This is a genomic window from Mycolicibacterium iranicum, from assembly GCF_014190915.1.
Classification (GTDB): domain Bacteria; phylum Actinomycetota; class Actinomycetes; order Mycobacteriales; family Mycobacteriaceae; genus Mycobacterium; species Mycobacterium iranicum_B.
Genome location: NZ_JACHVU010000012.1, coordinates 113,891 through 161,576 on the forward strand (window position 1 = coordinate 113,891; position 47,686 = coordinate 161,576).

The following is a 47,686-nucleotide window of genomic DNA, read 5'->3' on the forward strand; positions in this document are numbered from 1 at the left end:
GGTGATCGCCGAGGCCGGCAAGCTCGGCGCGGTCACGGTGTCCACGCAGATGGCGGGCCGGGGCACCGACATCCGGCTGGGCGGATCCGAGGAGGAGAGCCACGACGAGGTCGCCGAGCTCGGTGGTCTGCACGTGATCGGCACCGGACGCCACAACACCGAACGCCTGGACAACCAGCTGCGCGGCCGCGCGGGACGCCAGGGCGACCCCGGCACTTCGGTCTTCTTCTCCAGCTGGGAGGACGACCTCGTGGTCAGCCACCTCGAGGACAGCAAGCTGCCGCTGGAGTGCGACGAGAACGGCAAGGTGCTCAGCCCGAAGGCGGCCACCCTGCTCGAACACGCCCAGCGCGTCGCCGAGGGCCGGCTGCTCGACGTCCACGCCAACACGTGGCGCTACAACCAGCTCATCGCCCAGCAGCGCGCGATCCTCGTCGAACGACGCGACAAGCTCTTGCGGACCACGACGGCCCGCGACGAATTGGCCGAGCTCTCTCCGCAGCGGTACGAGGAGGTCAGCGAACGACTGGGTGAGGACGCCGACGCGAAACTGGAGAAGATCTGCCGGCTGATCATGCTCTATCACCTGGACCGCGCGTGGGCCGATCACCTGGCGTTCCTGTCCGACATCCGCGAGAGCATCCACCTGCGCGCCCTCGGTCGCCAGAACCCGCTCGACGAGTTCCACCGCATGGCCGTCGACGCGTTCGGTTCGCTGGCCGCCGACGCCATCGAGGCCGCCCAGCAGACGTTCGACACCGCACCGTCGATCGAGGACGAGCCCGGTGTCGACCTGTCCAAGCTGGCCCGGCCGACGTCGACCTGGACGTACATGGTCCACGACAATCCGCTGGCCGACGACACGTTGTCGGCACTGAGCCTGCCCGGGGTCTTCCGCTAGGTTGAGCGCATGGCCCGCGGGTTGAATCCAGGGCAGGCGTCGGTGCCCCGTGACCGGGTGCTGACGGTGCCCAATGCCCTCTCGGTGATCCGCCTCGTGCTGGTCCCGGTGTTCCTCTACCTGCTGCTGGTGGCCGATGCGACCGGATGGGCCGTCGCGATCCTGATGTTCAGCGGCGCGTCCGACTGGGCCGACGGCAAGATCGCGCGCCTCTACGCCACCCAGTCGTCGCGGCTGGGGGAGCTGCTCGACCCCGCCGTGGACCGCATCTACATGGTCACGGTGCCCATCGCGATGGCCGCGGCCCACGTCATCCCGTGGTGGGTCGTGATCGCGCTGCTCGGACGCGACGCGGTGCTGGCGGCCACCCTGCCACTGCTGCGCAGCCGCGGCCTGTCCGCGCTGCCGGTCACCTACCTGGGCAAGGCCGCGACGTTCGCCCTGATGTCCGGGCTGCCGCTGGTGCTGCTCGGCCAGTTCGACGGGCAGTGGAGCAGGGTGGTGCTCGCGATCGGGTGGGGGTTCCTGATCTGGGGCACCGCACTGTATCTGTGGTCGGGAATCCTGTACCTGATCCAGGTGTCGATGGTGATGCGTGCCATGCCGAGACGCTGACATGAGCAGCCTGGGGGGGTACGACTCAGCCGCGGGGCGCAACGCGCACGAGGCGGATGCGCCGACGCGCATCCCCGTGCCCTCGCTGTTGCGCTCACTGCTGTCGGACCATCTCGACCCCGGGTATGCGGCTGCGGCACAGGCGAATCGGCCTCGAGGCAGGTCGTCGGCGATCCTCTGGCAGCTGCTCGCGGCCGTGGTGGTGGCATCGGTCTTCGCGCTGGCCTGGTCGCAGGCCAGGGACACCGCGCCGGGCGTGCGCGAATCCCAGCAGGTCCTGGTGGGCAGTGTCCGCTCGGCGCAGACCGCGACCGACGGGGCCGCCGAGCGTCGGGACAGCCTGCGCGCCGACGTCGACGCCGAACGGCGCAGCAGACTCGACGGGGACGCCGCGGGCCGCCAACTGCTGACCGACCTCGACGGCGCGGACTACGCGGCCGCGGCGACGCCGGTCATCGGGCCCGGGCTCACGATCACCGTGACCGACCCCGGGATGTCGCGCGACCTGACCGACGTGTCGAAAGAACGCGTCGAAGGCAGCCAGCAGGTCATCCTCGACCGCGACCTGCAACTGGTGGTGAACTCCCTGTGGGCCAGCGGCGCCGAAGCCATCTCGGTGGGCGGGGTGCGCATCGGCCCGAACGTGACCATCCGACAGGCCGGCGGCGGCATCCTGGTCGACAACCAGCCGATCACGAGTCCGTATGCCATCCTCGCCGTGGGCCCGCCGAACTCGCTGGGGGACGGCTTCACCCGCAGCGCGGGCCTGCAGCGCCTGCGGCTGCTGGAGACGTCCTACGGTGTCGGGGTCACCGTGGCCGCGGGTGACGGACTGGCGCTGCCCGCCGGTTCCGTCCGGGAAGTCAACTTCGCCAAGCAGATTGGGCCCAGGTGAACGAAATCCATCGGTTGATCGGCGGCCTCTGGTGATAGGGATCGTCGCCCTCGTCGTGGGCATCGTGGTCGGGGTGGTGTTCCACCCCAGCGTTCCGGAGTTCATCCAGCCCTACCTGCCGATCGCGGTGGTGGCGGCCCTCGACGCGGTGTTCGGCGGGCTACGCGCCTACCTGGAGCAGATCTTCGACTCCAAGGTGTTCGTGGTGTCGTTCGTCTTCAACGTGTTGGTGGCGGCGCTGATCGTCTACGTCGGCGACCAGCTGGGGGTCGGCACGCAGCTGTCCACGGCGATCATCGTCGTACTCGGCATCCGCATCTTCGGCAATGCCGCCGCGCTGCGGCGCAGGCTGTTCGGGGCCTGACGATGACCCCCGGGAAGAATGCGGAGGAGGACGGGCAGGCTCACCACGGCAGGCACGAGCTGCCGCCCGACGCCCCGTCTCCCCGGCGGAAACGATCCGTGTTCGGCGTCCTGGCGGTGTTGCTGTGCCTGCTGCTCGGGATCGCGATCGCCACCCAGGTGCGTCAGACCGATTCCGGGGACGCCCTGGACACGGCCCGCCCCGCCGATCTGCTGGTGCTGCTGGACTCGCTGCAGCAGCGCGAGGCCGCACTGAACACCGAAGTGGCCGATCTGCAACGCACCCTGACCCAGCTGGAGGCGTCCGGCAGCAGCGACCAGGCGGCGATCGAGAACGCGCGGGCCCGCCTGGCGGCGCTGTCGATCCTGATCGGCACCGTCGCGGCGACCGGCCCCGGGGTGACGCTGACCATCGCAGACCCGGCGAACGGGGTCGCGGCCGAGGCCATGCTCGACGTGATCAACGAGCTGCGCGCCGCGGGCGCCGAAGCGATGGAGATCAAGGGCCAGGACGGCGATCGACAGGTCTCGGTGCGGGTCGGGGTGGACACCTGGATCGCCGGTGGCCCCGGCGCGCTGATCGTCGACACCACGACCGTCGGCCCGGTGTATTCGGTTCTCGCGATTGGGGATCCGCCGACGCTGGCGGCGGCGATGAACATCCCGGGCGGTGCGATGGACAGCATCGAACGCGTCGGCGGCACGATGGTGATACAACAATCCGACCGGGTGGACGTCACCGCCTTGCGGCAACCGAGAGCGCGCCAATACGCTCAGCCCGTCAAATAACCTGCCCCGACCGCATCATCTAGGAGCACCGTGAGCGAGATCCCCGCCGACCTGTCCTTCACCGCCGAACACGAGTGGGTGCAGCGGACCGGCGACAACACGGTGCGGGTGGGCATCACCGACTATGCGCAGGCAGCGCTGGGCGACGTCGTGTTCGTCCAGCTCCCCGACGTCGACTCCGAGGTGGCCGCCGGGGAGTCCTTCGGTGAGGTCGAGTCGACCAAGTCCGTGTCCGACCTCTACGCCCCCGTCACCGCGAAAGTCGTTGCGGTGAACGGGGAATTGGAGAGCAACCCCCAGCTCGTCAACTCCGACCCGTACGGGGAGGGCTGGCTGGTCGAACTGCAGGCCGACGCGGACGCCCTGCAGGCGAGCCTGGCCGATCTGCTCGACGCGGAGGGCTACCGCGCCCACGTCGCGGACTGAGGTGTTGTTAGGGTCGTTCGGACAGACCGGGACGCACCGAGCGGATCCGGCAGTGGTGGACACAACGCGGTCGGATGCGCGGTACGGTCGACACCAGCGGCGCGACAGCTGGAGTCCGACCGCTTATCGCCATGGCAGCCAGTGAGGAGCAGCGGGTGACGGACAAGGACTTCAACTCTGGGGCCGACTCTGACGAAGTCACCGTGGAAACCACTTCGGTATTCCGCGCCGACTTCCTCAACGAGCTCGACGCTCCGCCCGCCGCAGGCGGCGACAGCGGGGTCTCGGGTGTGGAAGGACTTCCGGTCGGCTCGGCGCTGCTGGTGGTCAAGCGCGGCCCCAACGCCGGGTCGCGGTTCCTGCTGGACCAGCCGACCACGTCGGCAGGCCGCCATCCCGACAGCGACATCTTCCTCGACGACGTCACCGTCAGCCGCAGGCATGCCGAATTCCGCCTCGAGAGCGGCGAGTTCCAGGTCGTCGACGTCGGCAGCCTTAACGGCACCTACGTCAACCGCGAGCCGGTCGATTCGGCCGTGCTGGCCAACGGTGACGAGGTCCAGATCGGCAAGTTCCGCCTGGTGTTCCTGACCGGGCCGAAGGGCGACGACGGCGCCACCGGCTAGCCCGTACCCCGACCCTTCGAGCCCGCCCGGATGCACAGATGACGCAACCCGACACCCCCGCAGTAGCCGGGATGTCGATCGGGGTTGTCCTCGATCTGTTGCGGGGCGATTTTCCCGACGTCACGATCTCCAAGATCCGGTTCCTGGAGGCCGAGGGACTGGTCACGCCCGAACGGACCGCGTCCGGCTACCGGCGGTTCACGGCCTACGACTGTGCGCGGCTGCGCTTCATCCTGACCGCCCAGCGCGATCAGTATCTGCCGCTGAAGGTCATCAAGGCCCAGCTCGACGCGCAACCCGACGGCGAGTTGCCCCAGAACGTGCCGGCCTATCAGGCGCCGCGACTGGTGTCGGTGAGCGAGGAGGGCGCTGCTGCGCCCGCCGGCCCGACACAGGTGCGGCTGAGCCGTCAGGACCTGCTCGACCGCTCGGGGGTCGACGACGACCTGCTGACCTCCCTGGTGAAGGCGGGCGTCATCACCCCGATCTTCAAGGGGGCCGGCACGGCGTTCTTCGACGAGCATTCCGTCGTGATCGCCCAGTGCGCCCGGGCATTGGCCGACTACGGGGTCGAGCCGCGGCATCTGCGCGCGTTCCGTTCCGCGGCCGACCGCCAGTCCGACCTGATCGCACAGATCGCCGGGCCGGTGGGCAAGGGCGGAAAGGCCGGTGCGCGTGACCGAGCCGACGATCTGGCCCGCGAGGTCGCGGCGCTGGCCATCACGCTGCACACGTCGCTGATCAAGTCAGCCGTGCGCGACGTTCTGGATCGCTGAGGACTAGACTCGCAAAGACGGGATCGTCGGCGTGCGGAGGGTAGGCACACATGGGTGAGGTTCGTGTGATCGGCATTCGAGTTGAGCCGCCCCAGAACCAGCCTGTCCTGCTGCTGCGGGAGTCGAATGGCGATAGGTACCTGCCGATTTGGATCGGGCAGTCCGAGGCCGCGGCGATCGCACTGGAGCAGCAGGGAGTCGAGCCGCTGCGCCCGATGACCCACGACCTGTTCCGTGATGTCATTGCCGCACTCGGACATTCGCTCAAAGAGGTCCGCATCGTGGATCTGCAGGAGGGCACCTTCTACGCCGACCTCGTCTTCGACCGCGACATCAAGGTGTCGGCCCGGCCGTCGGACTCGGTGGCGATCGCGCTGCGCGTCGGGGTGCCCATCTACGTCGAGGAAGCGGTGCTGGCCGAAGCGGGCCTGCTGATCCCCGACGAGGGCGACGAGGAATCGACCGGCGGCGCCGTGCGTGAGGACGAGGTCGAGAAGTTCAAGGAGTTCCTCGACAGCGTGTCACCCGACGACTTCAAGGCGACCTGACGGGATTGTCACGGATCCGTCTCGTCGTGCTCGACACGCGGGTCGGGTTTTTTCAAACCTCGAATCGGGCAGCCATACTTGGTCCCGACGGGCAGTCACGGTACGCCCTCAAGCGTATGCTCGAACAAAGCTCGGGCAGGGTGGATGTGCGCCCACGCAGGTCAAGGACGCGGGTTCGATCGGCGAGAGGATTCGACAAGTGGGAGACACGCCACGCCAGGAGCAATTGGACCTAGGCACCGGCTCCTCGCAGGCGGACACTCTTCCCCGGGTGGCCAGTGAGCCTGTCCAGGCCGGTCTGTTCCCCGACGACTCCGTGCCCGACGAGCTCGTGGGCTACCGGGGTCCCAGTGCCTGCCAGATCGCCGGCATCACCTACCGCCAGCTCGACTACTGGGCGCGCACCTCCCTCGTCGTCCCGTCGATCCGGGGCGCGGCGGGGTCGGGCAGCCAGCGGCTGTACTCGTTCAAGGACATCCTGGTCCTCAAGATCGTCAAGCGCCTGCTCGACACCGGCATCTCGCTGCACAACATCCGGGTCGCCGTCGACCACCTGCGCCAGCGCGGCGTCCAGGACCTGGCCAACATCACGCTGTTCTCCGACGGCACCACGGTCTACGAGTGCACCTCGGCCGAGGAGGTCGTCGACCTGCTGCAGGGCGGCCAGGGTGTCTTCGGCATCGCGGTCTCCGGCGCCATGCGGGAATTGACCGGCGCGATCGCCGACTTCCCCGGCGAACGCGCCGACGGCGGCGAGTCGATCCCGGCTCCCGAAGACGAGCTGGCCTCGCGCCGCAAGACCCGGGACCGCAAGATCGGCTAGAGCTCTCCACGGAAGGGGTCGCCGAGGCGGCCCTTTTTTCGTGCCCGTCGGCAGCCCGACGGCGGCGCCCGACCCGGCCGAACGGTAGTATCGCTGGCGCATCGCCCTTGCGCGGGAGAGTTCTGTGGCCGCCAGCCACGGACGCCGAAGGAGCAACACCTCTCCGTCAACCTCTCAGGCACCCAGGACCGCACCAGGCCCCGATGCCTCTGGAAAGCGGTGCGCGCACCCGCCCATGGGGAAAGGCCGGCAGGCCGAATCTCTCAGGCAGCCCGACACGGGTCGACGACAGAGGGGGAGGAGCCGCTCGCCCGCGTCCCCCTGGAGAAGCCGCCCCGTGTCTGATCAGCCCCACTCTCCGTCCGTCCCGGCCTTCGTCGACCGGCACATCGGCCCCGACGCCGAGGCCGTCGAGACGCTGCTGCGCACGATCGGCGTCGAGTCCCTGGACGAACTGGCCGACAAGGCCGTGCCCTCGGTGATCCTCGACCGGCTCGGCGCCGACGGGATCGCTCCGGGACTCGAACACCTGCCACCGGCGGCCTCCGAACACGAGGCCCTCGCCGAACTGCGCGCGCTGGCCGACTCGAACACCGTCGCCGTGTCGATGATCGGCCAGGGGTACTTCGACACGCTGACCCCGCCCGTGCTCAAGCGCAACATCCTGGAGAACCCGGCCTGGTACACCGCGTACACCCCGTACCAGCCCGAGATCAGCCAGGGCCGCCTCGAAGCCCTCCTAAATTTCCAGACCATGGTGACCGACCTGACGGGGCTCGAGGTCGCCAACGCCTCCATGCTCGACGAGGGCACCGCTGCGGCCGAGGCGATGACCCTGATGCACCGCGCCGTGCGCGGACCGGCGAACCGGCTCGCGGTCGACGCCGACGTCTACGCCCAGACCGCGGCCATCCTCGCCACCCGCGCCGAGCCGCTGGGCATCGAGATCGTGACCGCGGACCTGCGCCAGGGCCTACCCGACGGCGACTTCTTCGGCGTGATCGTCCAGCTTCCCGGCGCGAGCGGAGGCGTCCACGACTGGAGCGGCCTCATCGCCGAGGCGCACGACCGCGGTGCGCTCGTCGCGGTCGGCGCCGATCTGCTGGCGCTGACGCTGATCGCCCCGCCCGGAGAGATGGGCGCCGACGTCGCGTTCGGCAGCACGCAGCGCTTCGGTGTGCCCATGGGGTTCGGCGGTCCGCACGCCGGCTACCTCGCCGTGCATTCCAAGCAGGCCCGTCAGCTGCCGGGCCGCCTGGTCGGGGTGTCGGTCGACGCCGACGGGTCGCCCGCCTACCGGCTCGCGCTGCAGACCCGCGAACAGCACATCCGCCGCGACAAGGCCACGAGCAACATCTGCACCGCGCAGGTTCTGCTGGCGGTCATGGCCGCGATGTATGCGAGCTACCACGGACCCGACGGCCTGGCCGGCATCGCCGCCCGGGTGCACGGGCACGCCAGGTCGCTGGCGGCGGGCCTCTCCGCGGCCGGGGTGGAGGTCGTCCACGAATCGTTCTTCGACACCGTGCAGGCCCGGGTGCCGGGGCGCGCCGAGGAGGTGCGGGGCGCGGCCAAGGAGCGTGGCATCAACGTGTGGGTGTCCGACGCCGACCACGTGTCCGTGGCGTGCGACGAGGCGACCACCGAGGCCCACATCGCCGACGTGCTCGCCGCGTTCTCGGCCTCTCCGGTTCCGGTCGGCCCGGCCGATTCTCCTGTCGCGACCCGGACCTCGCCGTTCTTGACCCATCCCGCGTTCGCGAAGTACCGCACCGAGACCGCGATGATGCGCTACCTGCGGTCGCTGGCCGACAAGGACATCGCACTGGACCGCAGCATGATCCCGCTGGGGTCGTGCACGATGAAGCTCAACGCCGCGGCCGAGATGGAACCGATCACGTGGTCGGAGTTCGGCCGCCAGCACCCGTTCGCGCCGGCGTCGGACACCCCGGGGCTGCGCAGGCTCATCGCCGACCTGCAGTCGTGGCTCACCGGAATCACCGGCTACGACGAGATCTCGCTGCAGCCCAACGCCGGCTCGCAGGGCGAGTACGCCGGCCTGCTGGCGATCCAGGCCTACCACAACGCCCGGGGCGACCGGGAGCGCACGGTGTGCCTGATCCCGTCCAGCGCACACGGCACCAACGCCGCGTCGGCGGCGATGGTCGGGATGAAGGTCGTCGTGGTGGCCTGCCGCGCCAACGGCGACGTCGACCTCGACGATCTGCGGGCCAAGGTCGCCCAGCACGCCGACCGCCTGTCGGCGCTGATGATCACCTACCCGTCCACCCACGGGGTCTACGAACACGACGTGGCCGACATCTGCGCGGCGGTCCACGACGCCGGCGGGCAGGTCTACGTCGACGGGGCGAACCTGAACGCGTTGGTCGGCCTCGCCCGGCCCGGCCGCTTCGGCGGCGACGTCAGCCACCTGAACCTGCACAAGACGTTCTGCATCCCGCACGGCGGCGGCGGCCCGGGTGTGGGCCCGGTCGCGGTGCGGTCGCACCTCGCCCCGTACCTGCCGGGGCACCCGCTCGCCGAGGAGCTGTCCGACACCCACACCGTGTCGGCGGCGCCGTACGGGTCGGCATCGATCCTGCCCATCACCTGGGCCTACATCCGGATGATGGGGGCGCGGGGCCTGCGGTCGGCCTCTCTGGTGGCGATCGCGTCGGCGAACTACATCGCCCGCCGTCTCGACGAGTACTACCCGGTGCTCTACACCGGTGAGAACGGCATGGTCGCCCACGAGTGCATCCTCGACCTGCGCGGCATCACCAAGGCCACCGGCGTGACGGTCGACGACGTCGCGAAGCGCTTGGCGGACTACGGCTTCCACGCCCCGACGATGAGCTTCCCGGTGGCGGGCACGCTGATGGTCGAACCGACCGAGAGCGAGTCGCTGGCCGAGGTCGACGCGTTCTGCGACGCGATGATCGCGATCCGCGCCGAGATCGACAAGGTGGGTTCGGGGGAGTGGCCGGCCGAGGACAACCCGCTGCGCGGTGCGCCGCACACCGCGGAGTCGCTACTGGTCGACGACTGGAGCCACCCTTACACCCGCGAGCAGGCGGCGTATCCGCTGGGCAAGGGCTTCCGCCCCAAGGTGTGGCCGCCGGTGCGGCGCATCGACGGCGCGTACGGCGACCGCAACCTGGTCTGCTCATGCCCGCCCGTGGAAGCCTTCGCCTGAGCGATAGGGTGACCGCATGACAGATGGGGAGAACCAGGCTCAGCCCAAGCTGTTCATCTTTCCGCACGCCGGCGGGACGCCGCAGTACTACGTGCCGTTCGCCAAGACGTTCACGACCGACATCAAGCGGACCGCGGTGCAGTATCCGAGACAGGGCGGCAAGCAGGATTTCGGATCGTTCACGAGCCTGCCTGCGGTCGCCGACGAGATCTGCACGATGGTCTCCCCGGACAAGGACCACGGCGGGCCGGTGGTGTTCTTCGGCCACAGCATGGGCGGGCTGCTCGCGTTCGAGGTCGCACGGCGCTTCGAGGCGGCCGGACGGCCCATCGCCGCGTTGTTCGTCTCGGCGGTGGCGGCCCCCGGCCTGGTGGGTTACGACGACATCCCGGACACCGACGAGGGCCTGCTCGCGGCGGTCAGCACGATCACCGGCGCGGATCCCGAGTTCATGAAGAACCCGGAGTTCGCGGCCGCGATCCTGCCGACCCTGCGCGGACTCAAGGCGATCGCCAATTACAGCTGCCCGCCCGAGGTGACCCTGTCGTGCCCCATCCACGCGTACTACGGGGACGACGACGAGATCGCCACGCAGGATCGCGTGCTGCCGTGGGCGCAGCGGACCACGGCGGGTTTCACCGTGCGTGATTTCAAGGGACACCACTTCTACCTCAATGACCACCTCGGGGAGCTCGTTCCCGATCTCGAGGAGAAAGTGTGGTCCCGCCTGCGCGGGTAGTCCGATTTCGTGTGGTCTTCGCCACACTCGCCGGTCGCTGAGATCCCCGCCGAGCACACGGTTCGCGCTCCGTCCGCTGCCGTACAGCGGCCGGGGAAGACGCCGCCGGACCTGCAACTTACCGGTGAGTCAGGTATTTAATTGACGCGCGCGTGCGATCTGGGCAAACCCCTTACGAGCGCGTCAAGACGAGGGGAGCACTGTGTTCGGTGGTCGCGACCGCGTACTCGCTCACCCGGCAGTCGCACCCCTGAGCAACCCGAAACCCATGGATTATGTGGGCTCTTTCATTAACTGGCAAAACCCTGTGGTCCGGATAAGGAACAAGTTGGGCACGCACGTGCGCACAGTTTCGGCGAAATTCGCCCTCAACTGCCAGCTTCCCTCTGGCAAGCAACTCGTGATGTAATCCTTCGTCGGATTAGACGACATTATTGACGGGTCGGTGCTAGCCTTCCGGCGAGCGGGGGAATGCGCGGCCTAGAGCTGCGATCTGGTTTGCCACTCCACGGCAATGAAGCCGGGGCGCAGGATTAAGTGAAAGGACGACGTCGCCATGCCGTTGCTTGAGTCGACCATTCCTGGCTTGCTCGCTGATCGCGCGCGTACCCAGCCCGATGATGTCGCATACACCTTCCTCGACTTCGACGTGGACCCCTCGGGCTTCGCCGAGTCCCTCACGTGGTCCCAGGTCCACCATCGCGTGCAGGTCGTCGCCGCCGAGTTGCTGCGCCACGGCAGCAAGGGCGATCGCGCCGCCATCCTCGCGCCGCAGGGCCTCGAGTACATCGTCGCGTTCTACGGTGCGATGGCCGCCGGCATGATTGCGGTGCCGCTGCCGGTCCCGGCCATGGGCCAGCTCGACGAGCGCGTCAGCGGTGCGCTGCGCGACTGCCAGCCGGTGGCCGTCCTGACCACCTCCGCCGTCGTCGGCGAGATCCTGAACTACGTGGGCGGCCTGCCTGGCGGGAACCCGCCTGCCGTCATCGAGGTCGACGCACTGGACCTCGACTCGCCGGAAACGCCCGAGGTCAATGTCGGCCCGCTGCCGAAGACGGCCTACCTGCAGTACACCTCCGGCTCGACCCGCGCCCCGGCCGGCGTGATCATGACGCACGCGAACGTGATCGCGAACGTCAAGCAGGTCTTCGACGACTACATGGAGCACCGCAACGGCGTTCCCCCGCGCGACATCACGATGGTGTCGTGGCTGCCCTTCTACCACGACATGGGCCTCATCCAGGGGGTGTTCGCCTCGCTGCTGACCCCGAACGAGGACGAGGGCGGCGCGTTGCACGGCCGGCCCGCGGTCGTGATGAGCCCCGTGGCATTCCTGCAGAAGCCGGCCCGCTGGATCCAGCAGCTCGCGCTGAACCCGTGCGCCTGGTCGGCAGCGCCGAACTTCGCCTTCGAGCTGTCGGTGCGCCGGACGACCGACGCCGACCTCGAGGGCATGGACCTCAGCGACCTGCTCGGCATCATCAGCGGCAGCGAGCGCATCCACGTGGCGACCATCCGCCGGTTCAACGAGCGCTTCGTGAAGTTCGGCATGCCCGAGACCACGGTGCTGCCGTCCTACGGCCTCGCCGAGGCCACCCTGTACGTCGTGTCGGCCCCGATGGGTCATACCCCGGCCACGGTGCGCTTCGACTACGAGAAGCTCGCCGCCGGCCACGCCGAACGCTGCGGTACCGATGCCGGCACCGAGCTGGTCAGCTATGGCGCGCCGCGCTCGTCGACCGTGCGCATCGTCGATCCGGAGAGCTGCATCGAGAACCCCGACGGCAAGGTCGGAGAGATCTGGGTGCACGGCGAGCAGGTCGCGATGGGCTACTGGCGTGACCCGCAGAAGACCGAGCGCACCTTCGGCGGCGAGATCGTGAACCCGTCCGACGGCACCCCGGTCGGCCCGTGGCTGCGCACCGGCGACCTCGGCGTGATGAGCGAGGGCGAGATGTTCATCATCGGCCGCATCAAGGACATGCTGATCGTCGACGGTCGCAACCACTACCCGGACGACATCGAGGCCACGATCCAGGAGATCACCGGCGGTCGCGTCGCGGCCATCTCGGTGCTCGACGACACCAGCGAGCAGCTGGTCGCGGTGGTCGAGATGAAGAAGAAGGGCACCTCCGAGGAGGAGGCGCTCGACAAGCTGCGCGCCGTCAAGCGCGAGGTCGCCTCGGCGATCAAGAAGTCCCACAGCGTGCGCGTCTCTGACCTGGTTCTTGTGGCACCGGGCTCCATCCCGATCACCACCAGCGGAAAGATCCGGCGCTCGGCCTGTGTCGACCGCTATCGCCTCGACGAGTTCAGCCGCCTGGACGTCACCACATGACCTCTGAGTTCGACGAGGACTCAATCCGGCACTGGTTGGTCGACTATCTGGTCACCAACATCGGATGCAGTCCTGATGAGATCGATCTCGATGCCCCACTGAACGATCTCGCCGTCGGATCCAGCGACGCCGTCGTGCTCACCGGAGAGCTGTCGGAGTTGCTGGGCCGCACTGTGTCTCCGGTCGAGTTCTGGCAGTACCCGACGATCAACGCGCTGGCCAAGTTCCTGACCGGCGGTGAGGTCGACACGGCCGTCGAGGTGACCCCGACACACCGGATCGCCGAGGACGCGATCGCGGTCGTCGGTCTGGGTGTCCGGTTCCCGGGCGACAGCGCAGACATTCACGGCCCCGACGAGCTGTGGGATTTCCTGTCCGACGGTCGCTCTGCGGTCAGCGAGGTGCCGCCGACGCGGTGGTCCTGGTACGACGACGGATCCCCCGAGGGCGCCGCCGCACTCGCCGGCACCACCCGCTGGGGCTCGTACCTGTCCGACATCGACCAGTTCGACGCCGACTTCTTCGAGATCTCGCCCAGCGAGGCCGACAAGATGGACCCACAGCAGCGGTTGCTGCTGGAGGTCACCCACGAGGCGCTCGAATACGCGGGAATCCGACCGAGTTCTCTGCGCCACACCCAGACCGGTGTGTTCGTCGGCGCCTGCCTCGGCGAGTACGGCGTCATGGCCTCCAAGGAACTCTCCGAGGTCAACGCGTACTCGGGAACCGGTGGCGCACTGAGCATCATCGCCAACCGGGTGTCGTACTACTTCGACCTGCGCGGCCCGTCGGTCACGGTCGACACCGCGTGTTCGTCGTCGCTGGTCGCGATCCACCTCGCCTGCCAGAGCCTGCGCACCGGTGACTCCGACGTCGCGCTCGCCGGCGGTGTCAACGTGATCCTCTCACCCGCGGTGACCCGCAGCTTCGATCAGGCCGAGGCCATGTCGCAGTCGGGTCGCTGCCACGCCTTCGACTCGCGCGCCGACGGCTTCGTCCGCGGCGAGGGCTGCGGCGTCGCGGTCCTCAAGCGTCTCTCCGATGCGATCCGCGACGGCGATCGTGTGCTGGCGGTCGTGCGCGGTTCGGCGGTCAACCAGGACGGCCGGTCCAACGGCCTGATGGCGCCGAATCCGGCCGCCCAGATGGCCGTGCTGCGCTCGGCCTACGCGGCCGCGGGCGTGGAACCCCGCGACGTCGACTACATCGAGGCCCACGGCACCGGCACCCTGCTCGGCGACCCGATCGAGGCGCGCGCGCTCGGCACGGTGCTCGGCCGCGGCCGTCCGGCCGACTCGCCCCTGCTTCTCGGCGCGATCAAGTCCAACCTCGGTCACACCGAGGCCGCGGCCGGCATCGCCGGCTTCGCCAAGGCCGTGCTCGCGCTGCAGCACGCGCGCATCCCGGCCAACCTGGACTACCAGTCGCCGAACCCCCACATCCCGTTCGACAACCTGCGGTTGAAGGTCGTCGACGAGCCCACCGAGTGGGTCCGGACCAAACATCCACGGACCGCCGGTGTGTCGTCGTTCGGCTTCGGCGGCACCAACGCCCACGTCGTGCTCGAACAGGCACCCGACGGTGTCGGCAGGGGCCAGGACCTCAACGGCGCCAGCGCCGGCTCCGCCGTGACGACGCTGGTGGTCTCCGGCAAGTCCGCGCAGCGTGTCGCGACGACCGCCGGCGCCCTGGCGGAATGGATGACCGGCGCGGGCGCCGAGGTACCGCTCGACCAGATCGCCCACTCGCTGAACCACCACCGGGCCCAGCACTCGAAGTTCGCCACGGTGTGCACGCGCGACCGCGCCGGGGCGCTCGCCGGGCTGCGCGCACTCGCCGAGGGCCGCACCGCCCCGGGTGTGGTGACGCCGCACCAGGGTTCGTGCCGTCCGGGCACGGTGTTCGTCTACTCCGGGCAGGGTTCGCAGTGGACCGGCATGGGCCGGCGGCTGCTGGCCGAGGAGCCCGCGTTCGCCGCCGCGATCGCCGAGCTGGAACCCGTGTTCGTCGAGCAGGTCGGTTTCTCCCTGCAGCAGATCATCGCCAACGGCGAGACGGTCACCGGCATCGACCGCATCCAGCCGGTGCTGGTCGGCATGCAGCTGGCGCTGACCGAGCTGTGGCGCTCCTACGGTGTGCACCCCGACGCCGTGATCGGCCACTCCATGGGTGAGGTCGCCGCCTCGGTGGTCTCCGGCGCACTGTCGGTCGCCGACGGCCTGAAGGTCATCGCCACCCGGTCGTCGCTGATGAAGCGGCTGTCCGGGCAAGGTGCGATGGCACTCATCGAACTCGACCCCGAGTCGGCCGAAACGCTGATCGCCGACTATCCCGACGTCACCCTCGCGGTGTACGCATCGCCGCGGCAGACCGTCATCGCCGGCCCGCCGGATCAGGTCGACGCCGTCATCGCCGCAGTGTCCGCACAGGACCGCCTCGCCCGGCGCGTCGAGGTGGACGTGGCCTCGCACCATCCCACGATCGATCCGATCCTGCCCGAGCTGCGGGAGGCGCTGCAGGGCCTGCGGCCGGTGTCGCCGAACATCCCGATGATCATCACGACCCGCGACCACGAAGGTCCGGAGCCGGCGCTCGACGCCGACTACTGGGTCGACAACCTGCGCAACCCCGTGCGCTTCGAGCAGGCCGTGTCGGCCGCCGGCGCCGAGATGGGCACGTTCATCGAGGTCAGCCCGCACCCGCTGCTGACCTACGGCATCAGCGACACCCTGGGCACCGCCCATCACCACAGCGTGCCGACGCTGCTGCGCGAGACCGAGGACAAGAACGACGGGGCATCCGACGAGACGCTGTCCTTCCACACGCATCTCAACAGCACGTACACCAGCAAGCCGCCGGTCACCGACCACGCCCCCGAGCCGCACCCGTCACTGCCGCTGACGCCGTGGCACCACACCCGGCACTGGGTCGAGGCCGCGAAGACCGATCGGCGCGGCCCGGCCGCCCCGCGACTGGGCACGCTGCTGGGAGATCTGACGTCGGTGGCGACGAGCCCTCCGACCCACCTGTGGCAGGCCCGGCTGGTGCGCGAGGCCAAGCCCTACCCGGGGTTCCACCGGATCCAGGGCGTCGAGGTCGTGCCCATGTCGGTGCTGCTGCGGACCCTGACGCTGGCCGCTGCCGAGTCGGGCGCCTCGGCGCTGTCCGACATCAGCTTCGAGCGGCCCGTCGTCGTGGGCCAGGCGCAGGTGATCCAGGTCGTCGCCAACGGCGACACCGTCACCATGGCCTCGGCGCCGAGCGCCGACGCCGCGGCGAACCGCTGGGTGCGCCACGCCACCGCCCGGATCTCCACCGGGCAGGCCGTCGCGGACACTCCCCGGGTCGACGTGACCGGCGCGACGGACTACGACCGGTCGACCGTCGAAGAGCTGCAGGCCAAGTGGGGCATCGAGGGACAGCCGTTCCCGTGGACGATCGACTCGTGCCGCGCCACGACCGACGGCGTGCTCGCCGAGGTGCAGTGGCAGGACGCCTCCGCGGTCGCGCTGCTCGACGCGGCCGTGCAGGTCGCGCGTCTGGCCGACATCACCGACACCCGTCTGCTCGTACCGGCGGGCGTCGAAAGCCTCTCTGCGACAGGTGATCTGGCGGACCGATCCGGCACGGTCGCGGTGCACCGCAGGCAGACCGCGGGAGACGACCTCGTCCTCGACGTCACGGTCACCGTCCCCGACGGCAGCACCCGCGTCGACATCCGCGGCCTGCGCTACGTCGACGTGCAGGCGGGCCCGTCCGGGTCGGATCCCGTGTCGGCGCCTGCCGACCCGCGCACCGTCGCCCACGCGCTCACCTGGCAGCCCTGGGACGCCCCCGCGGCGACCACCACCGGCGCGACGCTGGCCGTCGCCGGAAGCGGTGCCACCGCCGTGGCGCTGCGTGACGGACTCGTCGCGGCGGGCTACCGCCTGACCGACGAGGCGACCGCGCAGTGCGTCCTGTACGTGCCCGACACCGGCGCCTCCGACGGGGACTCCGGCCGGGGCTCCGACGACGACCTGGCCGTCGCGGCTCGGCTGTCGGGTGAGGTGGCCGCGCTGGTCGGCCGGCTCGCCGCCCGCACCGATCGCGAGGACCCTCGCCTCTGGATCGTCACCGAGGGAGTCCGCGACGCCGAGTCGGAGGACTCGCTGCGCCAGAGCTGCCTGTGGGGCATCGCCGGTGTCGTCGGCGCCGAACAGCCCCAGCTGTGGGGCGGCCTCGTCGACCTCCCGGCCGCGGCCGACCTCGGCGCCGCCGCCGCATCGCTGGCGGGCGTGCTGCCCACCCCCGCGAAATCCCTCCTGTCCCTGCGCGACGGTGAGTTCTTCGCACCGGCGCTGGCGCCCATCGCCGCCGAGCCGGTCCGGGAGGCGCTGCGGTGCCGCCCGGACGCCGCATACCTGATCACGGGCGGTCTGGGTGCACTGGGCCTGCTGACCGCCGGATGGCTGGCCGACCGTGGCGCCCGCCGCGTCATCCTGGCCGGCCGGACGGCACTGCCGCCGCGCCGCCGGTGGGACGACGAGGATCTCGACGCCGACACCCGGCAGCGGATCGCGGCGGTACGCGCGCTGGAGGTCCGTGGTGTCGCCGTCGAGGTGGCCTCGCTCGACATCGGCTCCCACGATGCGCTGACGGAGTTCATCGACCGCCGCGACGACCAGGGCGCTCCGCCCATCCGCGGCGTCGTGCACGGTGCCGGTCTGACCGACAGCCAGCTGCTCACCGACATCGACGACGAACGGCTGCGCCGCACCCTGTGGCCGAAGGTCGCGGGCGCCCGGGCACTGCACGAGGTGTTCCCGGTCGAGCAGGTCGACTTCCTGTACCTGACCGCATCGGCGGGCACCGTGTTCGGTGTGCCGGGGCAGGGCGCCTACGCCGCGGGCAACGCCTACCTCGACGGGCTCGCGCGCGCCCGCCACCGCCAGGGTGGCGTGACCGCCAGCCTGGACTGGGTGGCCTGGCACGGGCTCGGCTTCGGCTCTGACGCGCAGGTCGTCATCGACGAGCTCGCCCGGCAGGGGTCGCGACCGGTCAACCCGGCCGAGGCGTTCGCCGCATGGGAGTACGCCAGCACGTTCGACGTCGCCCACGTGGTGATGGCGCCGACCCTGGCCGACGACGCCGACTCCGACGAGTCGGAGCCGGCCCGCGGACCGGAACGTGCGTGGTCGGAGATGGCGCCCGGAGAGGTGCTGGCCGAGCTCGAGGCAGGGCTGCGGGCCATCCTGGCGACCGAGCTGCGGATCTCCGAGGACGAGGTCGACTCGGACCGTCCGCTGGCCGAGATGGGACTCAACTCGGTCATGGCGATGTCGATCAGGCGCGAGGTGGAGAAGCTCGCCGGTATCGAGCTGTCGGCCACGATGCTGTGGAACTACCCGACCATCGGCGCGCTGGCTGCACACCTGGCCGAGAAGGTGGCTCCCCAGCAGACCTCGGCGGCCGACGACGAGGGCGCGGACGACTCGGGCGACAGCCTGCTGGACTCGCTGTTCGACAGCGTTGAGAACTGATTTTCCAAATCGGCCCGCAAGGGGAGACCATGTCGGAAGGGGTCCGACAGGGTTGAGTGACGTCGAGTGTGAAGGTTGGGTTGGATGTTGGGAGTGATTCTGTGATGGCCGGTTCTGTGACAGCACTGTCGGAAACCACCATCCCGGCCGTACTCGCCGATCGCGCGCAGAAGCAGCCGGACGACACCGCGTACACCTTCGTCGACTACGAGGCGGACCCGGCCGGCGTCACCGACAGCCTCACGTGGTCCGAGGTGCACGAGCGGGTGCTCGTCGTCGCCGAGAAGCTCGCGAAGATCGGCTCGCCCGGCGACCGTGCGGTGATCCTGGCCCCACAGAGCCTGGAGTACATCGTCGGGTTCCTGGGCGCGATCCAGGCCGGTTTCATCGCGGTGCCGCTGTCGATGCCGCAGACGCGCCATCACGACGAACGCGTCACCGGCGCGATGGCCGACTCCACCCCGGTCGTGGTGCTCACCACCTCGGCGGTGGTCGACGAGATCCGCAGGTACGGGCAAGCCGATCCGAAGCAGCGTCCGCCGAAGTTCCTCGAGGTCGACACGTTGGACTTCGACTCGCCCGCCAAGGCCGCCCCACAGGCGTCCGTGCCGAAGACGGCCTATCTGCAGTACACGTCGGGCTCGACCCGCAACCCCGCCGGTGTGGTGGTCAGCCACAAGAACGTGGTGGTCAACCTCGAGCAGCTGCTCACCGACTATTACGAGACCTACCCCGACGGCCCGCCCGCCGACACCACGATCGTGTCGTGGCTGCCCTTCTACCACGACATGGGCCTGATCGTCGGGGTGTTCATCCCGATGATGCTCGGCCGTCCCGCGGTGCTGATGAGCCCGGTCGCGTTCATGATGAAGCCGTCGCGCTGGATGCAGCTGCTCGGCTCGAACCCGAGCGCGTTCACCGCCGCCCCCAATTTCGCGTTCGAGCTGGCCGTCAAGCGCACCAGCGACGAGGACATGGCGGGCAAGGACCTCAGCAGCGTCGTCGTGATGATCAACGGGGCCGAGCGCGTGCACGGCGCGACGGTGCGCCGATTCAACGAGCGCTTCGCCGCGTTCGGTCTGCCCGACTCCGCGATGCGGCCGTCCTACGGCCTGGCCGAGGCCACCGTGTACGTGGCCGCCTCGGCGGGCGGGCGCCCGCCGACGGCCGTGCGGTTCGACTTCGAGAAGCTCGCCGCCGGCCACGCCGAGCGCTGCGACGGGGAGGACGGCGCGGAGCTGATCGGTTGCGGCGCTCCGCGGTCGACCACCGCGCGCGTCGTCGACCCCGACACCCTCGTCGAGAACCCCGCGGGCAAGATCGGCGAGGTCTGGCTGCACGGCGAACACGTCGCCGGCGGCTACTGGCACAACCCGAAGCTCTCGGAGCTGTTCGCCGCGCAGCTGAGCGAACCGGCCGCGGGCACGCCCAAGGGGCCGTGGCTGCGCACGGGCGACCTCGGCGTGATGTTCGACGACGAGCTCTACATCATCGGCCGCATCAAGGACCTGCTGATCGTCGACGGCCGCAACCACTACCCCGACGACATCGAGGCCACGGTCGCCGAGTTCACCGGCGGCCGCGTCGCCGCGGTGTCGGTGCCCGACGAGGCGACCGAGCGGCTCGTGGTGATCGCCGAGCTGAAGAAGCAGGTGGACCCCTCGGTGGTGGACACCATCAAGCAGCAGGTCACCTCGGCCATCTCGATGACCCACAGCGTGCGGCTGTCCGACTTCGCCCTGGTGCCCCCCGGCTCGCTGCCGCTGACCACCAGTGGCAAGGTGCGCCGCGCGTCGAGCGTGGAGTTGTATCGCACCGGCAAGTTCAGCCGTCTGGACGCCACTACATGACCTCAGCTTTCGACGAGGCTGCTGTTCGTCGCTGGTTGGTCGATTACCTGGTCGCGAACAACGGTTGCAGTCCGGAGCACATCGAGCGCGGCGCGTCGATGCACGACCTCGGCGTCGGTTCGCGCGATGCGGTCGTGCTGACCGGGGTGCTCTCGGAGTTCCTCGGGCGCACGGTGTCGCCGGTGGACTTCTGGCAGTACCCGACGGTCGACTCGCTCGCGAAGTTCCTCACCGGCGGTGATGTCGAGCCCGTCGACCCGGGGCCCGATCAGGATCGGCTCCCCACCCTGGACGAGCCGATCGCGGTGATCGGCCTGGGTTGCCGCTTCCCGGGCGGGCCGGACCTCGACGGCAACATCGAGGGACCCGACGCCTACTGGCAGTTCCTCACCGAGGGCCGGTCCTCGGTCCGCGAGGTGCCCGGCGACCGCTGGTCGTGGTTCGACGACGGCACGCCCGAGGGCGCCGCGGCGCTGGCGAACACCACCAAGTGGGGGTCGTTCCTGCGCGACCTCGATGCGTTCGACGCCGAGTTCTTCGAGATCATCCCGCGCGAAGCGGCCCGGATGGACCCGCAGCAGCGGCTGCTGCTCGAGGTCACCCACGAGGCTTTGGAGAACGCCGGGATCGCGGCCGATTCCCTCGCCGAGACCCGTACCGGCGTGTTCGCCGGGGCGAGCGCCGGTGACTACGCCCAGCTCGGCTCGACGGATCTGAGCGGCGTCGACGCGTGGTACGGCACCGGCGGTTCGATCAGCATCATCGCCAACCGCGTCTCGTACTACTTCGACCTGCGTGGCCCGTCGGTCACCATCGACACCGCGTGCTCGTCGTCCCTGGTCGCCATCCATCTCGCGGTGCAGAGCCTGCGCACCGGCGACTCCGACCTGGCGCTGGCCGCGGGGGTCAACCTGCTGCTGTCGCCCGCCGGGACGCGAAGCCTCGACCAGGCCGAGGCCATGTCGCCGACGGGGCAGTGCCACGCCTTCGACGCCGCCGCCGACGGTTTCGTGCGCGGTGAGGGCTGCGGCGTGGCCGTGCTGAAACGACTCTCGGACGCCCAGCGCGACGGAGACCGCGTGCTCGCCGTGGTCCGCGGCTCCGCGGTGAACCAGGACGGCCGGTCCAACGGCCTGATGGCGCCGAACCCCTCGGCGCAGATGGCTGTGCTGCGGGCCGCGTATGCCGCCGCCGGGGTGAACCCCCGCGAGGTCGACTACGTCGAGGCCCACGGCACCGGCACCCTGCTCGGCGATCCGATCGAGGCACGGGCGCTGGGCACCGTGCTCGGTAAGGGCCGCCCGGCCGACGCGCCCCTGCTCGTCGGCGCGGTCAAGTCCAACCTCGGCCACCTGGAGGCCGCCGCGGGCATCGCCGGTTTCGCCAAGGCCGTGCTGGCGTTGCAGCACAACGAGATTCCGGGCAACCTCGGCTATCAGAGCCCCAACCCGCACATCCCGTTCGACAAGCTGCGACTCAAGGTCGTCGCCGAGCACACCGACTGGGCGCCTGCGGGACGGCCTCGCCGCGCGGGTATCTCGTCGTTCGGTTTCGGTGGCACCAACGCGCACGTGGTCGTCGAGCAGGCGCCCGTCGCCGCGCCCTCCCGCGACGACACCTCCGCCGACGAGCCGCCGTCCGCGGTGACGACGCTGGTGGTGTCGGGCAAGACCCCGGAGCGCATCGCGTCGCAGGCCGCCGTCCTGACCGAGTGGCTCGCCGGGCCCGAGGGCTCCCAGGCCGCGCTGGCCGACGTCGCACACAGCCTGAACCACCACCGCTCGCAGCACGGCCGCTTCGCGACCGTCGTCGCGCGCGACACCGCCCAGGCCGTCGCGGGACTGGCCGCACTGGCATCCGGACAGTCCGCACCCGGCGTCGTGCCGGCCGCCGTGTCCGCGCCGAAGCCCGGCACGGTCTTCGTCTACTCCGGGCAGGGTTCGCAGTGGCCGGGGATGGCCCGGCAGTTGCTGGCCGACGAACCCGACTTCGCGCGCGCGGTCGACGCGATCGAGCCCGTCTTCGTCGAGCAGGTCGGGTTCTCGCTGCGCGACATCCTCGCCGAGGGGCGGGAGATCAGCGGTGACGCGCAGGTACAGCCGGTCCTGATGGGCCTGCAGCTGGCGCTGACCGACCTGTGGCGCTCCTACGGCGTGCACCCGGATGCCGTGATCGGCCATTCGATGGGTGAGGTCACCGCCGCGGTGGTCGCCGGGGCCTTGAGCGTCGCCGACGGGCTGAAGGTGATCGCCCAGCGGTCGTCGATCATGTCGCGCCTCGCCGGTCAGGGTGCGGTCGCGCTGCTCAACGTCGAGGCCGACGAATGCGAGGCCCTGATCGCGGGCCACCCGAGCGTCGAGATCGCGGGCTACCTGTCGCCGCAGCAGACGGTGGTGGCCGGGTTGCCCGACGAGGTGGATGCCGTCATCGCCACGGTCACCGGGCTGAACACGTTCGCCCGCCGGGTCAACATGGTCGTCGCGTCCCACACCGCGCTGATGGACCCCGTCCTCGACGACATCCGCAGCGCGCTGGCCGACATCGAGCCGAACATCCCGACGCTGCCGTTCCTGTCGACGGTCACGGAACCGTCCACCTCGCCGGTGCTCGACGCCGAGTACTGGGTGGCCAACGTGCGCCAACCCGTCAGGTTCAGCCAGGCGATCGCGGCCGCCGCCGCCGACCACGGCACGTTCATCGAGATCAGCCCGCACTCGACGCTGGGGCAGTCGATCAACGACACGCTGGGCCTCGGGTCCGATGCCTCCGAGTACCGCACGCTCGGCACGCTGGCCCGCGACGCCGACGACACCGTCGTCTTCCGGGCTCACGTCAACGCGACCCATACGTCGCGGCCGCCGCAGACACCCCACGGTGCCGAACCGCACCTCGTGCTGCCGACGACGCCGTGGCACCACACACGCCACTGGGTGGATGTCCGGCCGTTGCGCCGCGCCGGCGCCGCCCGCCCGGGCGCGCTGCCCCCGGGCAGCCAGGTACCCGCGGAGTGGTTCTGCGAGCTGACCTGGCCCGTCAAACCCCTTGCGGTGCAGGATGATTCGCCCTCTGGATCCGAGACCTGGCTGGTCGTCGGCGACGACGAGCTCGCCGAGGCCCTGCGCGGAGTCCTCGGCCGCGACGTCGCTACCGGCGGACCCGCGGACCTCGCCGGCGCGACCCATGTGCTGTACGCGCCGTCGACGAGTGACGAGCTGGGCTACGAGCTCTTCGAGACGGGCCGCGCCCTGGCCACCGCCGCGGCGGGTGCGGATGCGCCGCCGAAGCTCTACCTGTTGACCCGCAACGCGCAGCCCGTGAGCGTGGGGGACCGGGCCGACTCGGCGCAGGCCGTCCTGTGGGGCCTGGGTCGCACGCTGGCGCTCGAGCACCCCGAGATCTGGGGTGCGGTGATCGACGCCGACGCTTCAGTGCCGGCGTCCGTCGCGGCCCGCTGGGTGCTGGCCGAGGCGCACGGCGACGACGGCGAGGACCAGATCGTCTACCGCGCGGGAACCCGCCACGTGGCCCGGCTCGTGCACGCGTTGCCCGCGGCTCCGAGCGGCCCGGAGACCCTCGACGCCGACGGCGCCCACCTGGTCATCGGCGCGACCGGCAACATCGGCCCGGGCCTGATCGACCAGTTGGCCGCGATGGGCGCCAAAACCGTCGTCGCAGTCTCGCGCAACCCGGGATCCCGCCTCGACGAGCTCACCTCCCGCCTGGCCGCCTCGGGCACCACGGTCGTGACCGCGGCCGCCGACGCGGGCGACGAAACCTCGATGCGCGCGGTGTTCGACCGCTTCGGCAAGGATCTGCCACCGCTCAAGGGCGTGTACCTGGCGGCGATGAGCGGCGGCCCCGTCACGCTGACGGAGATGACCCACGACGACGTGGTCGCGATGTTCCGGCCGAAGATGGACGCCGCCGCCGTGCTGCACAGGCTGTCCCTCGCTCACGAGCTCGACCAGTTCGTGCTGTTCTCGTCGATCTCCGGCGTGCTCGGTTCGCGCTGGCTGGCCCACTATGCGGCGACCACGACGTTCCTGGATACCTTCGCGTTCGCTCGGCGGGCGGCCGGGCTGCCGGCGTGCGCCATCGACTGGGGCCTGTGGAAGTCGCTGGCCGACGTGCAGACCGGGTTCGAGCGTCAGGCGACGCTGGAGTCGGGTTTGGAGCCGATGGAGGACGCGGTGGCGATCACCGCGCTGCGGTCGTTCATCGGGCCGCAGGCACCGGCGCGGGCCACCGTCGTCGCGGCGGACTGGCCACGGTTGGCCGCGGCGTACCACACACGCGCGCAGCTGCACATCCTCGACGACCTGCTCGTCGGAGAAGCGGCGTCGGCGCCCGCGTTGACCGGTGACACGAAGTTTCGCCAGGAGCTGAAAGACTGCGAGCCCGAGCGGCGCACCGAACTGCTCACAGACTTCGTGATTGCCCAGGTCGCGGCCGCAATGGGGTTGGCTTCGGCGCACACGCTGGACCCGACCGTCGGATTCTTCCAATTCGGAATGGATTCGCTGATGAGCGTAACGTTGCAGCGCTCCCTGAGCGAAAGCCTGGGGGAGGCGCTTCCCGCGTCGGTGGTGTTCGACTACCCGACGGTGGAGGCGCTCGCCGATTATTTGGCGTCGGTTCTTCCTGAGATAATCGAGATCGCCGGTACCGAGGGTGGGGGCGACGCTGTCAGCGACGGGGCTGACGGCGTCGACGCAGATGCGTATGACGACCTGGCCGAGGAAGAGCTGCTGGCGAGACTGTCGGAAAGATTGAGTTAGAAGAGATGACCCAAGCGTCCTCCGCGTCACCCGCCACACCCGATCGCAGGGCGATCATCACCGAGGCGCTGCGCAAGATCGACGACCTGACCGCCCGGCTGGCGGTGGCCGAGAAGGCCGAGACCGAGCCGATCGCCGTGGTCGGCATCGGCTGCCGGCTGCCCGGTGGAGTCGGCGACGCCGACCGGTTCTGGGAGTTCCTCTCCAACGGGGAGAACGGGGTCATCCGCGTGCCCGCCGACCGGTGGGACGCCGACGAGTTCTACTCACCCGACCACACCGTGCCCGGCACGATCTGCAACCGCGAGGGCGGCTTCCTGACGTCCTGGCAGCCCGACGAGTTCGACGCCGAGTTCTTCTCGATCGCCCCGCGGGAAGCCGCGGCCATGGACCCGCAGCAGCGCCTGCTGCTCGAGGTGGCGTGGGAGGCCCTGGAGCACGCCGGCATCAACCCGCGCACGCTGCGCGGCTCGGCCACCGGCGTCTTCATCGGCATGACGACCAACGACTACTACCACTCGGTGGTCGGCAAGCTGCGCCCCGAGGACATCGACCCCTACATCCCGTTCGGCAACGCGCCGAACTTCGCCGCCGGCCGGCTGTCCTATTTCCTGGGTGTGCGCGGCCCCGCGGTCGTCAGCGACACCGCGTGCTCGTCGTCGCTGGTGTCGATCCACCTCGCCTGCCAGAGCCTGCGCCGCGGCGAGAGCGACCACGCGCTGGCCGCCGGGGTGAACCTGATCCTGTCGCCGGAGAACAACATCGCCTGCTCGCGCTGGGGCATGCTGGCCCCGGACGGCCTGTGCAAGACCTTCGACGCCGACGCCAACGGCTACGTCCGCAGTGAGGGCGCCGGCGTGGTGGTCCTCAAACGCCTCAGCGACGCCCAGCGCGACGGCGACCGCGTGCTGGCGGTCGTGCGGGGCTCCGCGGTGAACCAGGACGGCGCCAGCAGCGGGCAGACGGTGCCCAACGGCCCGGCGCAGCAGGAGCTGATGCGCAAGGCGCTGGAGACCTCGCGGCTCGCGCCGTCGGACATCGACTACATCGAGGCGCACGGCACCGGCACCTCGCTCGGCGACCCGATCGAACTCGACGCGCTCGCGGCCGTCTACGGCGACCGCAAGGAGTCCGATCCGCTCGTCCTGGGCTCGGTGAAGACCAACATGGGCCACCTCGAATCCGGCGCAGGCGTCACCGGGTTCATCAAGACCGTGCTCAGCGTGCACCACGGGTCGATCCCCAAGCAGCTGCACTTCAAGAAGCTGACCCCGCAGGCCGGCGAGGCGGCGTCGAAGTTCCGCATCGCCTCCGAACACCTGGACTGGCCCGCCGGCGCGGAGACCCGTCCGCGCCGCGCCGCGGTGTCGTCGTTCGGCGTCAGCGGAACCAACGCCCACATCGTCATCGAACAGGCTCCTGACACCGAAAGCCCTGGCGCACACCAGGACCCGCCGGTCTCCACCCTCGTCGTCAGCGGCAAGACGCCGGCGCGGATCGCCTCGCTGGCCGGCAGGCTGGCCGACTGGCTGCAGACCCCCGGCGCGGCGGGCGTGAGCCTGGCCGACGTCGCGGAGACCCTGAACCACCGTCGCGCTCAGCACACCCGCTTCGCCACCGTGGCCGCCGCCGATCGCGACCAGGCGATCGCCGGTCTGCGCGCACTTGCGGGGGAGTACCCGGCCCCCGGCGTGGTGGGACCGAACGATCCCGCCCTCGGCACAGGCACGGTGTTCCTGTACTCCGGCCAGGGTTCGCAGTGGGCGGGCATGGGCAAGCGGCTGCTGACCGAGGAGCCGGCGTTCGCCGCCGCCGTCGACGAACTCGAACCCGACTTCGTCGCCCAGGCCGGGTTCTCCCTGCGCGACGTGCTGACCTCCGGTGAGACCGTCGTCGGGATCGACCGCATCCAGCCGGTGCTGGTGGGTGTGCAGCTCGCGCTGACCGCGCTGTGGCGGTCCTACGGCATCAAGCCCGACGCGGTGATCGGCCACTCGATGGGCGAGGTCACGGCCGCGGTGGTGTCGGGCGCGCTGAGCCCCGCCGACGGTCTGAAGGTCATCGCCACCCGCTCGCGGCTGATGAAACGGCTGTCCGGGCAGGGCGCGATGGCCCTGCTGGAGCTCGACGCCGAGGCCGCCGAGAAGCTGATCGCCGGCTACCCGGGCCTGACCGTCGCGGTCTACGCGTCACCGCACCAGACCGTGATCGCCGGCCCGCCGGATCAGGTGGACGCCGCGATCGCCGTGGTCGACAAGCAGGACCGGCTGGCCCGCCGCGTCGACGTCGACGTAGCCTCGCACCACCCGATCATCGACCCCATCCTCGACGACCTGCGCGCCGAACTGGCCGACCTGCAGCCGCGCACGCCGAGCATCCCGGTCATCGTGACGACCGACGAGCGGCCCACCGACGGCACCTGCGTGTTCGATGCCGACCACTGGGTCGCCAACCTGCGCAACCCGGTGCGCTTCGCCCGCGCGGTCGCCACCGCCGGAACCGACAAGTCGATCTTCGTCGAGGTCAGTCCGCACCCGCTGCTGGGTTATGCGATCAAGGACACGCTCACCGGCCCGCACCGCAGCATCGGCACGCTGCAGCGCGACGCCAACGACACCGTCACCTTCCACACCAACCTGAACGCGGCGCACACGGTGCGTCCGCCGAAGACGCCGCAGCGTGGCGGGCACCGCGTCCAGCTGCCGCCCACCCCGTGGCACCACGCACACCACTGGATCCACACCGCGTCGTCGGCCACCCAGGAATCCCTGCAGCACGCGGGATCCGAGGTGCGGGCGGCCGAGGGCGAGAAGCACGAGTGGTTCCACCAGCTGAGCTGGCCAGTCCGCGATCTGCCGCAGGGCGGGCCCGACGTGTCCTGGCTGGTCCTGACCGACGACGCGGGCGCGGACCTGGCCGAGCTTCTCGGCCCCGGTTCGACGGCGCTGCCGCTGTCGGTTCTCGACGACGCCGACGCGCTGCGCGCGGCCCTGCCCGGTGTCGACCACGTGGTGTACGCCCCGGCGGTGACCTCGCGGCGCTTCGACGCCGAACCCGGCTACGCGGTGTTCCATCAGCTGCGCCGGCTCGTGGTCGCGCTGGCTGCCACCGCCGACGCGCCGAAGCTGTTCGTCGTCACCCGCAACGCACAGCCGGTGGCCGACGGCGACCGCGCCAATCCCGCACACGCGGTGCTGTGGGGCCAGGGGCGCACGCTCGCCCTCGAACACCCCGAGTTCTGGGGCGGCATCGTCGATGTCGACGAGGCGCTGCCCGACGAGCTGCTCGCGCAGTACCTGCGCTCCGAGGCCGCCGCGGTCGACGCCACCGACCGGGACGACCAGGCGGTCTACCGCGGCGCCGAGCGCCGGGTGCCGCGCCTGGAGCCGCGCCCGCTGCCATCGGTGCCGTTGACGCGGCTGGAGAACGGCACCAGTCACCTCGTCATCGGCGCGACCGGAAACGTCGGCCCGTACCTGATCCGCCAGCTCGCCGAGATGGGCGCGTCGACGATCGTCGCGGTGTCGCGCCGCGGCGGGGGACAGCTCACCGAGCTCGCGTCCGAGCTGGCCCCGGGGGGCACCACGCTGGTCGAGGTGGCCGCCGACGCGGCCGACGAATCCTCGATGCGGGAGGTGTTCGCGCGGTTCGGCGCAGATCTGCCCCCGCTGGAGGGCGTCTACGTGGCGTCCCTGGCCGGCGGCGAGGCCCTGCTGTCGGAGATGACCGAGGACGACCTGAACCCGATGTTCCGGTCGAAGGTCGACACCGCGGCGGTGCTGCACAAGCTGTCGTTGCGCACCCCGCTGCGCCGGTTCGTGCTGTTCTCCTCGATCACCGGCCTGCTGGGTTCGCGGGCCGTCGCCCACTACACGGCGGCCAATGCTTTCGCCGACGCGTTCGCCTACGCCCGGCGCGCACTCGGCCTCCCGGCCACGGTCATCGACTGGGGCCTGTGGAAGTCCTGGGCGGATGCGCAGCCGCAGATGAAGGCGGCCGGCCTGGACCCGATGCCCAACGACATCGCGATCCGGATGCTGCCCGCGCTGCTGAGCCCCGAGGCCGCGGTGCAGACCGTGGTGGCCGGTGCCGACTGGGCCCGCCTGGCCGATGCCTACCGGATGCGGGCCGCGGTCAAGGTCCTCGACCACCTGGTGAACGCTCCGGGCGACGGCGCCGATCTCGACCGCCTTCCGGCCCCGGCCTGGGGCACGGTCCTCGGGGATGCGGTCGACGGCACGGCCCACGACCACCTGTGGCGGGCCCGCGTCCTGCCCGGCGAGCGGTCCTACCCGGTCGCGCACCGGGTGCGCGGCGTCGAGGTCGTGCCCGTGTCGGTGCTTCTGCAGACCCTGGCCACGGCCGCAGACCGCCTCGGCGGCGCGGTGACCGACGTCCGGTTCGAGTATCCGATCGTGGCCGATCAGCCCAAGGCGATCCATGTGGTCGCCGACGGCACGGCGCTGACCGTGTGGTCGAGCACCGGCCCCGATTCACCCGAGCAGCGCTGGACGCGCCATGCCAGTGCCACGCTCGCCGACGCACCGGCGGCATCCGCCCCGTCGGGGGATCAGACCCCCCGCGGCAAGGCGTTCGACCGGGCGTCGATCGCCGAGATGCAGAGCGCGTGGGGCGTGGAGGGCCAGCCGTTCCACTGGACGGTGAGCGACTGCATGGCCACCGCTGCGGGTGCCCGCGCGGACGTCGAGCTGCCGGAGTCCTCGGATTCCGCGGCCGCTGCCCTGGTGGATGCCGCGGTGCACGTGGCGCGCCTCGCCGACGCCGACAACGCGCAGCTGCTGCTTCCCGCCGGCGCCGAGAGCCTGGTGGTGGACGCATCGGCGGGCACCCGGGGCGTCGTCGAGGTGTACCGGCGGGACGGCTCGGGCGACGCCCTGGTCGTCGACGTCCTGATCAGCGGTCCCGAAGGTGCGACGTGGGTCGACATGCGCGGCCTGACCTATGCGCCGGTGGAGTCCGCACCCGCCCCGGTCACCGGCGAGAGCGCTTCGCAGACAGCCGAATTCATCGACTGGTCGACGATGAACCGTCAGCAGACGGTCGCGGAGCTGCGGACGCGGCTGCGTAGCATTCTGGCCCGTGAACTCGGGATGCCGGACGACGCCGTCGATTTCGACATCCCGTTCCCCGAGCTGGGTCTCGACTCGATGATGGCGATGAACCTGCTGCGGGACGCCAAGGCGCTGGTCCGTATCGACCTCTCCGCCACGATGCTGTGGAACCATCCGTCGATCTCGCAGATGTCGGACTTCGTCGCCGACCTGCTGGCACCTCAGCAGCAGGCCGTCGAGGAGGCCGAACCCGAGGTGCCCGAGGACGACGAATCCGACTCGTTCGGGCTGCTCGACGAGCTGTTCGACAGCATCGAATCCTCTTCCGTGGAGTCGGCCAATGCCGGCAGTGAGGGCTCACTGTAGATGAAAACGACCTTCGACAGGATCTCGGCGATGTCGGCCGAGCAGCGCGACAAGCTCTCCGAGCAGTTCGAGAAAGCCTCTCGGGTCGCCGGCGCGGAGCCGATCGCGGTCGTCGGGATCGGCTGCCGTTTCCCCGGCGGGGTGACCGGGCCCGACAGCTACTGGACCATGCTGGAATCCGGCACCAACGCGGTGACCGAGGTCCCCGCCGACCGGTGGGACGGCGACGCCTACTACGACCCGGACCCGATGGCGCCGGGCCGGATGCCCTCGAAGTGGGGCGCCTACATTGACGACATGCAGGGCTTCGACGCCGAGTTCTTCGGCATCACTCCGCGCGAGGCGGCGGCGATGGATCCGCAGCAGCGCGTCGTGCTCGAGGTCGCCTACGAGGCCCTGGAGAACGCGGGGCTGGCGCCCGACACCGTCGGCGAGATCCGCGGTGCGGTGATGCTGGGTGTGTACTACAACGAGTACCAGAGCGCATCGGCCGGCAACCCGGACACGATCGACGCGTATTCGGCGACCGGTAACGCCCACAGCGTCACCGTCGGCCGGATCGCCTACCTGCTGGGTCTCAAGGGTCCCGCGGTCGCCGTCGACACCGCGTGCTCGTCGTCGCTGGTGTCGATCCACCTGGCGTGCCAGAGCCTGCGGATGCGCGAGAGCGACCTCGCGCTGGCCGGCGGTGTCAGCCTCAGCCTGCGCCCGGAAACCCAACTGGCGCTGGGCAAGTGGGGCATGCTGTCCCCGCACGGCAAGTGCTACGCCTTCGATTCGCGCGCCAACGGCTTCGTGCGCGGCGAGGGTGCCGGCGTGGTGGTGCTCAAGCGCCTGACCGACGCCGTACGCGACGGGGACCGCGTCCTCGGCGTCGTCCGCGGCTCGGCGGTCAACCAGGACGGCCGCTCCAACGGGCTCACCGCACCCAACGCACCGTCGCAGCGTGACGTCATCGCGCGCGCCCTGCGCTCGGCCGACGTCGCCGCGGGCACCGTCAACTACGTCGAAACACACGGCACCGGAACGTCTCTGGGTGACCCGATCGAGTTCGACGCCCTCGCCGCCGTCTACGGCAAGGGCGAGAGCCCGTGTGCGCTCGGCGCCGTCAAGACCAACATGGGCCACCTCGAGGCCGCCGCGGGCATCGCCGGGTTCATCAAGACCGTGTTGACGCTGCAGCACGGTGCGATCGCGCCGAACCTGCACTTCGAGAAGTGGAATCCGACGATCGACCCGTCGTCGACGCGGCTGTTCGTGCCGACCGAGAAGGCCGACTGGCCCAGGACCGAGCATCCGCGCCGGGCGGCCGTGTCGTCGTTCGGCATGGGCGGCACCAACGCTCACATCGTCCTGGAGCAGGGCCCCGAGCCTGTCGACGCCCCCGCCGCGGCACCCACGGTGCAGACGCTCGTCGTGTCCGGCAAGACCCCGGCCCGGGTCGCGGCCTCCGCGGCGTCGCTGGCCGACTGGCTCGACGGGGCCGGCGCCTCCGCGCCGCTGCGCGACGTCGCGTTCACGGTCAACCACCACCGCAGCCGCCACCACACCATCGCCACCGTGAGTGCGCGCACGAACGCCGAGGCCGTCACCGGTCTGCGCGCGCTGGCCGCCGGCCAGCAGGCCGCCGGCGTGGTGGGCGCCCACGACGCCAAGGTGGGCAAGGGAACCGTCTTCCTGTACTCGGGCCAGGGTGCGCAGTGGGCCGGGATGGGCAAGACGCTGCTCGCCGAGGAACCCGCCTTCGCCGCGGCGGTCGACGAACTCGAACCCGCCTTCCTCGACAAAGTCGGGTTCTCGCTGCGTCAGACCCTGGAGGCCGGCGAGCCGGTGACCGGCATCGACCGGATCCAGCCCGTGCTGGTCGGCATGCAGCTCGCGCTGACACAGCTGTGGCGGTCCTACGGGGTGGAACCCGACGCGGTCATCGGTCACTCGATGGGGGAGGCGACCGCGGCTGTCGTCGCGGGCGCGCTGACCCCGGCCGAGGGCTTCGACGTCATCGCGACCCGGACACGGCTGATGAAGCGGTTGTCCGGACAGGGCGCGATGGCTCTGCTCGAACTTGACGCGCAGGCGGCGGAGAAGCTGATCGCCGACCGTCCCGACGTCACGATCGCGGTGTACGCCTCGCCGAAGCAGTGTGTGGTCGCCGGCCCGCCCGAGCAGGTTGACGAGCTGATCGCGATCGTGGACGGCCAGGGCAAGCTGGCCCGCCGTGTCGAGGTGGACGTCGCCTCGCACCATCCGACGATCGACCCGGTGCTGCCCGAGCTGAAGGAGGCGCTGGCCTACCTGCGTCCGGCCGCGCCGAAGATCCCGCTGGTGTCCACGGTCGCCTACACGGGGTCCGCGCCGCTGTACTCGGCCGACTACTGGGCGGCCAACCTGCGCAACCCGGTCCGGTTCAGCCAGGCTGTCCACGAGGCGAGCGCGGAGAACAGCAACTTCATCGAGATCAGCCCGCATCCGCTTCTCGCACACGCGATCTCGGACACGCTGGCAGCGCAGTCGACCAACCGCAGATTCCACGTCGGCGCCACGGTGAACCGCGACCACCCGGAGACGCTGGCGTTCCACGCCCAGCTGGCCGCCGTCGCGCCGCCGGCGGCGAAGGCCCCCGAGGGTGCCGAGGGCCGGCTGGTGTCGGTGCCGGCGACCGCGTGGCAGCACACGGCCTACTGGATGGCCGATCGCTCCGCCAACCAGCAGTTCGCCGGTGCGCACCCCCTGCTGGGTCTGCATGTCGAACTGCCTTCGGGCAGCGGCCACGTCTGGCAATCCGACGTGGGCCTGGACGCCCACCCGTGGCTGGCCGACCACATCGTGCACGGCCTGCCGGTGATGCCGGGCGCCGGTTTCGCCGAGATCGCCCTGGCCGCGGCCCGCGAGGCGCTCGACCTGCCCGCGACCGGGGTCGAGGTGGCCGTCGAGGTGCAGGAGATGCTGCCCCTCGACGAGCACACGAAGCTCACCACCCAGGTGTCGCGCGGAGAGGACGGCGCGCTGAGCGTCGAGATCCACTCCCGCTCCGAGGCCGGTACGTGGACCCGGCACGCGGCGGGCACCCTCCGCGCAGCCGAGCCGGCGACCCCGGCCAAGCCGGGACCGCTCGGCGACGGCTCACCCGTCTCCCCGTCGGACTTCTACACCGCGCTGCGCCGCACCGGCGCTCATCACGCCCATGCGTTCGCCGCGCTGACACGGATCGTGCGCGCCGACCGCAAGGCCGACACCGAGATCGTGCTGCCCGACGAGGCCACGCCGCACCGCGGGGTCGCCTTGCACCCCGTCATGCTCGACGCGGCCCTGCAGGGCCTGGCCGCCGCGATGGGCGACGAGACGCTGTCGGACTCCAACGACGTCACCTATCTGCCGGTCGGCTTCGGGTCGGTCCGGGTGTTCGGGGAGATCGGCCGGCGGGCCAAGTGCCGCGCCGAGCTGGTCAGCGTGGCTGAGGACAGCGGAGACGCCGTCGGCCGGGTCACGCTGACCGACGAAACCGGCACGGTGCTGGCGCAGGTCGACAACGTGGCGCTCAAGCGCATCCAGCGCCGGACGGTGCCACTGCCGTTGTCGCAGAAGATTTTCGATTCACGCTGGGCCGTCACGCAGGCGCCGTCGGGAGGCACCGCGACCGGCAGCTGGCTGGTGCTGGCCGGGGGTGCGGACAACCTGGCGGCCGCCCAGCGGTTCGCGCAGAGCTTCTCCGGTCCGCAGCGGCACGTCGAGACGGCCGACCTCGCCGACGAGACCGCCGCGCGCGACGGCTTCGCCGCCGCGACCTCGGATGCGGCACTGCCGCCGGCGGGCGTCGTCGTGCTGGTGGACGTGCCGGAGTTCGACGGAACCGGCGCCGACGCGCACCTCACCGCGGCACAGGACGCGATGTGGGAGATCGCCGCGACGGTCCGCACGATCGTGGGCAGCTGGCACGGCAAGCCGCCGCGGTTGTGGGTGGTGACCCGGGGCGGTCTGGTCGTCGGCGATTCCGACGGCGGCGGCAATCCCGGCGTCGGCAGCCTCAAGGCGCTGATCCGGGTGCTGGCCTACGAGCATCCCGACCTGAAGACGACGCTGCTCGACGTCGGTGCCGACGGCGATGTCGCCGCGATCCTGGCCGCCGAGATCGAGGCGTCCGGGAGTGCCGCCGGGACCGAGGACGTCATCGCCTGGCGCGACGGCGCCCGTTTGGTCGAGCGGCTGTCGCGGGCGAAGCTGCCCGCCACGCCCGGCAGGCTCGTGGTGCGCGGCGACGGCTCCTACGTTGTCACCGGCGCCCTGGGCGGCGTCGGTCTCGCGGTGGTGCGCTGGCTGGTGGACAACGGCGCGGGCCGGTTGGTCCTCAACGGCCGCAGCGCCGCCTCGCCGGAGGCCCAGGCCGTGCTCGACGAACTGTCCCACCGTGCCGAGATCTCCGTCGTCACCGGCGACATCGCCGTGACGGGGACCGCCCAGCGGCTCGTCGCGGCGGCCGAGGAGACCGGCAGGCCGCTGCGCGGCGTGATCCACTCGGCGGCCGTGCTCGACGACGAACTCGTCGTCGGCCTGACCCGGGAGACCGTGGAGCGCATCTGGGCGCCGAAGGCCGCCGGTGCGTGGCGTCTGCACGAGGCCACGGTCGGTAAGAACCTCGACTGGTGGGTCGGCTTCTCGTCGGTCGCCTCCCTTCTCGGATCGCCCGGCCAGTCCGCGTACGCATGCGCCAACGCATGGCTGGACGCGCTGGTGGCCTGGCGTACCGCGGCCGGGCTGCCCGCGATCACGGTGAACTGGGGTCAGTGGGCCGACGTCGGTCTGGCCAGCTCGCTGCGGTTCTCGGTGCTGGACCCCATCTCGCCCGACGAAGGCGTGGACGCTCTCGGCGGTGTGCTCGCCGCCGGCCTGTCGCGGGTGGGCATCGCGCGCCTGCGCCTCGACCGTGCGGCAGCGGCGTTCCCGGAGATCCGTCAGATCGGCTTCTTCGCCGACCTGGTGGGGGAGCTGGACGTCGACGACGCCGACGACGACTGGGAGGGCGCCGAGGCGCTCAAGGGCATGGACGCCGCCGAGGTGAACCGCGTGGTGGTCGCGCGACTGCGCCGCCGCATCGCCGGTGTCATGGGCTACTCCGACGACAGCGCCGTCGACACGGCCAAGCCGCTGACCGAGATGGGCCTGGACTCGCTGATGGCGGTGCGGATGCGCAACACCATCCGGGGCGACTTCGGGGTGGAGCCGCCCGTGGCGCTGCTGCTGCAGGGGGCCACACTGAGCGATGTGGCACTGGACCTGATCCGCCAGCTCGGTCTCGCCGAAGAGGACAGCTCCGAACGTCCGAACGCACTGCGCGATCGCGCACAGCAACGTGCCGCGGCGCGTCAACGAGCCGCATCGCGGCGGAAAGTAGGACCACGATCGTGACGGGTTCACAGGCCGACGCCGCCTCCGACACCGACGTCCCCGACAACGCCATCGCGGTCATCGGCATGGCCGGCCGGTTCCCCGGCGCCGAGTCGGTGTCGGCGTTCTGGCGCAACCTGCGCAACGGGGTCGAGTCCATCGTCGACCTGTCCGAAGGCGACCTGATCGCCGCCGGCGTCACCGAGCGGACGCTGGCCAACCGTTCCTACATCCGCCGCGCCGCGCTGATGACCGGCATCGAGGAATTCGATGCGGAGTTCTTCGGCTTCACCCCGTCGGCCGCCAGGGCGCTGGATCCGCAGCACCGGCTGTTCCTGCAGACGGTGTTCCACGCCTTCGAGGACGCCGGCTACGACCCCAAGGAGCTCGAGGCCACGGTCGGTGTCTTCGGGACGAGCTCGACGAGCGGCTACCTGCTGCACAACCTGATGTCGAACTACGACCCGATGATGGTGATCGGGCAGGGCGCGAGCTTCGACATGGTCAGCCTGTCGCTGTCCAACGACAAGGACCACCTGGCGACCCGCGTCGCCCATCACTACGACCTGCGCGGTCCCGCGCTGTCGGTGGCGACCGCGTGCTCGTCGTCGCTGGTCGCCGTGCACCTGGCCTGCCAGTCGATCCTCAACGGCGAGTGCGACATCGCTCTGGCCGGCGGGTCGTCGCTGCGCATCCCGAACCGCGTCGGCTACTGGTACGAGCAGGGCTCGATGGTGTCGCCGACCGGTCAGTGCCGGCCCTTCGACGTCCGTTCCGACGGCACCGTGTTCGGCAGCGGCGTCGGTGTCCTGGTGCTCAAGGCGCTGCCCGACGCGATCGACGACGGCGACCGCATCCGCGCCGTGATCCGGGGCTCCGCGCTGAACAACGACGGCGCCACGAAGATGACCTACGCGGCCCCGAACGCGCTCGGTCAGGCCGAGGTGATCGCCGAGGCCCACGCGATCGCGGGCGTCGACGCGTCGACGATCACCTACGTCGAGACCCACGGCACCGGGACCCCGCTCGGCGACCCGATCGAGATCGAAGGGCTGCGCCAGGCGTTCGACCTGTCGGAGGAAACCCGCAGTGCGCCCTGCTATCTGGGCTCGGTGAAGTCGAACATCGGCCACCTGGAGACCGCCGCGGGCATCGCGGGCCTGATCAAGGCGATCCTGTGCCTGGAGCACAAGGCCATTCCGGCCACGCTGCACTACACCAGCCCGAACCCCGAACTGCACATCGACCGCGGACCGTTCCGCATCCGCAGTCAGGACGGGCCGTGGGAGTCCGACGGCATCCGCCGCGCGGGCGTGAGCTCGTTCGGCGTGGGCGGCACCAACGCCCACATCATCCTGGAGGAGGCGCCGGCGACGAGCACGGCGCCGGCCCCGCCCTCGTCCCGTCCGCAGGTGCTGGTGCTGTCGGCGAAAACCGAAGAGGCACTGGATCAGTCGCGTGCGTCGCTGGCAGCGGAACTCGCCGAGGTCGACGAGGTCAGCCTGCCGGACGCCGCGTACACGCTGACCCGCAGGCGCAAGGACCCGATCCGGCTGGCCGCGGTGGTCCACGACCAGCAGAACGCCGCGACCGTGTTGTCGGCCACCGAGACCGACAACGTGTTCATCGGTCAGGCGGTCCCGGACGGGGAGCGCTCCGAGGACCGCATCGCCTTCCTGTTCCCCGGGCAGGGCGCACAGCACCTCGGGATGGCGCGCGGTCTCTACGACAGCGAACCGGTCTTCGCCCGGTACTTCGACGAGTGCGTCGCGGCCTTCAACGACGAGATGGGCAGGGACGCCAAGGGTTACGACCTGCGGGCCGAGATCTTCGACGGCGTCGGGCGCAACCTCGAGCACACCGACCGGGCCCAGCCCGCCCTGTTCACCGTCGAGTACGCACTGGCCGAACTGATCCGGTCCTACGGCATCGAGCCCGCGATCATGGCCGGGCACAGCATCGGGGAATACCCGGCGGCGACCGTCGCGGGGGTGTTCGACCTCGAGACCGCGGTGAAGGTCGTCTCGATGCGCGCCAAGCTGATGCACGCGGCGCCGCGAGGCGTCATGGTCGCAGTCCCGCTGAGCGCCGACGCGGTCGCCGAACACCTCACGGCCGACGTCGATGTCGCGACGATCAACGACCCCGGCAGCTGTGTGGTCGCGGGCAGTGACGAGGCGATCCGGACGTTCCAGGCGGGTCTGGCCGAGAAGGGCGTCGCGGCCCGTCGGGTGCGCACCTCGCACGCGTTCCACTCCCGGCTGATGGATCCGGTGGTCGCCGAGTTCGGCGCGTTCCTGTCGCGGATGACCCTGCGCGAACCGCAGATCCCGTTGCTGTCCAACGTCACCGGCACGACGATGTCGGCGGCCGAGGCCACCAACCCGTCGACGTGGGCCCGCCAGATCCGCGCCACGGTGCGCTTCGCCGACGAGCTCGACCTGCTGTTGAGCACCCCGGACCGCGTGCTGGTCGAGGTCGGACCCGGCGGCACGCTGACGTCCTCGGCGGGCCGCCACCCACGTTGGTCGGAACGCCACCGCGCGGTCCGGCTGATGCGGCACCAGGCGCAGAACCGCAACGACCACGACACCTTCCTGCTCGCGCTGGGCCAGCTGTGGGCCGCCGACGTCGACGTCGACTGGGATCAGGGTGACCAGGACGCCGCCGGCGGGCACACCCTCGTCACGCTGCCCGGCTATCCGTTCGCCCGGCAGCGGCACTGGGTCGAGCACAACGCCGGCGCGGCATGGGCCGGCAACGGCGCGAACGGCTCCGGGCCCGCCGCCCCGGGTTCGGCGGCGGCGGCACCGGCCACCGCGGGCGGAGCGTCGGCGGTGGAGACGTCGCTGCAGCGCATCTGGGCGCAGTGCCTCGGCGTCGGCAGCATCGACCGCAACGCGAACTTCTTCGAGATCGGCGGCGACTCGCTGATCGCGATCAGCGTCGCGATGACCGCCGGCCACGAGGGTCTCGACCTCACCCCGCAGGACCTCTACGAGAACCAGACGGTGGCGTCGCTGGCCAAGGTGCTGACGGCCCGCTACGCCGAGGGCGGTCTCGCGCGCCAGGTGCTCGACGACACGGTCAATCCGCCGGTGCCGCCGAACGTGGCGTACTTCCTGGAGCACGGCCTGCGCGACATCGGCCGCTGGCGGATCCCGGTCATCCTCGGCCTGCGGGCCGATGTGGGCGAAGACGACGTGCGCGCGGTGCTCACCGCCGTCACCGAGGTGCACGACGCACTGCGCGTGCACCTGGTCGAGCGGGCCGGGACCTGGGACCAGAACATCGGCGAGCCCGGCGAGTTCACCGAGCTGGTGACCCGGCAGCTGCCTGCCGGCCTGGCGGTGGGCAGTCCGCAGGAGCGCGAGGCGGTGCTGGGCTTCCTCGACGAGCAGGTCCGCGAGCACCAGATCGTCGTGCCGCTGACCGCGACGTTCATCCGCGGCGCGTCCGGCGCCCCGTCGTACCTGGCGTTGAGCCTGCACGGCGTCGCCGGGGACATCGCCGGCGATTCCGCGTCCCGCGACGTGCTGCTCACCGACGTGTTCACCGCGTTCAACCAGCGCATGGCCGGCGAGGAGATCGCGCTGGCGCCGGTCGGCGCATCGTGGCGGGAGTGGTCGCAGCGGTGCGCGGGGCTGGCGAGCCATCCGGCGGTGCTGGAGAGTCGCGACTACTGGCTGCAGAGCGCGACGACGCCGACGCTGAGCATCGCCGGTGGCGAGCAGGTGGGGCGTCCCGGGTCCGAGGACCTGGTGCGCCTCTCGGTGTCCCTGTCGGCCGCCGAGACCGGCGAGGTCGACGACGCGCGGCGCCGGCTGCGGCTGCCCGTCGAGGAGATCTTGCTGGCGGCGCTGGCGCGGACCGTCGCGGCGACCGTCGGCGAGGGTGCGGTGGCCGTCGATCTCGGCGGGCGCGGACGTTCGGTGCTCAAGCCCGACGTCGACCTGCAGCGCACGGTGGGGCTGTTCGCCACCCTGCACCCGGTGGTGCTCAACGCCCGCAGGAACGACGGCGCGGCGCAGGCGCTGCAGGAGGTGCACGACACGCTGGAAGCGGTGCCGCACTACGGCATCGGCTACGGCCTGCTGCGTTACCTCTACGCGCCGACCGCGCGGACGCTGGGCGCGAACCGGCCCGCCGACATCCTGTTCTCGCACGTCGGCACCATTCCCGACCTGCCGGCCGAGCAGCCCGACGACGCACCCGTGCGGTTCGACGCCGACACGGCGATGCCGATCCGCGATGCGCTGCCGGGGTTGGGTCACGCGATCGAGGTCCGGGTCTACCGCACCGCGGGTGTACTGCATGTCGATTGGTGGTACGACAATCGGCGGCTCGGGCCCACCGATGTGGAATCCTTTGCCCGGCAATACTCGGCGGCGATCCTGGACGTGACCAGGGAGGCGCTCGCCGAGGAGGACAGCGACGCGGCCGGCGACGAGCTGGCCCTGGTCGATCTGTCATGAGCGGTTAGAGGGGAGCGCATGTCCAGCGTGGGCAGGGCCGGCGAGAAGCCGGGCCAAGACAAAGCGGTGGTCGTCGCCGGGATCAAGAAGTCCTTTGGCTCGGTCGCGGCGTTGCGCGACGTGAGCTTCGAGGTGGAGCGCGGCGAGGTGCTCGGACTGCTCGGGCCCAACGGCGCCGGCAAGACCACGACGGTGAACATCCTCTCGACGCTGATCAAGCCCGACAGCGGCCGCGCGCTGATCGCGGGCCACGACGTGGTCAGCGACCCCGCCGGCGTGCGCCGGGCGTTGATGCTGACCGGTCAGCACGCCGCCCTCGACGACCTGCTGACGGGCCGGGAGAACCTGCTGATGTTCGGCCGCCTGCAGGGGCTGAAGAAGAAGGTCGCCAAGGAACGCGCCCAGGAGCTCCTCGAGCAGTTCGACCTGGTGCACGCGGGCGACCGCGCGGTCGGCAACTACTCCGGCGGCATGAAGCGCCGCATCGACATCGCGTGCGGGCTGGTGGTCCGTCCCGAGGTCGTGTTCCTCGACGAGCCGACGACGGGTCTCGACCCGCGCAGCAGGCAGGCCATCTGGGAGCTGGTCACCGATTTCAAGGAGGCCGGGATCGCGACACTGCTGACCACGCAGTATCTCGAGGAGGCCGACCTGCTCAGCGACCGCATCATCGTGATCGACAAGGGCACCGTCATCGCCGAGGGCACCGCGGACCAGCTCAAGGAACGCACCGGCGGCACGTACTGCGAGATCGTCCCGCGCCACATGGGCGATCTGCGCGAGGTGGCCCGCGTCCTGGGGCCGCTGCTGCCCGACGCGAACCGGGCGGCGATCACCGACACTTCGGACCGCATCTCGATGCCCGCCCCCGACGGACCGAACACGCTGATGCAGGCGCTGCATCTGCTCAGCGAGGCCGACATCGAGTTGATGGACATCGCCCTGCGGCGGCCGTCGCTGGACGAGGTGTTCCTGGCGCTGACCGGGGACCACCCGAAGCGCATCGAGGACGACTCGGACGACCGCGTCGCCGCGGACGCGTACGCGTGACCGAGCAGTCCGTGGTGACGGCCGCCCCCCGGCCGACCGCGATACCCCACGGTGTCCGGCCACCGGTCTCGGCGATCCAGCAGTGGTGGGTGCTGACGATCCGGATGATCATCCCGACGCTGCGCAACGGCGAACTCGCCACCCAGATCGTCGGGTCGATCGTGTTCACCATCGGCTACTACCTGCCGCTCAAGCAGATGATGGGCGCGGTCCAGCCGCTGAGCAGCTACGCGCAGTACCTGACGCCGCTGATCGTGCTGCAGGCGATCTGGTTCGCCGCGATCTCGGCGGCGTTCCGGTCGGCGACGGACTCGGTGCAGGGCATCAACCGGCGCTTTCGTGCCATGCCGATTCCGGCGATGACCCCGCTGGCGTCGCGGATGACGGCGAGCATGTACCGCTGCTGCATCGCGCTGGCCGTCTCGGTGGCCTGCGGCTACGTCATCGGGTTCCGCCTGCACGGCGGCGTGGTCGAGACCGTCGGGTTCATCGCGCTGGTCCTGCTGATCGGCGCGGCCCTCGCGGTCATCGGCGATCTGATCGGTGTCGCGACGCAGAACCCGGAGGCCACCGCGCCGATGATGCTGATCCCGCAGCTCACCCTCGGGCTCGCGTCGGTGGGCCTGCAGCCGGTGGAGCGCTTCCCGGACTGGATCCAGGGCTTCGTGCGCAATCAGCCGCTGTCGCAATGGGTCTACGGCCTGCAGGCGCTCGCCGGCGACACCACCGACGCCGCCCCGGCGGCGACCTGGTCGGTGCTCGGCCCCGGCGTGCTCTGGGCGCTCGGGTGCATCGTGGTGGCGCTGGCGCTGCACGCGGTGGTCAGCAGGAGGCGGCGCTCATGACCGTGCAGTCCTCGGTGGGCGCGCCCTACCGCCCCGGCGGCAGACACCGCCGCGAGAAGATCTGGGAGAACTCGCCCAAGCAGCTGATCCCGCAGGTCGCCGTGCTCACCGCGCGGATCCTGCGCCGGTGGAGCCGCGATCCGGCGACGCTGGTGCAGTCGCTGGTGATGCCCGCGGTGTTCCTCGCCGCGCTGGACATCGTCCTGGGCGACGTCATCGAGCAGGTCACCGGGCACAGCGGGCTCTACGGCCAGGTGCCGCTCGTGGCGCTGGTGGGTGGCATGACCGGCGCGATCATCGGCGCCGTGGGCATCATGCGGGAACGCGAGGTCGGTTTGCTGTCCCGATTCTGGGTGGTGCCGGTGCACCGCGCATCCGGGCTGCTGGCCAGGCTCACCGCGGACTTCGTCCGCATCGTGGTCATCACCCTGGTCGTGATGTGCGTGGGGCTGGCCCTGGGGTTCCGGTTCGAGCAGGGCGTGCCGGCGGCGATCGCGTGGGTGTTCATGCCGGCCATGTTCGGGGTGGCGCTGTCGGCGGCGGTGCTCACGCTCGCGCTGTTCAGCTCCAGCACGATCGCCCCACAGGCCACCGAGATCGTGATCGCGATCCTGATGTTCTTCTCGATCGGGTTCGTCCCGCTCGACCAGTATCCGGAGTGGCTGCAGCGGTTCGTGGAGAACCAACCCGTCAGCACTACGATCGAGGCGATGAAGGGCCTGTCCCTGGAAGGCCCGATCGCCCAACCCGTGCTGCTGTCGGTGCTGTGGGCGGCCGGTATCGCCGCGGTCTGCGCCGTGCCGCTGGCGATCGGTTACCGCAGGGCCAGCAAGCGCGGCTGACACACCACCCATACCTCGACCCCTGGGAGTCTGGCACTCATGTTTCCGTCATCGGGCATCCGAAAGCTGGCACGCAGCGAGGAGATGTTCGCCGAGACGCAGAACTTCGTCGGTCTCGCCGCGCATGTCCGCGGCACCGTCGACGTCGACGCGCTCTCCGATGCGTTCGACGCGCTGCTGCAGGCGCATCCGGTCCTCAACGGCCACCTGGAGCAGACGCCCGACGGCAAGTGGGAGATCGTGCTCGACGACCTGATGCACCAGGGCCTCGAGGTCGTCGAGCTGACCGGTGACGCGGCCCCGCCGCCGCTGCTGTTCGACCAGACGGCCGCGCTGACCCACCTGCGGCTGACGCGCCGCGACGACGAGACGCACCTGACGCTCTACATCCATCACAGCCTGGCCGATGGCCACCACCAGTTCAGCCTCGTCGAGGAACTGTTCTCCACCTACACCGACCTCGTGACGAACGGGACGTCCCGGCCGGCGCCGGTGTCCTCGGCGCCGGTGTCCCTGGAGTCCGTGCTCGCCGATCGCGGGGTGGAGAAGAAGCTGCGGTCCGGGCTGGAGCGGCTGCTGGCCGCGATGTTCGCCTATGAGCTGCCGCCCTCGCGCCGCGCCCCGGCGGAGCAGAATCCGGCTCTGCCGCAACGTGTTCCGATGGAGTTCTGCAAGCTCTCCGAGGCGGAGACCGAGAACATCATCGCGTTCTGCCGGGCCAACAAGCTCGGCCTGAACAGTCTGCTGTCGGCGGCGATCCTGATGGCGGAGTGGCAGCTGCGGGAGTCACCGAACGTGCCGGTGCCGTATGTGTATCCGGTCGACCTGCGCTACCTGTTGTCCCCGCCGGTCTCGGCGACCGAGTGCACGAACCCCGTCGGGATCGCGACCTACCTCGCCGAGATCGCGCACGACACCGACGTTGTCGACCTCGCACGCGACATCAACGACACGTTCAAGAAGGACATCGCCGAAGGCGTGATCCAGCAGAGCTTCCTGCACTTCAGCCCGCAGTACGTCGGCAACCCGCCCGGGCTGCCCGACGTGGTGATGTTCACCGACAACGGCATCGTGCCGCCCATGCGCATGCCCGCCGACATGGAGCTCTCGGCCAGCCACGGCGAGCTGTACTTCGCGGTCGGCGCCGGCATCGAGATCTACACGAGCAAGATCTTCGCAGGCCGGTTGATGATCGAATACCACTCGCACGGACCGGAGCCCGAGAAGTCGGTGCAGGCGATCGAGACGCTCCTCCGCGGGATCGCCGCCCGTCAGGCCTCCACGCGTGTCAGTTGACGGGCCCGTGTCAGCTGACGGGCCCGAACCCGTAGCGATGGTATTGCAGCGCGTTGCGCAGCGGGCGCACGCCGCGAACCGCGCGACCCAGCACCTTGAACCGCTTCGACGCGCGGGATGCGGTGCTCGCGTCGAACAGCGTCGCCGATGCCAGCAGCCGGGTGCCCGGCACGTTGGACAGGATGTCCTGGGGGCTGTTGACCGCCCAGTACAGCGTGGAACCCGTTTTGCGGACCAGGGTTTGGGTTTTCTGCGACCGGATGGGCACCCAGTTGTAGAAGTCGATCTGCAGTTCGCCGGACGGGAAGCGCTCGACGACGCGGCGCAACAGCGCGATGCCCTCGTCCTCGGTCAGGTACATGCTGATGCCCTCGGCCAGGAACAGCAGCGGCTTGTCCGCCGGGATCTGGTCGAGCCAGGACAGCTCGGTGGCCGGAGTCGGCAGCAGGTGGTAGTTCGGCCGCGACGGGTAGACCTTCTCGCGCAGCGCGGTGACACCGGGGAAGTCGACGTCGTACCACTGCACGTCGGGGCCCGGGTCGACCCGGAACACCCGGCTGTCCAGCCCGCAGCCGAGGTGCACGACCGTGCACTCGCCGTGGGCGGCGATGAACTGCTTGGCCCAGATGTCGTACTGCGCGGTGCGCACGGTGACGATCGGCGCCCAGCTACCGGTGACCCCGAGGTCGTTCCAGTCGTAGTCGATGCGCTCGATCGCCTCTTTGGCGAAGCGGTCGCCGAGCACCGGACGTTCGAAGTCCGCGTCCAGGGCTTTCAGATAGAGGGTCGTCAGCATCGTCTGCGCCGGTCCGGTCAGATCGATGGAAACCTTGTCCGTCATGCCACAGAGGCTATGCGCAAACGCCGCCAGGGAACAATCAGGCCCACATCAGAAGGAGCAGAAGTGTATTCAGCGGGTGAGTCGAGAGGGACGTCGCGATGAGCCGGGTTCTGTTCGTCTACTACTCCTACACCGGTCAGACCCAGAAGGTGCTCGACGCGGCGGCCGATACGCTGCGCGAGCGTGGGTGCGAGGTGCACATCGCACCGATCGAGTTCGTCGATCCCCAGTACTCCGAACCGTTCACCCGTTTCCCGCTGCGCAATGTGTGGCCTGACATGTTCAGCGTATTCAAGGCGCAGGGCCGTGGCGAGACCGGGGAGATCCGCACGCCCGACGAGGTGCGCGCGGGGGAGTACGACCTCATCGTGTTCGGCTCTCCGACGTGGTGGCGCACGGTGAGCATGCCGTTGCGGTCGTTCCTGGAATCGAAGGAAGCGGGCCCGCTGCTCGACGGGAAGCCGTACGCGGTGTTCACGGTGTGCCGACGCTACTGGCGCGAAAACCTGGAGGCCGTACGTGAACTGGCCGACAAGCAGGGCGGACGCTTCGTCGACAGCATCCACTTCGAGTACCCGGGGGGTCAGCTCCAGTCGATGCTGTCCCTGACCAGCTACCTGGGGTCGGGGGAGTACCGCGATCGCTACCTGGGCCTGAAGATCCCGAAGACCAACATCAGTGCCGGACAGGTCGATCAGGCCCGTGCGTTCGCAGGCAGGCTCGCGGACCGGTTGTTCGGCGGGCGTTGAGGAGGACCCGTCATGCCGCGTCCCTTTGACGTGCAGACCGACTCACCCGCCGGGGTCGACGAGATCTTCGCGGCCTTCGGCGACAAGAACTACTGGCATGCCCGGATCGCCGAGTTCGGCGGTGGGGCAACGACGTTGGACACATTGGATGTCGGTGCCGACGGGTCGGTGGCCGTGGCCACGACCCAGGATCTCCGGCACGATCTGCTGCCGGGACCGTTGACCAAGGTGTTCCGCGGCAATCTGTCGATCCGGCGCACGGAGGCCTGGCGTCGCAGTGAGACCGGTGAAGTCAGTGGTGCCGTGACCATCTCGGCGTCCGGCGTACCCGGTTCTGGGGCGGGGGACGCCGCGCTGGTGGCGCTGCCGGACGGGTCACGGTTGACGCTCCGCGGGACGGTGGAGGTGAAGATTCCTCTCGTCGGGGGGAGGGTCGAGAAGGTCATCTGCGACCAGATCGTCGTCGAGATCCCGCAACTACAACGTTTCACCTCGGATTGGATTGCACAGCATGGCTGAGATGCCCCCGTCGACACCCGAAGCGCTTGCCCGGCTGGATATGTCGCTGATCGACGTGATGATGACCCAGCGCGCGGTGCGGCGGGTCTATCCCGATCCGATCGACGACGAGATCCTGATGAAGTGCATCGAGGTGGCTCTGCACGCCCCGACCGGCGCGAACGGTCAGAACTGGGAATTCATCGTCATCAAGGACTACGAGACGAAGAAGAAGCTCGCCAAACGGTACCGCCAGGCGTGGAACCTGTACTACCAGGCGGTGATTCGTCGGGTGTCGAAGAAGGACCCGTCGATGGCCAAGACCGCTCGGGCGGTGCAGTGGCAGGTGGACCACTTCACCGAGGTGCCCGTCCTGATCGTGGCGTGTCTGCGGCTGAGCGCCAAGGAAGGCCGCATCCCGTTCGTCCCGATGCCGCACGCCGCGCTGTCGGGCTTCTTCGGTTCGATCTACCCGAGCGTGCAGAACCTGCTGCTTGCTGCGCGCGCGATGGGCCTCGGCGCCTCTCTGATCACGCTGCCGCTGTGGAGCGTCACCTCGACCCGCCGGACGCTGGGATTGCCCACATCGGTGACGCCTTGCTGCGTCGTGCCGCTCGGGTGGCCGCGCGGGCGATACGGCCCCACGACCCGGCGACCGGTCGCCGAGGTGATGCACCTCAACACCTACGGCAACCGTCCCTGGATGGGCACGGGGTAGTCGCCGCGCGGGCTGAACAGGGGATTGTCGCCTGGCAGAAACCGGCGCCATTACCTGAAAGTTCGGGGCTGTGGGTGGGTTGTCCCCAGGTTTCCCGTGGGTCGGGGGTTATCCACAGGCGGGCTGTTAGTCCTGCTCAGAGGCGTCTTGAATCGGTAGTATCGTACGTATGTTCGATGAATCGGTGCCGGGGCCTGAGCAGTACGCAGGGCTCTCTGATGCCGATCTCATCGATGCTGCCGGGGTGATCAGCCGCGCCGAGAACGCCGCGTGGGCGTGTCAGATGGTTTGTGTATGAGCTGCATGAGCCAGATGGAGCACGATAATGTCCGTGGTTGTTCGGCAGGACAGTCAAGCCGGTGACGGC

The 47,686-nt window shown here is 70.1% G+C and carries 28 protein-coding genes and 1 riboswitch (1 of these 29 only partly in view); of the genes, 27 read left to right on the forward strand and 1 reads right to left on the reverse strand.

Features of this window, described 5'->3' with window-relative positions:
• The 23 genes from secA2 to FHR72_RS21925 all read left to right on the forward strand — a co-directional run.
• Nucleotides 1-901, forward strand: the 3' portion of a protein-coding gene (gene secA2 / locus FHR72_RS21815; RefSeq protein WP_183472058.1) for an accessory Sec system translocase SecA2. Its footprint begins 1,469 nt before the window's first position; 901 of the gene's 2,370 nt are visible here — the last part of the coding sequence; its start codon lies beyond the left edge, outside the window; it ends in the stop codon at nt 899-901.
• A gap of 9 nt (nt 902-910) precedes the next feature.
• Entirely contained in the window at nt 911-1,516 is a 606-nt protein-coding gene (locus FHR72_RS21820; protein ID WP_183472060.1) for a CDP-alcohol phosphatidyltransferase family protein, read from the forward strand.
• Nucleotide 1,517: 1 nt separating this feature from the next.
• The gene (locus FHR72_RS21825; RefSeq protein WP_183472062.1) at nt 1,518-2,411 is read left to right on the forward strand and encodes a DUF881 domain-containing protein; all 894 of its coding nucleotides are present in this window, start codon (nt 1,518-1,520) and stop codon (nt 2,409-2,411) included.
• A gap of 31 nt (nt 2,412-2,442) precedes the next feature.
• Nucleotides 2,443-2,775: a small basic family protein gene (locus tag FHR72_RS21830; protein WP_183472064.1), complete on the forward strand. Its 333-nt coding sequence runs from the start codon at nt 2,443-2,445 to the stop codon at nt 2,773-2,775.
• Nucleotides 2,776-2,777: 2 nt separating this feature from the next.
• Nucleotides 2,778-3,563: a DUF881 domain-containing protein gene (locus tag FHR72_RS21835; protein WP_183472066.1), complete on the forward strand. Its 786-nt coding sequence runs from the start codon at nt 2,778-2,780 to the stop codon at nt 3,561-3,563.
• Nucleotides 3,564-3,593: 30 nt separating this feature from the next.
• Nucleotides 3,594-3,989, forward strand: a complete 396-nt coding sequence (gcvH, locus tag FHR72_RS21840; protein WP_183472068.1) for a glycine cleavage system protein GcvH — start codon at nt 3,594-3,596, stop codon at nt 3,987-3,989.
• Between the two features lie 155 nt (nt 3,990-4,144).
• On the forward strand, nt 4,145-4,615 hold the full coding sequence (garA, locus tag FHR72_RS21845) for a glycogen accumulation regulator GarA (protein ID WP_311736230.1): 471 nt from the start codon (nt 4,145-4,147) through the stop codon (nt 4,613-4,615).
• 38 nt (nt 4,616-4,653) lie between these two features.
• Nucleotides 4,654-5,391: a transcriptional regulator FtsR gene (gene ftsR / locus FHR72_RS21850; RefSeq protein WP_183472072.1), complete on the forward strand. Its 738-nt coding sequence runs from the start codon at nt 4,654-4,656 to the stop codon at nt 5,389-5,391.
• Between the two features lie 50 nt (nt 5,392-5,441).
• A complete protein-coding gene (locus tag FHR72_RS21855) occupies nt 5,442-5,939 on the forward strand; it encodes a bifunctional nuclease family protein (protein ID WP_183472074.1) in 498 nt (165 codons plus the stop codon).
• A gap of 199 nt (nt 5,940-6,138) precedes the next feature.
• Entirely contained in the window at nt 6,139-6,762 is a 624-nt protein-coding gene (locus tag FHR72_RS21860) for a MerR family transcriptional regulator (protein WP_183472076.1), read from the forward strand.
• A gap of 102 nt (nt 6,763-6,864) precedes the next feature.
• A riboswitch (glycine riboswitch) is annotated at nt 6,865-6,963 on the forward strand.
• Between the two features lie 136 nt (nt 6,964-7,099).
• On the forward strand, nt 7,100-9,958 hold the full coding sequence (gene gcvP / locus FHR72_RS21865; protein WP_183472078.1) for an aminomethyl-transferring glycine dehydrogenase: 2,859 nt from the start codon (nt 7,100-7,102) through the stop codon (nt 9,956-9,958).
• Nucleotides 9,959-9,974: 16 nt separating this feature from the next.
• The gene (locus FHR72_RS21870; RefSeq protein ID WP_183472080.1) at nt 9,975-10,697 is read left to right on the forward strand and encodes a thioesterase II family protein; all 723 of its coding nucleotides are present in this window, start codon (nt 9,975-9,977) and stop codon (nt 10,695-10,697) included.
• Between the two features lie 556 nt (nt 10,698-11,253).
• Nucleotides 11,254-13,035, forward strand: coding sequence for an AMP-binding protein (locus tag FHR72_RS21875; protein ID WP_183472082.1), 1,782 nt, complete (start codon nt 11,254-11,256; stop codon nt 13,033-13,035).
• Complete coding sequence (locus FHR72_RS21880) at nt 13,032-18,557, forward strand: type I polyketide synthase (RefSeq protein WP_183472084.1); 5,526 nt, start codon at nt 13,032-13,034, stop codon at nt 18,555-18,557. The genes FHR72_RS21875 and FHR72_RS21880 overlap by 4 nt, the downstream gene beginning before the upstream one ends.
• Before the next feature lie 104 nt (nt 18,558-18,661).
• Nucleotides 18,662-20,407 (forward strand): AMP-binding protein, encoded by a 1,746-nt coding sequence (locus FHR72_RS21885; RefSeq protein WP_311736228.1) that lies wholly within the window; start codon nt 18,662-18,664, stop codon nt 20,405-20,407.
• The gene (locus tag FHR72_RS21890) at nt 20,404-25,185 is read left to right on the forward strand and encodes a type I polyketide synthase (RefSeq protein WP_183472086.1); all 4,782 of its coding nucleotides are present in this window, start codon (nt 20,404-20,406) and stop codon (nt 25,183-25,185) included. The genes FHR72_RS21885 and FHR72_RS21890 overlap by 4 nt, the downstream gene beginning before the upstream one ends.
• A 5-nt stretch (nt 25,186-25,190) precedes the next feature.
• Nucleotides 25,191-30,623, forward strand: a complete 5,433-nt coding sequence (locus FHR72_RS21895; RefSeq protein ID WP_183472088.1) for a type I polyketide synthase — start codon at nt 25,191-25,193, stop codon at nt 30,621-30,623.
• Nucleotides 30,624-36,026: a type I polyketide synthase gene (locus FHR72_RS21900; protein WP_183472090.1), complete on the forward strand. Its 5,403-nt coding sequence runs from the start codon at nt 30,624-30,626 to the stop codon at nt 36,024-36,026.
• Nucleotides 36,023-40,480 (forward strand): type I polyketide synthase, encoded by a 4,458-nt coding sequence (locus FHR72_RS21905; protein ID WP_311736229.1) that lies wholly within the window; start codon nt 36,023-36,025, stop codon nt 40,478-40,480. Before FHR72_RS21900 ends, FHR72_RS21905 begins: the two co-directional genes overlap by 4 nt.
• Before the next feature lie 18 nt (nt 40,481-40,498).
• Entirely contained in the window at nt 40,499-41,530 is a 1,032-nt protein-coding gene (locus FHR72_RS21910) for an efflux ABC transporter ATPase subunit, DrrA-related (protein WP_183472092.1), read from the forward strand.
• Nucleotides 41,527-42,375, forward strand: coding sequence for an ABC transporter permease (locus FHR72_RS21915; RefSeq protein ID WP_183472094.1), 849 nt, complete (start codon nt 41,527-41,529; stop codon nt 42,373-42,375). Before FHR72_RS21910 ends, FHR72_RS21915 begins: the two co-directional genes overlap by 4 nt.
• Complete coding sequence (locus tag FHR72_RS21920) at nt 42,372-43,217, forward strand: ABC transporter permease (protein WP_183472096.1); 846 nt, start codon at nt 42,372-42,374, stop codon at nt 43,215-43,217. Before FHR72_RS21915 ends, FHR72_RS21920 begins: the two co-directional genes overlap by 4 nt.
• Nucleotides 43,218-43,256: 39 nt before the next feature.
• Complete coding sequence (locus FHR72_RS21925; protein WP_183472099.1) at nt 43,257-44,513, forward strand: phthiocerol/phthiodiolone dimycocerosyl transferase; 1,257 nt, start codon at nt 43,257-43,259, stop codon at nt 44,511-44,513.
• A gap of 10 nt (nt 44,514-44,523) precedes the next feature.
• On the opposite strand, the gene FHR72_RS21930 is transcribed toward FHR72_RS21925, so the two are convergent.
• The gene (locus FHR72_RS21930; protein WP_183472100.1) at nt 44,524-45,354 is read right to left on the reverse strand and encodes a class I SAM-dependent methyltransferase; all 831 of its coding nucleotides are present in this window, start codon (nt 45,352-45,354) and stop codon (nt 44,524-44,526) included.
• Between the two features lie 98 nt (nt 45,355-45,452).
• Here FHR72_RS21930 and FHR72_RS21935 point away from each other — a divergent pair, with 98 nt between their 5' ends.
• From FHR72_RS21935 to FHR72_RS26650, 4 genes are all read left to right on the forward strand, one after another.
• Nucleotides 45,453-46,103 carry a flavodoxin family protein gene (locus FHR72_RS21935; RefSeq protein WP_183472102.1) on the forward strand — a complete coding sequence of 217 codons (651 nt, stop codon included), beginning with the start codon at nt 45,453-45,455 and terminating at the stop codon, nt 46,101-46,103.
• Between the two features lie 12 nt (nt 46,104-46,115).
• Nucleotides 46,116-46,622, forward strand: a complete 507-nt coding sequence (locus FHR72_RS21940) for a DUF2505 domain-containing protein (protein ID WP_183472104.1) — start codon at nt 46,116-46,118, stop codon at nt 46,620-46,622.
• On the forward strand, nt 46,615-47,319 hold the full coding sequence (locus FHR72_RS21945; protein WP_183472106.1) for a nitroreductase family protein: 705 nt from the start codon (nt 46,615-46,617) through the stop codon (nt 47,317-47,319). The genes FHR72_RS21940 and FHR72_RS21945 overlap by 8 nt, the downstream gene beginning before the upstream one ends.
• A gap of 169 nt (nt 47,320-47,488) precedes the next feature.
• Nucleotides 47,489-47,617, forward strand: a complete 129-nt coding sequence (locus FHR72_RS26650) for a hypothetical protein (protein ID WP_260156170.1) — start codon at nt 47,489-47,491, stop codon at nt 47,615-47,617.
• The last annotated feature ends 69 nt before the right edge of the window (nt 47,618-47,686 follow it).

Excerpts from the sequence above, each read along its gene's own strand:
- FHR72_RS21820 (WP_183472060.1), top strand. The coding sequence starts at position 911 with ATGGCCCGCGGGTTGAATCCAGGGCAGGCGTCGGTGCCCCGTGACCGG.
- FHR72_RS21825 (WP_183472062.1), top strand. The coding sequence starts at position 1,518 with ATGAGCAGCCTGGGGGGGTACGACTCAGCCGCGGGGCGCAACGCGCAC.
- FHR72_RS21835 (WP_183472066.1), top strand. The coding sequence starts at position 2,778 with ATGACCCCCGGGAAGAATGCGGAGGAGGACGGGCAGGCTCACCACGGC.
- ftsR (WP_183472072.1), top strand. The coding sequence starts at position 4,654 with ATGACGCAACCCGACACCCCCGCAGTAGCCGGGATGTCGATCGGGGTT.
- FHR72_RS21855 (WP_183472074.1), top strand. The coding sequence starts at position 5,442 with ATGGGTGAGGTTCGTGTGATCGGCATTCGAGTTGAGCCGCCCCAGAAC.
- FHR72_RS21870 (WP_183472080.1), top strand. The coding sequence starts at position 9,975 with ATGACAGATGGGGAGAACCAGGCTCAGCCCAAGCTGTTCATCTTTCCG.
- FHR72_RS21875 (WP_183472082.1), top strand. The coding sequence starts at position 11,254 with ATGCCGTTGCTTGAGTCGACCATTCCTGGCTTGCTCGCTGATCGCGCG.
- FHR72_RS21880 (WP_183472084.1), top strand. The coding sequence starts at position 13,032 with ATGACCTCTGAGTTCGACGAGGACTCAATCCGGCACTGGTTGGTCGAC.
- FHR72_RS21885 (WP_311736228.1), top strand. The coding sequence starts at position 18,662 with ATGGCCGGTTCTGTGACAGCACTGTCGGAAACCACCATCCCGGCCGTA.
- FHR72_RS21890 (WP_183472086.1), top strand. The coding sequence starts at position 20,404 with ATGACCTCAGCTTTCGACGAGGCTGCTGTTCGTCGCTGGTTGGTCGAT.
- FHR72_RS21895 (WP_183472088.1), top strand. The coding sequence starts at position 25,191 with ATGACCCAAGCGTCCTCCGCGTCACCCGCCACACCCGATCGCAGGGCG.
- FHR72_RS21900 (WP_183472090.1), top strand. The coding sequence starts at position 30,624 with ATGAAAACGACCTTCGACAGGATCTCGGCGATGTCGGCCGAGCAGCGC.
- FHR72_RS21910 (WP_183472092.1), top strand. The coding sequence starts at position 40,499 with ATGTCCAGCGTGGGCAGGGCCGGCGAGAAGCCGGGCCAAGACAAAGCG.
- FHR72_RS21920 (WP_183472096.1), top strand. The coding sequence starts at position 42,372 with ATGACCGTGCAGTCCTCGGTGGGCGCGCCCTACCGCCCCGGCGGCAGA.
- FHR72_RS21925 (WP_183472099.1), top strand. The coding sequence starts at position 43,257 with ATGTTTCCGTCATCGGGCATCCGAAAGCTGGCACGCAGCGAGGAGATG.
- FHR72_RS21930 (WP_183472100.1), bottom strand. The coding sequence starts at position 45,354 with ATGACGGACAAGGTTTCCATCGATCTGACCGGACCGGCGCAGACGATG.
- FHR72_RS21935 (WP_183472102.1), top strand. The coding sequence starts at position 45,453 with ATGAGCCGGGTTCTGTTCGTCTACTACTCCTACACCGGTCAGACCCAG.
- FHR72_RS21940 (WP_183472104.1), top strand. The coding sequence starts at position 46,116 with ATGCCGCGTCCCTTTGACGTGCAGACCGACTCACCCGCCGGGGTCGAC.
- FHR72_RS21945 (WP_183472106.1), top strand. The coding sequence starts at position 46,615 with ATGGCTGAGATGCCCCCGTCGACACCCGAAGCGCTTGCCCGGCTGGAT.
- FHR72_RS26650 (WP_260156170.1), top strand. The coding sequence starts at position 47,489 with ATGTTCGATGAATCGGTGCCGGGGCCTGAGCAGTACGCAGGGCTCTCT.